The following is a 55,968-nucleotide window of genomic DNA, read 5'->3' on the forward strand; positions in this document are numbered from 1 at the left end:
GCAGCGATGAAATGAGTAAACTTGAGGCTTACTTCAAGTACCCGTCCTCACCCCACCCCCAACCTCCCCAACCACGCCTCATACCTCCCCGGCCACTCCCCACTCGCCGTCCCCCTCCTCCCCAACCCAAACCCATGCCCGCCTGTCGCATACCGATGCATCTCCACAGCCACTCCACGCTGCTCACACGCCGCAGCCATGATCAGCGTATTGTGCGGATCAACCACCGAGTCATCCTCCGCCTGCACCAAGAACTCGGGCGGTGTGCTGCCAGTTACGCGGTTCTGCACAGACCACTTAGCCTCTTCTTGCGCCGACGCATCTGGCCCGACCAATACCTTGTGGGTCGAGGTATATGTATAAGGCCGCTCCAACGTAATCGGTGGATAGATCAACGCCGCCCCCTCAGCGACGGCGGGTATCGAATCGATGCTGTCCTGCGCGGCATACGTCTGAGAATCGCCCAGCGTCGCGGTCATGCCCATCAGGTGCCCACCCGCTGAAAAGCCCAGCAGGGTCACATGCTTTTCCCGGCTGCGGACAATGCGGAGTGCGCGCTGCGCGTCTTGCAGTGCGACAATGTTGCCGGCGTTCCAGCCTTCACTCGGCAAGCGGTAGGCCAGCACATAGGCGGTATACCCGCGCTCGTTCAGCCACTGCGCCAAGGGCCATCCCTCGATGCCGAGTTCGATTCGTTTGTAGCCCCCACCGGCAGCGACGATCACGGCTTTTCCATTGGGTGTGGCGGGTTTGAAGATCTGCAGGTAAGGGCGGGTGACGTTGCTTAGAGAGCCATGGGATGTGAGGGTGTTGTCTCCCGAGGGTCCGCCTCCGCCTGGCGGTACGCCGCTCCACAGCTCGACTGTTTCGCTGTTGGCCGGTGGATCATTGGCCTGAGCGGCGGCCAGTTTCAACATCAGCATGGCAGAGCCGGCGCCCAGGATGAAATTGCGGCGATTCATGAAAGCTCACTCAGTCGGTGGACGAGAATTTCTTACGCACCCTAGTATCTTGTTGGGTGCCTCAGGAAAGCTACCTCACTTTCGACCAACCGCACTGAGCTCCGCATATTTTTCAAGCATTCATGATCGACAACTCACTATCACCTCACGCTAACCTGCGCCCATCCGGCCGGAACAAGCCCGCTCAATACTTCCACGTCACCGAAGCCGTCAAATTCCGCGGCGCGCCGTAGTTGGTCGACCCTGACGACTGATACAGCGACAGCAAGTACTTGCGATCGGTGACGTTGTTGAGGTTGAGCGAGGTGCTCCAGTTGTCGTCGATATCATAGCTGGCCATCAAGTCCACCAGCGCGTAGGCCTCTTGGCTCACGTTGCTGTTGGTGTCGACTTCGGTTGCACTCTGCCATTGGAAACGGGTGCCCACCTTGACGCTGGGCATCTCGGGCAGGCGATAGGTCAGGCTGCCGCGCAGGGTGTGGGTGGGAATGTATTTGCGGGTGTCGTCGCCGTTGTCGTCTTCGATCTGCACGAAGGTGTAACCGCCCGCGATGTCCAGGCCAGGTAGTGCTTCGCCCGACGCGCCCAGTTCGAAGCCATGGCTTTTGACGTTGGTGCCGCGGTACAGGTACTGGCCACCGACGATTTCGCCGGTGAGCTCGGCGACGTTTTGCTGATCGGTTTTGAACGCGGCAGCGGTGAGGGTGAGTCGCTCATCGAGCACGAGGCCTTTCACACCCACTTCCAGGCTTTTGCCTTCGAGCGGAAGGATCAAGCCGCCGCTGGTGCTGCGCAGGTATTGCGGTTTGAAGATTTTCGTCCAGCTGGTGTACAGGCTCCACTGTGGGGTGAGGTCGTAGACCAGGCCGGTGTACGGGGTCACTTTGCCGTGCACCCGTGTGTCGTGGGGCGATCCGTAGCCGGCGCCATCGCCGTCGGCGCTGAGCATGCGCGCGCCGGCAATCCAGTGCAGGTCATCGATGACGCTGAAGCGCGCGCCGGCGAACAGGCTCTTTTGTCGGTCGGTGAACAGCTGGGTATTGAGGTCGTCGGTGTAGTTCAGCGGCGGTTGCACGACATTGCCGGACAGCGCGTCGGCCAGGCTTACCATTTGGTTGCCGGATGCATCTTTGTAATGCCCGACCTCGTCGTGGTGGGTGCGGCCGTAGTTGGCGCCCAGGGTCAGTTCATGTTCCCTGCCGAACAGCGCGAAGGGGCCAGACAGTTTCGCTTCGGCGGTGACTTGCTCTTCCTTGCTGGTGGTACGGTTGATGTAGCCGTACACCTGGTCCGCGGTGGCGGGGATGGCGTAGAACATCTTGGTGTCGGAATCCTGCTTCATTCCGGCCAGGGTCAGGGTGCTGGTCCAGCCATTGTCGAACGCGTGGGTCAGCTCGGCGAAGGCGCGCTGGGTGTGCACGTCCCAGTAAGTCCAAGGCTGGCCGACACTGGAGCTGCGGCTGCTGTAGTGAATGCGGTTGCCCTGGTAGTCGGCGATGGGCAAGGCGCCCCAGGTGCTGCCATTGGAGTAGCTGTTCTGCTGGGTGAAGCCTACGGTGAGGGTGTCGGCATCGGACAGGTCGAAAGCCAGCAGGCCGGCCGCTACGTTGACTTCATGGCCGTACTGATCGAGGTAGGAGTTGCCTTTGTCATGGGAGGTGATGAAGCGTCCGCGAACGTTTCCGCTTTGGCTGAGTGGTCCCGACACGTCAAAGCTCAAGCGGCGGTTGTCCCACGAGCCCACGCTGCTGTCGACCCGCGCCTGGAACGTGTCCGTGGGGCGCTTGCGCACCAGGTTGACCGTGGCAGACGGATCGCCGGTGCCGCTCATCAAGCCGTTGGCGCCGTGCAGCACGTCGACCTGCTCGAACTCGGTCATGTCCTGATCGCCGACCAATACGCCGCCAGAGAACGGCAGGCTCATGCCGTCGAACTCGAAGTTTTCGATCTTGAAACCACGTGAAGTGAAGGCGGTGCGATCGGTTTCGAACTGTTCCACGGTCACCGACGGTGCGTTACGCAGCGCATCCTTCACGCTGTTGAGCTGGAAGTCGTCCATCTGCTCACGCGTAATCACGGTGATCGCTTGCGGGGTTTCCTTGTCGCTCAGGCCCAGGCGAGTGGTGCTGGACACGGGGTTTGCCCGGTAACCGCGGGTTGGGCTGACGTCGCCGGAGGTTTGATACTGGATCTGCGTGGGCGCCAGGAGGATTTCGCTGCTGGCCTGCGTGTTCTGCACCGGGACCAGGTAAACGGTCATGGCATCGGTTCGGGCGAAGGTGTAGCCACTGCCCTGCAGCAGTTTCGCCAGTGCCTCTTCCGACGAGTAGCTGCCTTTTACGGCAGTGCTGCGCAGGGCGCTGTCCAGGTTGCCGTCCAGCAGCACGTTCTGGCCGGACTGCTGGCTGAACTGCAGCAAGGCCTGACGCAGGGGCTGCGCGGAAATATTGAGTGACAGCCGCTCTACGGACGTACCCGCCGAATGGACCTGCGCCCCATGAGCCTGAAGCGCGCCGACGAACAGTGTGCAGGCCAATGCAGTGCCCAGCGCGTTGCGCTGCCAGCGGCTGTCGATTCTGAAGCCATGGTTGAGTTGCGTTGCCATTGCGGTCGTTCCCTAGAAAGTGCTCGAAAATGCGAATACCAATCAGTCAGGCTAAGACGCATGAGCGCACGCGATTCCCTGAGGGTGCGTAAAAGATTTTTCTGTGGGATCAGGCGGGATAGATCAGAGTGATCAGGTCGGTGTAGCGATCCACACGGACCGCCAAGGCTTTGGTGATGGCGTCGAGCATCTGCTCGGGCTTGTTCAGATTGAGGATCAAACTGACTCGGCGGCTGGCGAGTTGTTTGTCCATGATGAAGATTCGGCCTTCGCGCCAGCGTTGCAGCTCATCGATGACCGTAAATAACGGCTTGTCGAAGAACACCAATCGCCCGCTGCGCCAGGCGAGTACCTGAGCCAGTTCGGCGTGCTGGATGGGGCCGGTCCGATCACTGCTGAAACGCAGCGACAAGCCCTCCGCCAGATCGATCTGCTGGTTGGCCGTTACCACACGGACCGTCTTGCGGCTTACCGTCAGCAGTGTCGATGCGTCATCGCATGACAAGCAGAACTCGCCTTCGGCGGCCACCACCTGCCCGGATCGGCTGTTGACCGTGAACTCACCGGCGGCTGCGGGCAGCACATTGAAGTAGGCCTCGCCGTGAAGCAGTTCCACGGCGCGCCGGGTCGGTGAAAAATCCACATTCAGTGCGGTGTGGCCGGCAAGGTCGACGGTGGACCCATCGGGCAAGCTGACCGTCCGCCGCTCGCCCACGGCGCTGCGGACATCGGCGAACGGCAGGCCCATATCGTTGAGCCATAGCACGGAGGCGCATGCGCTGACGGCCACGGCACTGGCGGCGATGCCCATGCCGACGAAACGCCGTCGAGACAGTTGCCCAGCCGCCGGTGCCGCGTTGAGCGAAGGCAACTGCGCGGACGCGGCCCACAGGTGCTCGAGCTGGGCATAGGCCTCGGCATGTCGGGGGTCGGCATCCAGCCACGCGGCCAACTCCGCCTGTTCGGCTGCTGTGGGAGACCCGCCGTGCATCAACGCAAACCAGGTGCTCGCTCGATGGCTTATGTCGTCAACGTGCGCCACAGGGGACGCTGGTGGTGGTTCGGCGCTCATTCGGACATACCGATCTTGAGCAGATCCAGGGCGCGCACCATGCGGCTATACGCGGTTTTGGCAGGAATACCCAGGCGCTGGCCTATTTCCACATAGGTCAGGCCTTCCACGCGCACCATCAGGAACACCTCGCGACAAGGCGCGGGCATGTTCTGAATCACCGTGTTCAAGGTGCTCAGTTGCTGATGAGCGATCGCCGCTTGTTCAAGCGTCGGCGTGGACGGCTCGAAGCTGACAGTCGTCTGTGGATCGAGGGTCTCGCCTTTGCGGTGCTCCTGGCGCCGGGTGTGATCGATGAACAGATTGCGTGCGCTGGAGAACAGATAAGCGCGGAAATTCGCAATCGGCGTTCGACCCATCTGTTCGGAGAGGCGAATGAACGTGTCCTGAGTCAGATCGGCGGCGGTCTCTTTGCAACGCAAACGACGGTCCAGGTAATCCTGAATTTCGCTGCGGTGGGCGAGGTACAGCGCCTTGAGATCTGGGCCGGACATGAAGGAACCTTGAAAGGCGGAGTGGCAAGGGCAGGAAAATATCACAAAGAGAATCATTTGCGCTTGCAAAGGCGTTGTTGCCTGCCTTTCCCTGCCTGCTCAATAACGTCTTGCGCCAATCAACTCACCCAGGACCTGATTGGGGATGCGAAAGGGTATGGAGGCGTGGTCCTCGCCAGGTTCGACCACAAAGCCGGTGCGCAGCCCGGTACCGGACAACTCCTGCAGGCGCGAGTACAACGCCCTGGCATCCTGGATGCCCTGGACCGAATCACGCTCGGCCATCACGATGCTCAGGCTGGTCTGCGTCATGTCGAGTTGCCCGGCGCGGACGCGTTCGGTGAAGGCGCGTTCAGGTGCCAGCAGGAATTGGTCACGCCACCACAGGCTGGGGCTGACCGCTACAACGTGTTGAAACAGAGTGGGCCGAGTGAACATCGCGTACACGCCCAGCATGCCGCCGAACGAGTGCCCGACCAGGCTGCGCTGGTCTTCGTCGACTTTGAAATGCTCGGACACTTTGGGCATCAGGCGCGTCTGGATAAAATCGAGAAACAGATCCTGGCCGCCCTGTGGAGGTGTATTGCGATCGGCGGGCGCGGGCGGTGTCAGGTCGAACGCGCGCCGGGCAAAGTCCAGTGGCGTGTCACTCGGATAACCGATGGCCACCAGGATGGATCCGCGCAATTTGGCCTGGGCACGCTTGGCGGCATGAAACGCCGGGAAATAGGCATTGCCGTCCAACAAATAGATGACTGGATAACCGCCGGTATAGGGCACGTCACCCTCGGGAAGGCTGATCATGATGCGGTATTCCAGCCCGCCTTCGCTTTGCATCGTCCATTGCTCGGTACCGTCCAGCGTGACCGGCTGAGCATGAGCCGCCATCGCTGCACCAAGGAGCCAGGCGGTGAACACTGCTATTACTTTACGAATCATGATTTCAGACGGTCCTCGTTGGGCAGGCCCGCAAGCGGATGTCGTCGACGTCAAAGAAGCCGACCGGCACACCTGCGCGGTGGAGAGTGCTCTCGCATGCCCATAAGACGGATGACGGCGTCGTTTGTCTTGCTCTGGCTGTAGCAAAGCGGATTACCCCGTTTCCGGCTCGGCTAGCTCAGCCGCTCAGCCGCCTTGCGATATACGGCCTCCCGCTCACGCTTATCAACGGCCACGACAAACACTACTACCTCTTGGTCGATAACTTGGTAAACCAGCCGGTACCCACTGCTGCGCAGTTTGATTTTGTAGCAGTCGGGCAAGCCATGTAGACGGTTGGCTTCATTGCGCGGATTAAGCAGAATCGCGACCAGTTTCTTCTTGAGTTGCTGGCGTACGGTATCCCCCAACTTGTGCCATTCCTTTAGCGCCCGAGCGTCGAACTCGAGGCTATAGGTCATCTAGCGAAACCTTGACTCGCTGAGGATTCGCCAGCCGTTCCCGCACCTTTTCGAGCAAAGCTTCATCATCCTCGGTCATCAAGACGGATTTGAAGGGCAGCTGACCTCGCTCCGCCACGTACTGCAGGGTTTGGCGCATTAGCTCAGATGGAGTGACGCCGAGTTTTTCCAGCTCGTGGTAAGCGCGCGCTTTCAGGTCGTCGTCGATACGTATGTTGATGGATGCCATGGGACGTTCTCCTGTAATGACACTGGTCATTACATTGAAGCAAAAACTACGTTTGAGCAACCCACGACCGATGGGTATTGCATCACTTGCAGAACGGATCGTCCCAGAACGGGCGCTCGATCTCTTTATAGATATCCGCACGGCTCAAGCCCAGGTCCTTGAGCCCGGCGTCACTCATCTGCTCCAATTGATGCCGTTGCCGAGCTAGTTCATACCAGCGCGTGATGCGCTTCCAGAGATTGGCTAGAGGCCCTAACGACTTATGCTGGGTGCAGCCGTCGTTCGAAACACAGGCATTCACTGTTTGACCTTTCATCTGCTCATCCTCCGGGTTGATGGCTTGATTCTCGGTTCAGGTTTAACATCAATCCAACGAATGTTTTGAATGCTGTGCATCTCAGAGATTGATCAATGTCCCATTACCAGAGCATCGATTCGGAAGTCCTGCGTACTTTCGTGGCCATCGCCGATGAAGGCGGTTTCACCAAGGCCGGCGAGCGGGTTAACCGCACTCAATCGGCAGTGAGCATGCAGATGAAGCGGCTCGAGGAGGACGTGCTGTGTCGGCAATTGTTCGAACGTGATGGCCGGCAGGTGAAGCTGACGGCTGAAGGGCAGATTCTGTTGGGTTACGCGCGCCGCATTCTCAAATTGCACAGCGAAGTGTTCACCACCCTGCGCGAGCCGCACATGGTCGGCACCGTGCGCATCGGCACTCCGGATGACTACGCCATGCGCTTTCTGCCGGGGATCTTGTCCGGCTTCGCCCAGGCGTTTCCGCTGGTGCAGGTGGAGGTCCATTGCGAGAGCTCCCGGCAATTGATGCAACGCAAGGATTTGGATCTGACGATCGTCACCCGTGAGCCCGGGCGCGAAGTGGGCCAGTTGCTGCGCCAGGAGCGCTTCGTGTGGGCTGAAGCCGAAGGCTTTTTTCTCCATGAACAAACGCCCGTGCCACTGGCGATGTTCAATACCGATTGTTTTTGCCGGATATGGGCGTGCAATGCCCTGGACGCCGCGCAGAAGCCCTACCGGATCGCCTACTCCAGCCCTAGCCTCGCGGCGATAATGGCGGCGGTCGGCGTGGGCCTGGCGGTCACCGCACAGTTGCAGAGCCTGGTCACGCCAGGGATGCGGATCATTGGCGAAGCCGAAGGCATGCCCTTGTTGCCCATCGCGAGCATCATGTTGCTGCGCAACCCTGATACCCGCTCGCCGATGATGGATGCATTGGCTGAGCATATCGTCGAGGGGTTCAGGCTTTGAGTACCGAGCCAGACTCGACGTCATGACCGATCCCCAACCTGCGCAAAGCTCCCCTACCCCCGCGTCAACCCGGTCAACGTATCCGCAATACCCTTGGTGCGCCTCGCCGTGCCTTCTGTGGCCTGGCTCGATGCCTCCAAGGTATCCAGCATCTCCCTCAGCGCGCCCACCCCGGTGGACTGGTCTTCGATCTGCTGAGCCACTCGCTGAATCTCGCTCGACAGCAAGTCGACATCCACGCCGATATCCGCCGCATTTTTGCGTGTGATCTCCGCCAACTTGCGCACCTCGTCGGCCACCACTGCAAACCCTCTACCCAGCTCGCCAGCGCGGGCTGCTTCGATAGCAGCGTTCAGCGCAAGCAAATTGGTCTGCCCGGCAATCTGCTGGATCACCTGCACGATGGACTGAATCTGCAGGCTCGAGCTGGCCAGCGCACGTGCGCCCACTACCGCTTCGTCCGCCTGCCGGGCAAGGTCTTCGACGGTGCTGCCGGCTTGGCTGGAAACGGTGTTCTGGCGGTCGATGGTGGCCGCCAGGTCGTCCATGGAAAGGTGCAGTTCGCCGGAGTAATGCTTGATCTGGGTGGCCATCTGCTCCTGTTGTTCGCCCGCGTCGGCGAGCACCTGGCCCAAGGCCGCGAGGCCTTTGAAGACGGGAAGGATGCCGTTGTCCAGGCCGCGGGTGTCGAGCGCGCTGGTGAAGTCGTTGCGCTTGAAGGCTTCGATCTGTTTGACCACCACGTGATTCAAGCCAACCATCTTCTTCAGTTGGCGGCGCAGAAAGAACGCTTTGAACTCGCCGTAGTGGGCGATGAAGCGGTCCACGTATTCGTCGGTGAACGAAGCACCCTTGGCGACGTGGAAGAAGAAGATCGCGGTCAGGGTCTGGTTGAGGTTCAGGCCGAGGATTTCGCCGAAGGTCGAGAAGCCCACCACCGGCATATCGCCAAAGAGCCCGCGCATGCTGCCCAGGTCATTGGCGTTGTTGAGCCTGCGCAAGATGCAGTCGTTGAGAATGGCGGCGACCGGCTGGCCGCCCTTGCCTTGCAGGAACTGTCGGTAGTCTTTTTCCGTGGCCTGACGTAACGGCGTGCGCTTGACCATGACCAGTTCCTCGCCCGGCGCAACGTCGCAGAACAGTTGGATGATCTGCTGGGCGTGGTCGATGCGGGCAATGGAGCGCACGAACAATTCGCTGCCGACACGGATGGCGAACGAGTACTCGGCCAGGTTCTTTTCCAGGGAGTGGCTGTCGCATTTGAAGGCGTTGCACAGGGCCTGCACCATGCTCATGATGTTGCCGTTGCTGTCGATCACCTGGTCGATGGTGCGGTCTTCGACGGAGGCGGTGAGCACGCTGAACGTCAGCCCGACCGGTTCGAAGTTCTGACTTTTGAACACACCGAACCGGATATCCGGAGCCGTCTTCAGGAAAACGATCTGGGCGTGGTTCTGGTAGCTGCGTTTGCCGTCGTGGATCAGGGTTTTCTGGAAGTCCGATTTGCCGCCGGCGGAACCGCCGACGAACAGGCACGGGAAGCGACCGGATTCGTAGAGCGCCTCCATGAAGAACGATTCGGACGCCGACAGCCCGTCGAACACCACATAGGCCAGGGTGTCGCGGTGGTCGATGGGCGTGCTGACCTGCACGCGCTTGATGTTGTTGACCAGCTTTTCGATTCGCTCGCGCATCTCCATGCGTTTGCCGCCCTTGCGGATGTCTTCGCACTCCAGCGGCACCATGACCACTTCCGCCGAGGCAATCACGCTGCGCTCGAAGCATTGCAGGACGATGCGGTCCCAATGCTCGCCCGCGGCGCAGTACAAGCCATCGGCGCTGTTGCACAGCTCACCCGAGGTGGTGCACAGGCTGATGGTGCCGTTGGGAAAGCGCTGCCTGACGCTGGCCGCAACTTTGTCGATGTCCAGGTGGGGCGAGACGAAGCCTGTCACCAGCACGGGATCCGCGCGCAAACCGGCCAGGGCGCGGTCCAGCTCACCGGCCGTGCAACTCAGGCTCACGGCGCCCTGGCTGTTTGCGCGGGCGTTGTTGAAGCGTTTGAAAAGGTTCATCACTGGGCTCGCTAGAAGGGGGCACAGCGCACGCGGGGCGTGGCTTGCATTGGTTCTCCTATCGGCCTTGGGAAGGGGGACTTGAAGCAGGTGGTCGGGTTTATGGGGGGAGTGCTGACCGAAATTTTCAGAAACTTTGAGGGTTTTAGTCGAGCTGTCGGCTTCGATATTCTGCTCAGTCTTCTCGGGGTTGAAAATACATGCCCCTAGGGTTATAAAATCCTCATGCACAAGGAGTGCTGAGTGCAGAGCAGACAGCTAATACGCGAGCTGGAGCAGGCCGGCTGGGTACTTGATCGTATCGCCGGAAGTCATCACATGTTCAAGCACCCGAGGCGTGCTCAAACAGTTCCGGTTCCACATCCCAAGAAGGATCTGCCGGTTGGCACGGTCAGAGCCATTCGAAAACTTGCCGGGTTGACCTAGGCTACGGCGGACTCATGAGGAGATATCCATGCGCTACCCAATCTGCATCGAATGGGGTGATGAAAATACAGCCGTCGGTATTCAAGTACCTGACATTCCTGGCGCTATCACCGCTGGAGACACGTTCGAAGAAGCCTACAGCGCAGCGATCGAGATCGCTCATATCATGTTGCAAGACATCGCAACTCGGGGAGCAAGCGTTCCTCTTCCCAGCGCAACGTTCAGCCTTCGAAGCGACCCTCAATACGCGGACATGGGCTGGGGAATGCTTGATGTCGATATAACCCCTTACCTAGGCAAGACTGAAAAGGTCAATGTCACGCTGCCGGGTTTCGTGATTTCGCAGATCGACCGGTTCGTTCGTGAGCACAATGTGAAAAGTCGTTCTTCTTTCTTGACCGATGCGGCTTTGGAAAAGCTGGGCCGTTGAGCTGGCGCTCTGCCAAAGCACTCATTACACGGGCACCAGACGTCCCCGCTGCCGTTTATCGACCAGCGATCCGGCTCTACCGCTCGTTGCTCAAGCTCGGCAACCCGCTGCCGATAGCGCAGGCGGCACTCTTCGCAAGACAGGATTCTCGGGCGTGCTGTACGAACCAGCTCCATCAGGGGCGGGCGTCAACCACTCCTTGGATCAGTCAGATGAAAGTCTCCCATCGTTTGTTCGTTATTTCCGCCTGCGCCTGTGCGGGGCTTGTCGCGATCGCAGTGTTTGCACTGAGCACGTTGCACAACACCATGCTAGACGACCGGCGGCGCGAAATTCATACCGTGCTGAATCTGGCCGCCAAGCAGGTCGAGTACTTTCAGAACGAAGAAAAGGCTGGGCGTTTGAGTACCGAACAGGCCCAGGCCCGCGCCATCGAAACGTTGGCCGCATTGCGCGACGGCAAGAACGCGTATATCTGGACGCGTACCGAAGGCGCGCTGAGCCTGGTTCACCCCAACCAAGCCTTGATTGGCAAAATCGATTTTGGCGCGAGACTGCCCAATGGCAAGACCACTTGGCAGAATTACCTGGACCGCTTGAGCAGCGAGCGTTTCGCGTTTTTCGATGACATGGTGGCCCGATCCGGGGACACCGTTCCGGTGGCCAAGATCAACGGCGTCACCAAGGTGCCTGGCTGGAACTGGATCATGGGCTTCGGCGTATACGCCGATGACATCACCGAGGCCTATTGGCAGTTGGCGCTCAAGTTCATGTGGGCCGGCCTGTTTGTTCTGGTAGTCGTGATCGCAGTGGCCTACCGCATGTCTCGCAGTATCTACAACGCCCTGGGCGGTGAGCCGAGGGAAGTGGCCGGTGTGACCAGCAACATTGCCAACGGCGACTTGCGCCACGTGATGCAGGATAAGTATCCGCCTGCCAGCCTGATGGCCGCCGTGGCTCAAATGCAGACTGGGCTGAGGAGCATGATCACTGACATCAAACATGTGGCCGAAGAACTCAAAGGCAGTTCTTCGAGCCTGGGCGAGCAGATGCAGAACATCGATGAAGCTTCGCAACATACATCCGAAGCCACAACGATGACGGCTGCTGCAGTAGAGGAGATGTCCGTCACCATCGACCATATTTCCAGCAATGCGCGCATGACCCAAGTCAACTCGGAACGCTCTGCGGCCCTTGCCGTAGAGGGCGAACGCCTGGTGTCGGAGGTCACTTTTGCCATTGCCGATGTGTCAGAACAGGTGGCGCGTTCTTCCGAACAGATAGCCGGATTGGTTACCCGCGCAGATGAAATCAACGGCATCACCAGCGTGATCAGAAACATCGCCAGCCAGACCAACTTGTTGGCGCTCAATGCGGCCATCGAAGCCGCGCGCGCAGGTGAACAAGGTCGTGGGTTTGCAGTGGTGGCCGATGAAGTCCGGCACCTGGCACAACGGACCGCCCAGGCGACGGAAGAAATCACCACCATGATTGCCGACATCCAGAATGATACTTCCGATGCCGTAAAAGGCATGGCGGCCGTCAAGCCAAAAATGGAAACGGCGGCGTCACTGGCAGACCAGGCGACGGTGGCCTTGCGCGATATCAGCACGGAGTCAGCGGCCACGTTGGCGCAAGTACGGGAAATGGCCGCGGCGACTTCGGAACAGAGCGAGGCGAGCAGCAGTGTTGCACGAAACGTGGAGCTGATCGCCAACATGGTCAATGCGTCTGCAGAATCGGTCAGCATCGCCAACAAGGACGTGAACGCTGTGGTCACTTCAAGCAGGACGTTGACCGACTCTACGGCGCGCTTTCAACTATAGGATTCATGCGGGTGAAACCAACTGCGAGGACGATTAGCCGAGTCGATGCGCAGTGTGACCTGAAAGCAGCGGACTCTACCAAAATGGCCGCGTGTGTCCTTGATATTCCGCGTGAGCCGAATAGACTCAACATTCGGCTCACAATATGAGCCGAATAAGATCCCCAATCGGCTCATCAAGGCGAGAATGCTCATGCCCCAGTGGATCTGGCAGCAACCTCAATGGCCTTTATTCTCCTGGCAACCCGAAGAGCTAGCTGACCTGCTGCGTCAATGCACAAGTGAGCAAGGACGGCTGTTGGGCAGGCTTGGCGCCGTTGGTGCTGAGAGCAGCCGACAGGGCATGCTCGATACGCTGCTGCAGAATATCATCACGTCCTCGGCAATCGAGGGTGAGGCACTCAATGCCGGTTCGGTTCGATCTTCCCTGGCTCGCCGCTTGGGTGTACACGAGCCCAAAGAGGCGCAGAGAACTTCGCGCAGCGAGGGTCTGGCGCAATTGATGGTCGATGCAACGTGCAATCACGCTCAACCTTTGAGCATAGAGCGCTTGCTGCAGTGGCATTCGCTGCTGTTTCCAGCGGACGATTCGAGTCAGCTGCACACGCCGGTGCGTGTGGGTGAGTTGCGTGGCAATGAGCCGATGCAGGTAGTGTCGGGCCGGCTGGATCGGCCAACGGTGCACTTCGAAGCCCCATCTAGGCACGGGCTGGAACAGCAGCTTGAAACGTTCGTTGACTGGTTCAACGTGGCGTCGACCACGCTGGATCCCCTGTTGCGCGCGGGTCTCGCTCACCTCTGGTTCGTCACTCTGCACCCCTTCGACGATGGCAACGGTCGTTTGACCCGCGCGCTCACCGACCTGGCGCTTGCCCAGGGTGACCACCAAGCGGTGCGTTTCTACGCCATGTCAGCAAGCATTCTGGACAACCGGGGGGGTTACTACTCGGTTCTGGAACAAACGCAGAAAGCCGACATGGACGTCACGCCGTGGCTGGTGTGGTTTCTTCAGACATTGCTCGCAGCAATTACCGCAGCGATCTCGAACATTGATCGAGTGCTGAACAAGGCGCGCTTCTGGCAGGCGCACCGTGCGCTGCCGTTGTCGAAGGAGCAGCTGAAAGTGATCAATCGCCTGCTCGATGGCGGCGCCAAGGGATTCGAAGAGGGGATCAGCGCCGCGCAGTATCAAGCGGTAGCGAAGGTCAGCAAGGCAACCGCCACCCGCCACCTCGCCGATCTATTGGAAAAGGGCCTGCTGCAACGGTTGCCAGGTGGGGGTAGGAGTACGCGCTATCGGATCGTCGCAGCACGGTAAGTCTGCGTGCCACGTTTACCCTCGCTCCCTACCCCAAACTCCGCGCCGAATTGCTCAACACCTGCACACACTGCATCAAGGCCGGCACCAGCTGGCTTTCGGCGTCGGCGCGGGTCCAGCGGCTGGTGGGGGCGACCACGTGGACGGCGGCCACGGGGCGGCCGTTGCCGCCGATGACGGGGGCGGCGATGGTCATGTCGCCGAGGAACAGTTCCTGGGTGTTCACCGCGTAGCCGCATTCGCGCACGGTTTGCAGCGAGGCCATGATCTCGTCCACGTCGGTGTGGGTGTGCGGGGTGTGCGCGACGCGTACGCTGCTTTGCACCAGGGCCAGGGCCTCGGCGGGTGGCAGGGCGCTGAGGTAGGCACGGCCGGAGCCGGTGCAGTACATCGGCACGCGGCTGCCGATGGGCATGTGCACGGGCACGAAGCGAGCGCTGACGAAGCGCGCGATGTAGGTCATTTCCACACCGGTGGGCTCGGTCAGGCAGGCGGTCTCGCCGGTCAGCCGAGTGAGTTCGGCGAGAAACGGATTGCCCACCTCGATCAGTGAATGAGCATCAAGGTAGCTGAAGCCCAGTTCCAGCACATGTGGGGTCAACTGGTAATGCCGAGTGCGCGAGTGTTTCCGAAGGTAACCCAGGCTTTCCAGGGTGAACACCATGCGTTGGGCCGAGCTTTTGGTCATGTGGGCGGCTTCGGCGATCTCTGCAAGGCTCATGCTGCGGCGCTTGGCGCTGAATGTACGCAGTACGGCCAAGCCTTTTTCCAGGGACTGGTTGAACAGGCTGTTGCGATCTTCGGACATGAGGGCCTCAAGGAAATGAGCAGCGATTGAACCCGGACGACAGCTACCAGACAGCAAATACCGGGCCTGAAAATCGTATAGCGATACGAAACCTTCGTTAAACGATTTTTTAGCGGCGTAAATTGATAGCAAAGACCTGTAATGGCATAGAGCTTGCGACCTTCCTCAGGACCGCATGGCGGTGACCACCTTCCGATTCCTTCTGGAGTGACCCGATGAACAGCCTTTCCCCTCTGTTTCGCCGTTTCGCGCTCGGTATCTGCATGACGCTCGGTGCCTCCCTGGTGCACGCTGCCGAGGCACCGATGTACAAGGTTGGTGCAACCGCCACGGGTTCGCCCTTTACCTTTCTGGACATCAAGAGCAACAGCATTCAGGGGATGATGGTCGACATCGCCAAAGCGGTCGGCGAGGCCGGTGGCTTCGGCACGCAGATGGAGCAGACCAATTTCGCGGCGCTGATCCCGTCGCTGACGTCGGGCAAGCTGGACTTCATTTCGGCGGGCATGCTCAAGACCGAAGAGCGCGCCAAGGTGGTGGACTTCAGCACGCCGGTCTATTCCTACGGCGAAGGCCTGATCGTCAGTGCCGACGACAACACCGCCTACCCCGACCTCAATGCGTTGAAGGGTGAAGTGATCGGCGCCCAGGCGGGCACCGCCTTCTACGACCTGGTCAACAAGCTGGGCATCTTCAAGGAAGTGCGCACCTACGATTCGATTGCCGAGATGGTCCGTGACCTGTCCCTGGGTCGCATCAAGGCCGCCGTGGCCGACCAGCCGATAGTGGCCTACCAGATTCGTCAGAACACCTTCAAAGGGGTGAAGCTGGCTGCGGATTACACGCCGGCCAAAGTAGGCGATGTGTGCTTCGTGGTGCGCAAGGGAGACAGCGAAACCCTGGAGCGCCTGAACAAGGCCATCGACACCATCAAGGCCAACGGCACGCTGCAGGGCATCGTGCAGAAGTGGGGCGTGTAGGCTGAGGAGCGACCATGAAGCTTGCTGAATTCTTGCAGAACGCGCAGGACTTCCTGCCGATTCTGCTTCAGGGTGCGTGGGTGACCATCCAGATCACGGTGCTGTCGTTTCTGCTCAGCAGCGTGCTCGGGCTGGTGCTCGCGCTGCTCAAGCTGTCGCCGATCCGCGCGCTGTCGTGGGCGGCGAGCACGGTGATCAACGTGATCCGCGGGCTGCCGATCATCGTGCAGCTGTTCTATATCTATTTCGTGCTGCCGGAGATGGGCATTCATCTGACCGCCTTCCAGGCCGGCGTGATCGGCATGGGCATCGCCTACTCGGCCTACCAGGCGGAGAACTTTCGGACCGGCATCATTGCCGTCGACCAGGGCCAGCGCGAAGCGTCGGAAGCGCTGGGCATGCGTTCGTTCATGATGATGCGCCGGGTGATCCTGCCACAGGCGTTTCGTATCGCGCTGCCGCCCTACGGCAATACGTTGGTGATGATGCTCAAGGACTCCTCGCTGGTGTCGACCATCACCGTGGCCGAGATGACCCGCCAGGGCCAGCTGATTGCCTCGTCGACCTTCCAGAACATGACCGTCTACACCTTGGTGGCCTTGCTGTACCTGCTGATGAGCCTGCCGCTGGTGTACGGGTTGCGGCGCATGGAGCAGCGTCTGAGCCGGAGGAAGAAGGCATGATCAAGATCAGCCAGTTGCAGAAGAACTATGGTGACCACCGCGTGTTGCACGGGGTCGATCTCGAGGTGCAGAAAGGCGAAGTGGTGTGCCTGATCGGCCCGTCGGGTTCGGGCAAATCGACGTTGCTGCGCTGCATCAATGCGCTGGAAACCTATGAAGGCGGCTCGATCCAGGCCTTCGGTGAGACCGTGCAGCGCGGCAGCAAGACGGTGCACACCCTGCGCAGCCGCATGGGCATGGTGTTCCAGCGCTTCAATCTGTTCCCCCATCGCACGGTGCTTGAGAACGTGATGGAGGGGCCGCTGTACGTGAAGGGCGAACCGGCCGCGCAGGTGCGCAGCGAGGCGCTGGCGTTGCTCGACAAGGTCGGCCTAGCGGAAAAGGCCGATGCCTACCCGGAGCAGTTGTCCGGTGGCCAGCAGCAGCGCGTGGCCATCGCCCGCGCACTGGCGATGAAGCCTGAGGCCATGCTGTTCGATGAACCGACGTCGGCGCTGGACCCGGAGTTGGTGGGCGATGTGCTGCAGGTGATGCGCACCCTGGCCGACGAGGGCATGACCATGATCGTCGTCACTCACGAAATGGGCTTTGCCCGCGAGGTCGCCGACCGCGTGTGCTTCCTGCACGGCGGTTATCTGGTGGAGACCGGACCGGCCGACGAGGTGCTGGGCAATCCGCAGCACCCGCGCACCCAGGATTTCCTGCGCCGGGTCCTGCACCCGACCACCAGCACCCGGAGCCAGCCATGATCGATGTGCCTTCACTGTGGGCGGCGACCGCGCCGCCTGCGCGGGTCACCCCGCCACTGCGCGAGTCGGGCACCTACGATGTGGTGATCGTCGGCGCCGGGTACACCGGCCTGTCCACAGCGCTGCACCTGGCCGAGCGTGGCGTCAGCGTATGTGTGCTGGAGGCGCGGGAACCGGGCTGGGGCGCGTCGGGGCGCAACGGCGGGCAGGTCAACCCGACCTTGAAGCATGACCCGGACGAATTGGTGCGGCTGTACGGCGCGGCCGTGGCGGAACCGTTGATCGACACCGTGTCGCGCTCGGCCGACCTGGTGTTCAGCCTGATCAATCGCCACGGCATCGAGTGTGCAGCGGTGCGCAAGGGCTGGATGCAGGTGTCCTATTCGCACAAGGGCGTGGCTGGCCTGCACGCTCGCGCCGCGCAGTGGGAGAAACGCGGGGTACCGGTGCAGCGCCTGGATGCTGGCGATGTCGCCGCGCGCATGGGCAGCCAGGCGTTCGCCGGCGGTTGGCTGGATGGCCGCGCTGGCGCCCTCCAGCCCTTGGCCTATGCTCGCGGGCTGGTCACTGCAGCGCAAGCGGCTGGCGCCAGCATTCATGGGCAGAGCCCAGTAACTGGGCTGCAGCCAGTCGCGTCGGGCTGGCAGGTGCAGACCGCCAGCGGCCACATGGTCAGCGCAGCCCAGGTGGTGCTCGCCACCAACGGTTACAGCGATGGCCTGTGGCCGGGCATGGCGCAGAGCGTCCTGGCGGCGAACAGTTTCATCGTTGCGACCCGGCCGCTGCAGGGCGCGGCGGCACAGAGCATTCTGCCCGGACAGGAGACCGTGTCCACGGCGCAACGGTTGCTGTTGTACTTTCGCAAGGACAGCCACGGGCGGTTACTGATGGGCGGCCGCGGCACCTTCAGCGACCCCAGCGCGCCGCAGGATTTCAGCCATCTGGAACGCTCGCTGGCGCTGCTCTTCCCGCAGCTGGGCAAGCTGGATTTCGAGTACCGCTGGGCCGGACGCATCGCCATCACCCGAGACTTCATGCCCCACGTGCACCAACCTGCGCCGGGCCTGACCCTGGCACTGGGTTGCAACGGCCGCGGCATCGCCCTGTGTACCAGCCTGGGGCAACAACTGGCTGCCAGCCTGTGCGACAGCCGTGCCGATTTTGCTTATCCGGTCAGCCCTCTGCAGAAGCTGCCGATGCATGGCCTGCAACGCTTTTACATCGGCGCAGGCGTGGCCTGGTACAGCCTGCTCGACCGTTTGAACGTGAGCTGAGCGCCTGCGGCAGAGCGTCGCGCACGGGATTGGCGGTGAACCAATCGCCGTGCGCCGGTTTCAAAGAGGTTCACCCCGAACAATGGTTGCACCTTCATGCCTAAAAAACTTTCCCTCGCTCTGCTGATGATCTCCGCCCTGGGCCTGGCGGCCTGTGACAAGACGTCCGAAGACCACGTGCAGAAAGCCAACGAGCACACCGAAGCCGCCGCCCAGAAGCAAGCCGAAGGCAAGCCTGCGCAAGCCGCCGAGGAAAAAGCCGAAGCCGCCGAAGAACACGACAAGGCCCGCGAGAAGCGCGTGACCGAAGACCGCCACCAGGCGCTGTCCTCGGACGTGCCGGACGAGATCAAGGCGCCCGAGAAGAAGTAATTCGATCGCGATCGACCCAGGCCCCGCCAGTGATGGACGGGGCTTTTTTATGCCTGGGCATCCGGCTTCGAACCACATTTGGAAACAGCCGGGTGTTCGAAGACCTCTCACAATGTCGTTACTCTGAGATGCCGATACGCAGGAAGCGTGATCGTTTACATCACGGAATAAGCATGATAAAAAGCTTTCGACACAAGGGCATCAAGGCTTTCTTCGAAACCGGATCAACCAAGGGTATTCGCGCTGATCATGCCAAACGCCTTGCTCGCATCTTGCCGATTCTGGAGCGCGCCATTGATGCTGGCGATGTCGACATGCCGGGGTGGAGGCTGCATCCACTCAAGGGCGATCTCGTGACATATTGGTCGGTGACAGTGAGCGGTAATTGGCGGTTGATCTTTCGCTTCAATGACGGCGACGTCGAACTGCTTGATTACCTCGACTATCACTAAGGATTACTGCGCCATGCCTATGCACAACCCTCCTCATCCCGGCGAAGCGTTGCTGGAAGATGTACTTCCGGCCCTGAACATCAAGATCGCGGAGTTCGCCCGGCGCTTGGGCTATGCCCGGGAAACCCTTTCACGGATCTTGCACGGTCATGCCCCCATCAGCCCGGACCTCGCCGTTCGCCTGGAGCGTGCTGGAATCGGCAAAGCACGCACCTGGCTGGCCGTTCAGGCTGACTGGGATCTTTGGCAGGCAGAGCACCGCGAGCAACCGTTGATCGAGCCGTTTGCAGCTCGTATCTACTGACTGTCCAACCCTCAACTGCCCTGCAGCGGCTTGGCATCCTCGAAGAAGTAATCCTGCCAGGAAGCCGGCTTGTTCTTGATCGCGCCGACGCGGTGCATGAATTCCGCCAAGGGGTAGGTGTTCTTCGGTGTGATCGAGAATTCGAACTGGGGGTTGTCGATGATCTTCAGCAACGCGGCCCGGTCGATTTTCGCGCCGGTCACGCGAATGTAGGTATCGGCGGCCGCGCCCTTGTCTTTCTGGGCGAAGTCGGCCGCTTCGGCCAGGGCCTCGACGAACGCGTGGTAGGTCTTGGGATTTTCCTCGCGGAATTTCTCGGTGGCGAACAGCACGGTGGGTGAGTTGGGGCCCAGCAGGTCGTACGTGTTGAGTACCACGTGCACATTGGGGTTGGTCAGGGCTTGATCTTGGAACGGCGGATTGGAAAAGTGCCCGCTGAGTTCGGTACCGCCGGCAATCAACGCCGCCGTTGCATCGGGGTGCGGGACGGCGATGGTGTACTTGTCCAGGCGGTTGAATTCCTTGTCCCCCCATTGCTTGGCCGCCGCGTATTGCAGGAACCGCGATTGCACCGACACGCCCACGGCGGGCACGGCGATACGATCCTGCTCGGTGAAGTCGGCGATGGTCTTGACCTTGGGGTTGTTGCTGAGCAGGTAGTAAGGGAAGTTGCCCAGTGAAGCGACCGCCTTCACGTTCTGTCTTCCATGGGTGCGATCCCAGATGGTCAACAGCGGACCCACGCCTGCCCCGGCAATGTCGATCGCGCCGGACAACAACGCGTCGTTCACCGCAGAGCCGCCGGACAGCTGGGTCCAATCGACCTTGATGTCAATGCCCGCTTCCTTGCCGTGCTTCTCGATCAGATGCTGATCGCGCACCACATTGAGCAGCAGATAAACGATACCGAACTGCTCGGCGATACGGATTTCGCCCTCGGCATGGGCCTGCGCGGGTGCAACCACGGCACCGGCGAGCAGGCTGAAACCCAGGCCGATTGCGGCGGCCAGGCGATTGAACGTGGGTCGAGACATAGAGGCTCCAAGCGACAGAATCAAGGGGGGCTGGAGCCGACTATAGGGGTATAAGAAATTTACTTTAAATACGATTAACGAATAACCATATTCACAGGAATTGATGCCCGGATGTTGGCTGAAAGAAGACGGTCAGCTGCATACACAAGCTGGACCTGTGCCGCGTCAGCCTCCCAGGGAGCCACGCCGGGAGGCTGATCTACCGTGCACTCATCCACACGCCACGCGCGTCACGCTCACTTGGCGAACTTGTACTCGCCGCCCTGTTCCAGCGCTTTCTGATACGCCGGACGCGCCTGCAGGCGCTCGACCCAGGCAGCCAGATGCGGGTAGGCGTCCAGCTTGCCCTGGGCTTTGGCCAACTCGCCGACGAAGCTCATCTGCACGTCGGCGCCGGTCAGTTCTTCACCCACCAGATAAGGCGTCAGGCTGAGGGCGGTGTTCAAGTAGCCCAGGTAGTTCTCCAGTTCGGATTCGATGCGCGGATGCAGCGGCGCGCCGGCTTCACCCAGACGGCCCACGTACAGGTTGAGCATCAGCGGCAGCATGGCCGAGCCTTCGGCGAAGTGCAGCCACTGCACGTATTCGTCGTAGGTGGCGCTGGCAGGGTCGGGTTGCAGGGCGCCTTGGCCGTGACGACGGATCAGGTAATCGACGATGGCGCCGGACTCGATGATCGTGTGTGGGCCGTCCTGAATCATCGGCGACTTGCCCAGCGGATGGACCTGCTTGAGCTCGGCCGGCGCCAGGTTGGTTTTCGCGTCACGCTCATAGCGCTTGATCTCGTAGGGTACGTTCAACTCTTCGAGCAGCCAGATGATGCGTTGCGAGCGTGAGTTGTTCAGGTGGTGAACGGTGATCATGACGAAGACCTTCTGTAGGGGCAGGTTAAGAGCAGACCCGGCCTGATCTGCAGAGTGCAAAAAATCCCTACGCGGAGCGCGTACTCCTCCACCCATCTCGATAGCTTTGCGCAGGCAAAACAGTTCCTGCTGCGCCACCCCGTTTTTTTGCAATAAAACGCTTTGGCGGCGGCGATTTGTGGCCGCTTGCGCGCAGCCCCTGGCGGTAGATTGGACAGCAGCGGTCCAGCAGAACGACCGAGTGACAACAACCAGCTCGCCTCCAACCTGCCAACTTTCGGGAGTCCTGTACATGACATCGATGACGCTGCGCGCATTCAAACTGACCGGCCTCGCCCTGCTGGTCGGCGCCTTCGGGCAGGCCTGGGCCGAGGACATCACGTTCGTTTCGCAGGGCGGTGCCTACCAGGAGGCACAGAGCAAGGCCATCCTGGAGCCGGCGGCCAAGAAGCTGGGCCTGACCCTCAAGCAGGACAGCTCGCCCAAGGCCTACCCGATCATCAAGACCCAGGTGGAAAGCGGCAAGGTCAGTTGGGACGTGGTCGACCTTCCCACCGGCGATTGCCTGCGCGGTGAGGCCGAAGGCCTGTTCGAAAAGCTCGACCCCGCGCTGGTGCCGAACGCAGCGCAGCTGCCGGCAGCGCTGAAAGACGACTACACCGTCGGCTACATCAGCTACTCCACCGTGCTGGCCTACCGCACCGACGCCTTCAAGGGCGAGAACGTACCCAAGACCTGGGCGGATTTCTGGAACACGAAGAAATTCCCCGGGCAGCGCTCACTGCGCAACCTGCCGCGCCCCACCCTCGAGATCGCCCTGATGGCCGACGGCGTGGCGCCCGACAAGTTGTACCCGCTGGACGTGGAGCGGGCCTTCAAGAAGCTCGAGGAAATCAAGCCGCACATTGCTACCTGGTGGACGTCCGGCGGGCAGTCGGCGCAGCTGATCAGTGACGGTGAAGTGGACATGATCCAGGCCTGGAACGGCCGCATCACGGCGGTGCAGGCCGACGGTGCGCCGGTGGCCTTCGATTACAACCAGGGCGTGCTGGAAACCAACTCGCTGTGCGTGCTCAAGGGCACGGCGCACAAAACGGCAGCGATGAAGTTCGTCAACGAGGCCATCGATGCCAAGCTGCAGGCAGCGCTGCCGATGATCATCGACTACGGCCCGCTGAACCCGGAAGCCTTCAAGACCGGCACGATTCCCGCCGAGCGCGGGGCCAAGCTGCCGTCCTCGCCCGAAAACATCTCGCGCCAGGCGCTGCTGTCGGCCAAGTGGTGGGCTTCCCAGGACGGGGTGAAGGCAGAAGAGCGCTGGCTGGCCTTTGTGCAGAAAAAGTAGGGGTGCCGGGGCGGGCCTCTTCGCGGGCAGAGCCCCGCTCCCACAGAGGTATGCCTGAAGCCTGCTCCTGTAATGGAGCACTTGAGCGCTGCCGTGTGAGAACGGGTCTCTGCCCGCGAAGGGGCCGACGCAGTTGCTGCTGTCGCCCACCCTCAATACGAAACAAACCACTTGCGCGCAGGCTGTTTAAGCCCGCTTCGTTCTTTGGCTTGTCGGTACATTTAACCCTGAGGGTCACCCTGACCGACCGACAACAAGCTGCTTGCGCTGGTCCACCGGCGCTCGGCCGTGAGGAATCGTTCCATGTCCAACGCCTATCTCGCCAAATCCATGCCTGACGCCCACAGCGAGCCGCCTGCAGGCAATGCCGATGCCCTGGCGCGCGAGGAGCGTCGGGAGAACACTTCGATGTTGCTGCTGCTCGCCCCGGCGCTGTTTATGGTGGTGGTGCTGCTGATCCTGCCGATGTGCTGGCTGGCGTTCCAGTCGGTGCAGACCGAAGACGGCTTTTCGCTGGCCAACTACGCGCGCATCTTCGAAGAACGCATCTACTGGGACACCTTCTACCTGACGTTCAAGATCAGCCTGATCGTGACCCTGCTGTCCATCGTCATGGGCTTCCCGATTGCCTACGCCGCCTCGCGCCTGCAGGGTTTCTGGGCCAACCTGATTCTGATCTGCGTGATCCTGCCATTCTGGACCAGCGTGCTGGTGCGCTCCTACGCCTGGCTGGTGTTGCTGCAACGGCGCGGGGTGGTCAATCAGACGCTGCTGGACATGGGCATTATCGACCAGCCGCTGAACATGATGCACAACACCACCGGCACGGTGATCGGTACCCTGCACGTGATGCTGCCGTTCATGGTGCTGCCGCTGTATTCAGTAATGAAGAAGATTCCCCAGGACCTGATGCAGGCCTCCGAAAGCCTGGGTGCCAAACCCTTCTACACCTTTCGCCGGGTGTTCCTGCCGATGGCGGCGCCGGGTGTGATGGCCGGTTCCATCCTGGTTTTCGTGATCTGCCTGGGCTTCTTCATCACCCCTGAACTACTGGGCGGCGGCCGTACCATCCTGGTGTCGATGCTGGTGCAGCGCAACGTCGAGCTCTATCACGCCTGGGGCGCCGCCAGTGCGGTGGGCCTGGTGCTGCTGTTCGTGGTGTTCCTGATCTTCTGGGGCATCAACCGCTTCATCCCCATCGAACGCATCCTGGGAGCACGCTGATGAATACGCTTGCCTACCTGCGCCAGCTACGCCTGTCGCATGTGCTGTTCACCGTGCTGGTCGCGGCGATTCTGCTGTACCTGATCATCCCGGTGCTGATCGTGGTGCCGATGTCGTTCTCCGAGGCGCGCTTCCTGCAGTTCCCGCCCAAGGAGTGGTCGCTGCGTTGGTATGAAGCCTTTTTCCACAGCGCCGAATGGATGTCGGCGGCGCGGGTCAGCCTGATCACTGCCGTAGTGACCACTGCGGTCAGCCTGCCCATCGGCATGGCTGCGGCCTACGCCATCAACAACTCGAGCCTGAAAGTCATCCGTACCCTGCAGATCGTGCTGCTGCTGCCCATGATGGTGCCGATCATCCTGATCGCGGCGGGGGTGTTCTTCGTCTACGCGCGGGTGGGGCTGATCAGCTCGCTGACCGGCCTGGTACTTGCGCACATCATGCTGGCCCTGCCCTACGTGATCATTGCCCTGCTCGCCGGGCTGCGCAATTTCGACATGTCGCAGGAGATGGTTGCGCGCAGCCTGGGCATGAACCGCTTTCGCGCGTTCATGGCGGTGACCTTGCCGCAGATCAAGCCCAGCGTGGTCTCGGCAACCCTGTTCGCGTTCATCACTTCGCTGGATGAAACGGTAGTAGCGCTGTTCATTTCCGGGGGTGACAACCAGACCCTGACCAAGCGGATGTTCACCGCACTGCGCGACGAAATCGACCCGACGATTGCGGCGATCAGTTCGATCCTGATTCTGGCGTCGCTGATTCTGGTGGTGGTGGCTGGGCGGAACAAGCAGGGGTAACACCCCCCAGCACAGCCTGCCGCCACCCCACCGCAATTCAGCATCCACGCCGCGCCGCGCGGCCCATCTCGGCATCGCCCGCTGCGTGGACATTTCTACACTAGGCCATCGTTCGGACTGCAAAGGCACCCTGATCATGTTGAAGCACTCACTGCGTGACCCTTCCCTGCTCGTCGAGCGCGCCTACGCCAATGGCCAGTGGATCAGCGCCGATGACGGCGCCACCCTTGCCGTGACCAACCCCGCCGATGGCAGCGTGATCGCCAACGTACCGGCCTTGCAGGCGGCCGAAACCCGGCGCGCCATTGCCGCCGCCGAAGCCTGTTTCGTTACCTGGCGCGAAGTGCCTGCGGCCGAGCGCGCCAAGCTGCTGGAGAAGTGGTACCAACTGATCATGGACAACCAGGAAGACCTGGCTTTGATCATGACCGCCGAACAGGGTAAACCCTTGGGCGAGTCGCGCGGCGAAATCGCCTACGGCGCGAGCTTCGTCAAATGGTTCGCCGAGGAAGCGCGGCGCATCTATGGCGACACCATCCCCTCGCCTGCTGCCGACCGCCGCATCCTGGTACTCAAGCAGCCGATCGGCGTGGTCGCGGCGATCACGCCGTGGAATTTCCCCAACGCCATGATCACCCGCAAGTGCGCACCGGCCCTGGCCGCCGGTTGCCCAGTGCTGGTCAAGCCGTCGGAGATGACCCCGCTGTCGGCCCTGGCCCTGGCGGTGTTGGCCGAACGCGCAGGCATTCCGGCCGGGGTGTTCAACGTGCTCACCGGCCTGCCGGCAGGCGTGGGCGGCGAGATGACCAGCAACCCGGCCGTGCGCAAACTGTCGTTCACCGGTTCCACCCGCGTCGGCCAGCTGTTGATGAGCCAGTGCGCCACGACCATCAAGCGCCTGAGCCTGGAGCTGGGCGGCAACGCGCCGTTCATCGTGTTCGACGACGCCGACCTGGACCTGGCCATTACCGGGGTCATGCAGAGCAAATTCCGCAACGCCGGGCAGACCTGCGTGTGTGCCAACCGCATTCTGGTGCAGGACGGCATCTATCAACGTTTCGCCGAACGCCTGAAGGCGGCGGTGGCCGAGCTGAAAGTCGGCGACGGTCTGGCCGAGGGTGTGACCATCGGCCCGTTGATCAACGCCGCAGCAGTGGACAAGGTGGCCCGCCACATCAGCGATGCCGTGGAGAAAGGCGCTACCGTCGCCATCGGTGGGTTGCCGCAAAACGATGGCCTGTACGTGCAGCCCACGGTGTTGCTGGACGCCAACGCCGACATGCTGCTGGCCAGCGAGGAGACCTTCGGCCCGGTGGCGCCGCTGTTCCGTTTCCATACCGAGGACGAGGCGCTGGCCCTGGCCAATGCCACGCCCTATGGCCTGGGGGCCTATTACTTTACCCAGGACATGCGCCGCGCCTGGCGCGTGGGCGAGCGCCTGGAGTTCGGCATGGTCGGCCTGAACACCGGGATCATTTCCATGGAAGTGGCGCCCTTCGGCGGCATGAAGCAATCGGGCACCGGCCGCGAGGGGTCCAAGTATGGCCTGGATGAATTCCTTGAAGTGAAGGCCTGGCACATCGGTGGGTTGGGTTGATCTGTGTCGGGCATCGGCATCGCATGACGGCCCTGACGCGGCTCGCGCCGCTGCTACAGAAGATCGCATTCCCTTGTCGATCGCATTCTCCTGTAGCAGCGGCGCGAGCCGCGTCGGCGGGCAGCGCGGATTGTCAGGTAACCCATGACCACCTATTCAGCATTTTCTGGAGCACCACAGATGAATTTCACTGAAGGTTTCGAATCGGTCAGCGTCAACCAGGTCAGCAAGCACTACGGCAGCCTCAAGGCGCTGGACAACGTCAACCTCAAGGTCGAAGCCGGCGAGTTCATGTCGCTGCTGGGCCCTTCGGGTTCGGGCAAGACCACCCTGCTGAGCATTCTGGGTGGCTTCATTCGGGTGAGCTCCGGCAACATCCTGTTCGGCGAGCGCAACGTCACCCTGATGCCGCCGCACAAGCGCGAAATCGGCGTGGTGTTCCAGAATTACGCGCTGTTTCCGCACATGACCGTGGGCGAGAACGTGGCCTTCCCATTGCGTGCCCGCGGCGAAAGCGCGGGCAAGAGCCGGGAGCGGGTCAAACAGGCCCTGGCCACGGTGGAACTCAGTGGCTACGAAGAGCGCTCGATTGCCGCGCTTTCCGGCGGCCAGCGCCAGCGCGTGGCACTGGCCCGGGCCATCGTTTTCGAACCCAAGCTGATCTTGATGGACGAGCCGCTGTCGGCGCTGGACAAGCAGCTGCGCGAGACCATGCAGATCGAGCTGCGCGCCCTGCACAAGCGCCTGGGCGCGACCATGATCTACGTCACCCACGACCAGCGTGAAGCGCTGACCATGAGCGACCGCATCGCCATCATGCGCGGCGGGCAACTGGTCCAGGTCGACACGCCGCGCCGCCTGCACGACCACCCTTCGGACGACTTCGTCGCCAGCTTCATCGGCGAAAGCACCCTGGTGCCGCTGCAACGCAGCGCGAACAACGGTTTGACCCTGGGCACCACGGCCCTGCGCACCACGCGCCCGGTGCCCGCTACGGGCGATGTATTCCTGGCACTGCAAGCGGAAAAGCTGTTGCTTGACAGCGCCAGCGCCGGGCCTGAATGGAACCGTCTGAGCGGGCGCGTCGCCGATATCGTCTTTCAGGGCGAAAGCTTGAAGGTCTTCGTCGATCTGGACGGTGGGCCCACGGTGAGCCTGCGCCAGCCCAGCCACCACGAAGGCAACCTGAGCCTGCCGCCGATCGGCTCGCCGATGCTGATGCGCCTGCATCCGGAAGACACCATCGTGGTACCACGCGCCGGGGTTTGAGGCGGTCAGTGCAGGCCCCTTCGCAGGCAGAAGGCCCGCCGCCCGCGAAGAGGCCAGCACTGACACCCCACCACCCAAACAACCGAATCTACCGCCCCACCCGCAAAAAAAACGCAAACACTCCAGCGCGACCCGCAACTTCGGTGCTTGTGATTTGCGCCACTCCTTATCCTGATCACATCACCCGCCACGCTCGGCGCACACGGAGATCGAGATGAATTCTGCACTGACCGAAAATCAACGCCTGCTTGCCCTGCGCGAACAACACGTGCCCCGTGGCATCGCCACCGCCCACCCGGTCGTCGCCGCGCGCGCCCAGGGCGCCGAGTTGTGGGACGTGGACAACAAGCGCTATCTGGATTTCGTCGGTGGCATCGGCGTGCTCAACGTTGGCCATAATCACCCGGCCGTGGTTGAGGCGGTGCGTCAGCAGGTGGGCAAGGTGTCCCATGTCAGCTTCCAGGTGGCGGCCTACGAGACTTACATCGACGTGGCGGCGCGGCTCAATGCCCTGATCGGCGGGGAAGAGCATTACAAAACGGTGCTGTTCACTTCCGGCGCCGAAGCGGTGGAAAACGCGATCAAGATCGCCCGCAGCCATACCAACCGGCCAGCGGTGATTTCGTTTCGCGGGGGCTTCCATGGACGCACCCTGTTGGGTGTGACCTTGACCGGCATGAGCCAGCCCTACAAACAGAATTTCGGCCCGTTCCCGGCGGAGATCTATCACGCCAGCTACCCCAACGCCTATCGCGGCATCAGCAGCGACGACGCCCTGGCGCAGTTGCACGAGCTGTTCGCCAGTGACGTGGCGCCGGATCGGGTGGCGGCGATCCTGATCGAGCCGGTGCAGGGCGACGGCGGTTTCCTGGCCGCACCGGTCGAGTTTCTCCAGGCGCTGCGCGCGCTGTGCACGCAGCATGGCATCGTGTTGATCGCCGATGAAATCCAGGCCGGATTCGGCCGTACCGGGAAAATGTTCGGTTTCCAGCATGCGGGTATCCAGCCGGATCTGGTCACGGTGGCCAAGTCTCTGGCCGGTGGCATGCCACTGTCGGGCGTGGTGGGCCGGGCCGAGATCATGGATGCGCCGACGCCCGGTGGGTTGGGCGGCACCTACGGTGGCAACGCCGTGGCCTGTGCGGCGGCACTGGCGGTGCTGGACCTATTCGAGCACGAAGACCTGCTGGCGCAGGGCGAGCAGCGCGCGCTGCAGTTGCGCGAGGGCTTGCTGGGGCTGCAGCAACGCTATCCGCGCATCGGCGATGTGCGGGGCCTGGGCTTCATGCTGGCCATCGAGATGGTCAAGGACGACGCCGCGCACAGCGCCGATGCCGATCTCGCCCAGCGCGTCATCGACGAAGCGCGCCAGGCGGGGTTGCTGGTGATCAAGTGTGGGTTGTATCGCAACGTGGTGCGCTTCCTCGCGCCGCTGGTGACCAGCGCCGAACAGGTGGCAGAAGCCTTGCAGATGCTCGACAAGGCATTGGCAAAAGCCGGGGCCTGACTGTGGGAGCAGGGCGGGCGGCGCGCTCTTCGCGGCCACGGACCGCTCCTACAGGGATCAGGGCCACACGTAGGAGCGGTCACCGGCCGCGAAGAATGCGCCGCGGTACACCTGGCACACTGCCGCGCGCTGTTCGCGGCCACGGACCGCTCCTAAAGGGATCAGGGCCACACGTAGGAGCGGTCATCGGCCGCGAAGAATGCGCCGCGGTACACCTGGCACACTGCGGCGCGCTCTTCGCGGCCACGGACCGCTCCTACGGTGGAAAAGCTGTAGGAGTCTGCAGGGAAGCCATTCATACCGTCGCTCAGGAGCAATGCATGAGAGTCACACAGTACAAGGCCCTGGGGTTCTCCTATGCCACCTTGGTCGACCGTGAACGGGGCATTCTCGAAGGTCTGCGACCCTTGTCGGTGCAGAGCGAAATGCCCGGCAGCGACGCGCAACTGCTGACGGCCTACCGGGCGATCGCCCAGGAGCTTGGCCAGGCAGGCGGCAACCCCAGTGCCAGCGCGTTCCACGGCCAGCTGTACCAGCGTATGGCGCACCGATTGCATGTGATTCCCGGCTGGGATGAAAGTGTTGCCTTCGGTAGCTCGTCGGCCCATTGGCCGATCTTCGAAGACGCCCCCGGCGCCCTGCAGTACCTGAGCAAGTTCTACCGGTTGATACTGATCGCCCCACCCCACGGCATCGATGTCGGCGCCCTGACCCAACGCTTGCCTGTGGCATTCGATGCGGTCATCGAGCCTTGCAACGATGACTGGCACAGCAGCCTCGCCATCGAGCTGCAGCGCCTGGGCCTGGAGCGCTCGCAGTTGCTGCCGGTGCGCAGTACCGAAACGGATGACCCCTGGAACCTGCGTGTGGATTTTCCGGTGTGTACCCTGCACCGTGACCACCGCCAGCCATGGAATCTTTCGCCCCAGGCTCTGGACGGCAAGCGCTGTGAATACGCCAGCCTTGCGGACCTCGCCCATGCCCATCAAACGGCATTGCACGCCTGAGGCCCACGTTCATGCTTTGACTTGACGAGGTCCACCCCATGGATGCTGCAACGAAACTGGATCGCATCGACATCAATATCCTGGTGCAGTTGCAGAAGGATGGGCGCATGACCAACGTCAGCCTCGCCGAAGCCGTTGGCCTGTCACCCAGCCCCTGCCTGCAACGGGTCAAACGCCTGGAGTCGGCGGGCTACATCAGTGGTTATGAAGCGCACGTCAATCTGGCCAAGTTCGCCAGCTCCGTCACGGTGTTCACCGAGGTAACCCTGTCGGACCACAAACGTGCCGATTTCGTGAAGTTCGAATCGAGCATCCGCAACATCGACGAGGTGCTCGAATGCCATTTGATCAGCGGCGGGTATGACTACCTGGTGCGGTTCCTGTGCAGCAGCATCCAGCACTACCAGGAGCTGATGGAGTCGATCCTCGACAAGAACATCGGTATCGACAAGTATTTCAGCTACATCGTCATCAAGAGCCCGGTGCTCAAGAGCGCTGTGCCGTTGCGCAGCCTGGTGCGCGCGGTTTGATTCACGCACCGCGGTGACCCCGGACGCGGCTTGCGCCGCTGCTACAGGGCCGGTGTACACATCCGCCCACCCCACATCCCACGCCGCGTCCGGCCGTTACGCGGTCTCAACTCAATATGCAAAACACCTTGCGCACCGTCTGCTCGCTCGCCCAGGCGTTGGTCGCCCCCGCCGGCACCACCACGACCTCGCCTGCGCTTACCGTGCAGGCGTCGCCCTGCTCGGGCGTCAAGGTCACTGCGCCTTCCAGAATGAACATCAGCTCGCTGTAGCCTGGCTGCACCTGCTTGCGTGCATAGGGCTCGCACTGCCACAGACCGATGCGCAAGTTGGCCGCGCTGAACAGCGTTTCGCTCCAGGCTTTCGGAGCCGGAGTCAGCAGCACCGTCGCCGACGGCGGCTCGCTGGGCGGCAGTGACTGAGCGAAGTCGATCTTCAGCGGCGTGCGAGGCATGTCATTGCTCGGCGGCAAGCCGGGGAAAGCCATGAACAGGCGACGCAGCTGCCCGCGATGCTGCCAGCGCACCGCCACACCACGAGGCACCACGAAACAATCCCCAGCCTTCAGGCGCAGGTCGAAACCCTCGCCCTGCAGAGTCAGCTCGCCGGCCTCCACGATCCCCAGTTCGACCCAGGGAAAATCGTCGATCGACAAATTGGCGCCAACGCTGGTCGAGGCGCCCACCGCGTAGCCCGTTTGGGGGTCATGGAAATGCACGGTCCGGCCGGCCGCCAGGGGGTCGTCCTGCAAAGCGAAGGCGGCGACGGGTAGACGGCGTTCGAGGGGGGGCTGTGAATAATGCAGGATCGGGGGCATAGGTCTCGTCTTGGCAATGAAGAAGTTCGCGGCTCAGCGGCCGATGGCGTCCAGCAGTTGTTGCCAACCTGCGGCCAAGCGTACACCCGGCGCACGAAAGGCATGCAGGGGAATGGGGTTGAACGTATCGCCCGCCAGCAGGCCCAGTTGCACCGGCTCGCCCGCAGTCATGGCCGCCAGTTGCTTGCCCATGTAGGTGGACATCGCCACACCACCGCCGTTGTAGCCGATGGCATAGAAGCTGCGCGCGTCCAGTTGACCCGCGTGGGGCAGGTAATCGAGGGTCATGGCCACCAGCCCAGACCAGCGAAACGCCACGGGTTGGTCGCGCAGGACCGGAAACACCTCGCCCATGCTGCGTTGCAGGGTGGCGAAGGCGCTGTCCGAATCGTCCTTGCCGAACGCCCCGCGGCCGCCGAAGATCAGCCGGTCGCCGACCACACGGAACCAGCGCAGCATGCGTTTGGTGTCGCCACAGACCTGACCGCCGGGCATGAGTTTGGCCAGTACATCGGCAGGCAGTGGCGCGGTGGCGATGATGGCGCTGCGAAAGGGAATCAGCCGCCGGTGCAGAGTATCGGTCGCGGCGCTCTGGTCGGAATAGCCGTTGGTGGCATACACCACCTGTTTGGCAGTGACCCGACCCTGAGGCGTTTGCACGATGACCCGGTCGCCTTCCCGGCGGACCTGCAACGCCGGGCTGTTGATGAACATCTTCACGCTGCGCTCGTTCAGGCTGTGAGCCATGCCCCGGGCATAGTTGAGCGGATGGATACCGCCTGCCTTCGGCGTCAGCAGGCCGCCATGAAAAAGGGTCGAGCCGGTCATTTCCCGCACCTGGCCCGCGTCGATCATGCGCGACGACTCGCCGCCGGTTTCGCGCTTGATCCAGTCAGCGGTAGTGCGCAGCCCGGTCAGGGCAAGCTCGTTGTGGGCCGCAGCAATGTGCCCACCCATGTGCAACTGCGCGCCCTCGATGCACAGGCTGTCGATCATTTCCACCAGGCTGTCCACGGCGGCATAACCGGTGCGGTACATGTGCAGAGCGGTGTCGCGATCGAAGCGCTGCATCAGGGCAGGAAAGCCGACGCGAAACTTGGGTGACACCACGCCGCCGTTACGGCCACTGGCGCCCCAGGCCAAGGTATTGGCTTCCAGAATCAACGGCTCGCGGCCGCTCAGGGCAATGTGGTGAGCCGCAGACAGCCCGGTGTAGCCAGCACCGACGATCACCACGTCGCACTGCCGCTCGCCCTGCAATGCTTGCAGTGCCGGGGCGGGTCGGGCGGTGGCCGCCCATAAACTCTTCGCAGTCATAGCCGGTTTCCACCAGAAGGCGGCGCTCGGAGCAAGCGCCGCTGTTGTCAGCCCAGTTCCTGTTCGACTGCGTCGGCCAGTTGCGCCAGCGAAGTGAAATGGTAGTGCGGCTTGGTGTGCTCGGATTCCAGGGTGCCGCCGCTGCCTTTCTGCGCATGGCGGCGTTCGATCCAGCAAGTCTGGTAGCCCAGGCGCATGGCTACGCCAATGTCGTGGTACTGGCTCTGCGCAACGTGGAGAATCTCTTCGAAGACGATACCCTGCGTGGCCAGCACCCCACGGGTGTAGGCGAAGAACTGCGGATCGGGCTTCTCGAAGCGCACGTCATCGACCGTCACGCGCACATCGAAGGGCTCGTCGAGGGTCTTGGCCATGTGCTTCAAGGCCCAGATCTGCGAGTTGGTGGTGGCCACCAGCTTGAAGTGCTTGTGCAGACGCTTGAGCGCCTCGACCGAGTCGGGGAAGGCCGGGAAGTTTTCCACCGCCAGGGCCAGGCCGCGGGCGTATTCGTCGCTGTCGGGCAAGCCGAGCTGCCGGGCGATCAAGTGATAGCAGCGCTCCAGGTCATCCGGCCACCAGCCCGAATCGGGCATCGCGCGGGCATCGCGGTAGGCCTTGAGGATGTCGTCGTCGCTGCACGCCTTGCCCGCTTCGCCAGCCACTTCGCGCACATGGTTGAGAATGCCGGCCTCGAAATCGATCAGGGTGCCGACGACATCGAACGTCAGGGCTTTGAACTGCTTGAATGACATAGGGCGCTCCGCATGATGAACCAGGGGAAGGTGCAAGGTGTGGTTCAATTATCAGCCGGGTGAATCGCCATATGTTCTGTTTTGTCCTTACCTCAGGGCATAACCTACCGTTTTTCCCGCGATGGCGGCATACCTGTGTTCATGACGCCTCCGCGATCTTCCGAGCCAGGCCTAACTGTGGGTAAAGCGCGTCGACGCGCACGATGTCGGCCTGCATTTCTTCGATGATCCACTGACGCACGCTTTCCACGATAGGGCGGCTCGGACGGTTGGCCGGCGTCACCAGGCAACAGTGCCGGGCACTGACCGTGACCTCGTCGCCCACCGGCAGCAATTGCCCGTTGGCCAGGCAGTGCGAGACCACGTTGAGCCAGCCCAGGGCCATGCCCTGGCCAAGCAGGGCGGCCTGCACCACCACCGCATAATCGGAGAACACCAGGGCATTGTCTGCGCGTCCACCCTGGTCGAAAGGCGCCGCCCAGGTACGGTCCTGGTTGTCCATGTGGATCAGCGCGGGCATTGCATTCTTGCCCTTGCCGCTCGGCACGCCGGCGCGGTATTGCGGGCTGCACACAGGCAGGGTGATCTCCGGCAGAACCAGGCTGTCTGCGGCTTTGACGCTGCCGGCGTCGAGGTAGCGCATGCCCAGGTCGACATCCATCAACGGCCCGCCGATGCGCCCGGACATCAGTTGATAACGCATGTCCACCGCAGGAAAGCGCTCGCTGAAACGGCTCATGCGCGGCATCAGCCAGTGCGTGGTGAACGCGGTGGACACCGACAGGGTGATGGTTTCCATGCCGGTGGCGCGAGCCGAGATTTCGCCGATGGCCGACTCGATGGTGTCGAAACCTTCCTGGACCCGCCGGTAAAGAAGGGTCCCGCTTTCGGTGAGCCGCGCACCGCCGCGAACGCGTTCGAACAGCTGCACCCCGAGGTGTTCTTCCAGGCGCGAGAGCATGCGACTCACGGCGGGCTGGCTGACGCAGAGTTCGTCGGCCGCACGGGTAAAACTGCCGCAACGGGCAGCTGCCTCGAAAACGAACAAGGAGCCGGAGCTGGGCAGTTTTCTGCGAAGATTGGACATGACCTGAGTTTATGCCTGGGAAAACTATTAGTAAATTGCCCCGACAGGAAAACCGTTCCTATTCTGACGGCGCGTAACCCTTTTTCCCTGCGGCGCTGGCGGCAAAGCCGGACGCGGCTTGCGCCGCTGCTACAAGGGATTGCGGAGTGCCTGTAGCAGCGGCGCGAGCCGCGTCGGCGGCATATGCGGTGTACCTGATCGACCGCAGCGAACCCGGACGCGGCTTGCGCCGCTGCTACAAGGGATTGCGCGGTGCCTGTAGCAGCGGCGCGAGCCGCGTCGGCGGTATACGCGGTACGCCTGACCGACCGCGGCGAACCCGGACGCGGCTTGCGCCGCTGCTACGGGTACTTGGGCGCATCGGCCTTTTTAATCACTGGTGGAGAGCGACTTTTGGACAACGCGTTGAAGTTCTATATAGACGGTCAATGGGTCGAGCCTTCAGGCGTGCGCCGATTGGCCGTGATCAACCCGGCGAGCGAACAGGCCTTTGCCGAAATCGCCTTGGGTGAGCAGGCCGACGTCGATGCGGCCGTCGCGGCGGCGCGGCGTGCCTTTGCCGATTTCGCGTTTACCACTCCGGCCGAACGCAAGGCGCTGCTCGAGCGAATTCTCGAGTCCTTCATGGCCCGCTACGACGACATCGCCGCTGCCATCATGCAGGAAGTCGGCGCGCCCAAAGCCCTGGCCCACGACTGGCAGGCCGGTATCGGCAAGCGTCACCTGGAGCAGATGCTGCGCACCCTGGACAGCTTCGAGTTCCGCACCCGGCGCGGCACCACGCTGATCAATCAGGAGCCGGTCGGCGTGGTGGCGTTGATCACGCCTTGGAACTGGCCGATCAACCAGATCGCCTGCAAGGTGGCACCGGCACTGGCCGCCGGGTGCACGCTGGTGCTCAAGCCGAGCGAAATCGCGCCGATCAACGCCATCATTTTTGCCGAAGTGCTGCACAGCGCCGGAGTACCGGCGGGCGTGTTCAATCTGATCAATGGCGACGGGCCTGGCGTTGGCGCAGCGTTGGCCAGCCACCCCGACGTGGACATGGTGTCGTTCACCGGCTCCACCAGAGCCGGCGTGGAAGTGGCGCGGCTGGCCGCACCGACGGTCAAGCGGGTGCACCAGGAACTGGGCGGCAAGTCGGCCAATATCCTGCTCGACGATGTAGACCTGCACGCAGCGGTGACCGCAGGGGTCAACGGGTGTTTCGGCAACAGTGGCCAGTCCTGCAACGCGCCCACACGGATGCTGGTACCCGCCGCGCTGCACGACCAGGCAGTGGCGATCGCTCGCGCGGCGGCATCGGCCCATCGAGTCGGCGCGCCCGACGACCCGTCCACGACCCTGGGCCCGGTGATCAGTGACCGGCAATACCAGGCGATCCAGCGGATGATCGCCATCGGCATCGAGGAAGGCGCGCAGTTGGTGTGTGGCGGTCTGGGCCGGCCGGCCGGGCTGGACCTCGGGTATTACGTGCAGCCAACGATCTTCGCCGGGGTGGATGCACAGATGACGATTGCCCGCGAAGAGATCTTCGGCCCGGTGCTGGTGATCCAGCCCTATACCGATGAGCAGGACGCGGTACGCATGGCCAACGACAGTGTGTTCGGCCTGGCGGCGTACGTGCAGTCGGCCAGCCTTGCACGGGCACGCCAGGTGGCCCTGCAGATGCGCGCCGGCAGCGTCTACATCAACTATCCCAGCTGGGACGCAGCGGCGCCGTTCGGTGGCTACAAGCAATCGGGCAATGGCCGCGAATATGCCGAATGGGGGTTGGAAGCGTTTCTCGAGGTGAAAGGCATCGTTGGCTGGGATACCTGACACACCGCAGCGCGCCCTTCGCGGCCAAGGACCGCTCCTACCGTTGACCGGCCACCCGTGGGAGCGGTCATCGGCCGCGAACCAGGCGCCGCGGTCTGCCTGAAACACCTCAGCCCACCCTTCGCGGCCAAGGACCGCTCCTACCGTTGACCGGCCACCCGTGGGAGCGGTCATCGGCCGCGAACCAGGCGCCGCGGTCTGCCTGGAGGAACGCGGTCTCACCCCGCCTTGATCAGATCGGCGATGCGCTCGGCCATCATGATGGTCGGCACATTGGTGTTGGCGCATGGAATCGACGGCATCAACGACGCATCGCACACCCGCAATCCCGTTACCCCGATCACCCGCCCGTCACTCGAGGTCACTGCCTGGGGATCCTCCGCGCGGCCCATGCGGCATGTGCCTGACGGATGCCAGGTGCCGCCCACATTGGCGCGCACGAACGCCGTCAGTGCCTTGTCGTCGGCCAGCAATTTCTCCAGGGTCACACCTTGGGTCACCAGGCCTCGCACCAACAGCCCGCGCAAGGGACCGGCGACGTCCAGCAGCACGCTCAACAGCCCACGCTGCAGGGCATTGAAACGGCCAGGCATCGCTACCTTGGCCACCCGCGGCGAGTAGCTGGATGGAAACACCACACTGCGCAGAGCCCCCAGCCCCGGTGCCGACAGCGTCTCGGCACCCATGCGCAGGGCCTGCTTCAACCGCTGCAGGTCGCGGGCTTCGGACAGCATCGAGAAACTGACCTCGGGCTCCTGCAACGGATCCAGCGACGTCACCTGCACCCGCCCTCGCGAGTAGGACTTGTTGACCCAGAAAAACATCGTGCCCAGCCGGTAGCCCACCGAGTGCCAGCCGGAACGCGACAGGATCGCACCGTGCATGTCACCCGGCATCGTGCCCGGCAACCCGGACGAAAAGCGCACAATGGCCTGTTCGTGATGCTCGTCGACGTGGGGCGTCCGTCCCTGCGCCGTCAGCAGCGCCGACACGGCAATCGACGGATGCTCCATGAGATTGCCGCCCACGCCCGGCCGGTCGACCACCAACGGCACGCCCAGATCCAGCAGTTGGTCCAGCGGCCCAACCCCACTGCGGATCAACAGCGCAGGGCTGTGGATCGCCCCGGCGCAGACAATCACCTCCCCGGCAAACACGTCCTCGGCCACGCCGGCCTGGTCCAGCAAACGCGCGCCCACCGCCTGGGTGCCGCGGAACAGCACGCGGTCCACCACACATTCGGTGCGCAGGGTCAGGTTGGGGCGGGCACGCACCTCGTCGGTGAGATAGCACACCGACACCGGGATCCGTTCACCCTGCTCGCTGACACCGATGGCACCCACGTAGACGCCATCCAGCCACTCACCATTCTGGTCCGGGCGGGTGGGCAGGCCACGAGTCGCCAATATCCCCATCACCGCTTTCACGAAGGGCGATAGAAAAGCCGGTGCAGTACGCCGGATCCGTACCGGTCCGTCGCTGCCGTGCAGCGGCCCGCTGAAATCGCAGTCGGTTTCCAGTTTGCGAAAGTACGGCAGGCAGTTTTCCCAACTCCAGCCTTCGGCGCCGAGCCGTCCCCACTCATCGTAGTCATCCGGCGCCCCGCGGTTGGTCATCAGCGCATTGATCGCCGATCCGCCGCCGAGCAGGCGCGCCTGTTCATAGCGACGACTGCCCTGAGCGGCCATGCGAGCGGTCAGGCGCTGCCAGATATTGCGCCCGTCCAGATAGGCGCGGCCGGGGTAGCGACTGGCAATGGCCGCGGGCATCTTGCCTGGCGCAATGTCACGCCCGGCCTCCACCAGGCACACGCGCTTGCTGGGGTCTTCGGACAGCCGCGCGGCCAGCACACACCCCGCGCTGCCGCCGCCGAGAATCAGATAGTCGATCACGCTTGCGGCCGCCTTACTGGACGAATTTCAACCAGCGGTCCTTGGCGGCAATACCGTCGGCCGACGACCACCATTCTTCGGACATCAGCGCCTGCTTGGCGGCGTTCTCCGGCGAGCTTGGGAGTTCCTTGCCCCGTTCGGCACTGAGCTTGCCAGTGGCGAACGCGGCGGGGTTGCCAGGGCCGTAATCGATGTACTTGGGCAGATCGGCCTGCAGATCGGGCGACACTGCGGTGTCGACGAACCTGACCGCCTGGGCCAGGTTCGGCGCGTTCTTGAGGATGCACAGCTGAGTGTTCTGCAGGATGCCGTCGTTGTAGGTGAAGTCGACATCGGCGTTGTCTTTCTTCACTGCACCCACGCGACCATTCCAGATCATCAGCATGTCCACTTCGCCGTCGTTGAGCAGCTGCGCCGATTGCCCGCCCGAACTCCACCACACGGCAATGTCCGGCTTGATCTGGGCCAGGCGCTTGTAAGCGCGGTCGACGTCCAGCGGGTAGAGTTTGTCGCGCGGCACGCCATCGGAAATCAGCGCCGCTTCCAGGGTACCCATGGGGTCGTTGCGCAATGCGCGGGTGCCGGGGAAGTCCTTGACGTTCCAGAAGTCGGCCCAGCTTTGCGGGACCTTCTTCAGGCTCTTGGTGTTGTAGCCCAGGACCGAGGAATAGAACTCGTAGGCCACCGAGTAAGGCGTGCGATAGGCCTCGGGCATGCCCTTGACGTTGGGCATTTTCGCCAGGTCCAGCGGTTCGATCAGGCCTTCGCGGCCGCCACGGATACAGTTCGAAGGCGGGGTGTCGATCACATCCCACACCGGCTTGCCGGTTTCACCCTGGGCTTTGACCATGGGCCAGGCGTCCGGAACGCTGTCCTGCTTGATGGTGATGCCAAGCAACTTGGCGGCGGGGTCGAGGATGGCCTTGGTCTGCGCCTCCTGATACACGCCACCTTGGGAAACGAAGGTAATCTGCTCGGCCTGGGCGCTGGTGGAACACGCCATGGCCACGTACAACAGGGATAGGACAGAACCGAAAGACAAGGTTTTCATGGCAAATCATCCTGGGGGTAGATTAATTCGGCAGCGACAAAAACCTCGACGGGTAGCCCATGTTTGCACCGGTTCTGTATTTTTGTTTGACCGAGCGGGACCGCTGGAAGGTACAAGAGGCGAAGCCTGCGCGACAATGCACCATTAGTCAGTACCACCATGATTTCAGGTTATCTATACCCACCCCGGCACGCCTACCCTGTAGCAGCGGCGCGAGCCGCGTCACCAACGCCGCGGTGCATCTGCCCCACCGCGTCGAGGCCGGACGCGGCTCGCGCCGCTGCTACAGGTCACCGACCGCAAACGGCAATCGTTGGCCCAGCGCATCGCGCAGGTGATTCACGAATGCGGTGATGCGCTGGGGCGTATGGTGCCGTTGCTGGTACATCGCAAACACGTCGGCCTGCGGCGCCTGATGATCGGTCAGCAGTGCCTGCAGCCGGCCACTCTGCAAATGGGCCTGCACGTCCCAGCGCGACCTCAAAATCAAACCGTGGCCGTCCAGTGCCCACCCCAGCGCCACCTCGCCATCATTGCTCGACAGCGTCCCGGTCACCTTGTGCGCGTAGTCCTGGCCATCCTTGCGAAAGCGCCAGATGGCGTAATCACTACCGAACTGACGCAGCACGATGCAGTTGTGGGCGGCCAGATCGGCCACCCGGATGGGCGCAGGCATGTCTTCAAGGTATCTCGGTGATGCGCACAGCACGCGCGGATTTTCCAGCAGGCGCACGGCGATGAGCCGCGAATCGGGCGGCTCGCCCATGAACACGCCGAGGTCGAACTGATCATCGAGCAGGCTCATGGGCTGGCTGCTCAGCTCCAGGGATACTTCCAGTTCGGGATGCAGGCGCGCGAACGCCGAGACCACCTGAGCCAGATGCCGTCGGCCGAAGCCCAGGGTGGCGTTGATCCGCAGTCGCCCGTGCAGGGTCGGTTGACGCGTGCCCAGTGCGCTTTCCAGTTCATCGAGCTGACGCAGGATCGGCCGCCCGCCTTCCAGATACAGCACACCTTCGGGCGTCAGCGACAAGCGTCGCGTGGTGCGTTGCAGCAACTGCACGCCCAGGCGCTGTTCCAGTTGGCTCAGCCGTTTGCTCACCGCTGGCAGCGACAGGCCAAGATGGCGCGCCACCTCGGTCAGGCTGGCGCGGGTGGCCACCTGCTGAAAGAAGCTCAGGTCATCGATCATGCTCATGGATTGTTTACCTGAATCTAAGAATGGCTTAACCAACAGGCCAATTATTAATCCCCACACCTTGATTACACTGAGTCGGCAAGTTCATCAACCCGTGGAGTAGCACCATGAGCAAGTCCAATTACAAGATCGCAGTGATCCCCGGTGACGGCATCGGCAAGGAAGTCATGCCCGAAGGGGTTCGCGTGCTCGACGCCGTGGCGGCCCGCCACGACCTGAACTTGCAGTGGGACTGGTTCGACTTCGCCAGCGCCGATTACTACCTGGCTCACGGCAAGATGATGCCGGACGACTGGTTCGAAACGCTCAAGGGCTACGACGCGATCTACTTCGGCGCCGTGGGCTGGCCCGACGTGGTGCCCGACCATGTGTCGCTGTGGGATTCGCTGTTGCAGTTCCGCCGCGAGTTCGACCAGTACGTCAACCTGCGCCCTTGCCGGCTGATGCCGGGGGTGAAGGCGCCGCTGGCCAACCGCAAGCCTGGCGACATCGACTTCTGGGTCGTGCGCGAGAACACCGAAGGCGAATATTCCAGTGTGGGCGGCAAGATGTTTCCCGGCACCGACCGCGAGATCGTCCTGCAGGAAACGGTGATGACCCGTGTCGGCGTGGATCGCATTCTCAAGTTTGCCTACGAGCTGGCGCAGAGCCGTCCCAAGAAGCACCTGACGTCGGCCACCAAGTCCAACGGCATTGCCATCACCATGCCGTACTGGGACGAGCGCGTGGTCGAGATGGGCAAGAAGTACCCGGAAGTGAACGTCGACAAGTACCACATCGACATTCTCACGGCCAACTTCGTGCTGCATCCGGACTGGTTCGACGTGGTGGTGGCGAGCAACCTGTTCGGCGACATCCTCTCCGACCTTGGCCCGGCCTGTACTGGCACCATCGGCATCGCGCCGTCGGCCAACATCAACCCGGAACGCAACTTCCCCAGCCTGTTCGAACCGGTACACGGCTCGGCGCCGGACATCGCCGGCAAGGGCGTGGCCAATCCCATCGGGCAGATCTGGTGTGGGGCCATGATGCTCGAACACCTTGGCCATCCGGAGGCTGGCGCGGCGGTACTCGCGGCCATCGAAAAAGTCCTGGCCATGGGCCCTGAACAGGCGCCGCTGACTGCCGACATCGGCGGCACCGGCACCACCCGTGCCCTGGGCGAAGCCATCGCCGCCGCCTGTTGAGATAACCCCGTAGGAGCGGTCATCGGCCGCGAACCAGACGCCGCGGTGTACCTGACACACCGCACCGCGCCCTTCGCGGCCACGGACCGCTCCTACAGGGATCGAGCAGCCCGTAGGAGCGGTCATCGGCCGCGAACCAGGCGCCGCGCTACCCCTGACACACCGCACCGCCCCTTTCGCGGGCAGAGCCCCGCTCCCACACAGCACCGCTGCTACGGTCAACTTGTTCTGTTTCACCCGCTCGATTCGGGGGAATGTTGCGTCGCGATCTGGCATCGTCGGTGTAAACCCCCGATGGTCTATGAGAGCCCACCTTATGACGCTGCTGTTCAAAGTCCCCGACGAGCGTGCATCGGCCTGGAAAGCCTTGTTCGCCGCACATGCACCGGATATCCCCGTGCGTTTCTGGCCGGACATCGGCGACCCGGCGCAGGTACGCTACTTCGCCGCCTGGCAGCCGCCAGCGGACCTGTATGACCGATTCCCCCAACTGCAGGTGGTCTTCGCCACATCCGCAGGGGTTGATCAGTTCGACCTTGCGCACGTTCCCGAGTCGGTCAGCGTAGTGCGCATGCTCGACCCTGGCATTGCCCAAGGCATCATCGAGTACACCGGCTTCGCCGTGCTCGCCCTGCATCGACAGATGCCGACCTATTTGCAGCAACAGCGCCAGAGCACGTGGAAAACTCACCCGCTGCTGGCTGCTGGCAAGCGCCGCGTGGGCGTCATGGGCCTGGGCAATCTGGGCCAGGCGGCCTTGAATGCGCTGCGGCCGTTCGGCTTTGCCCTGAGTGGCTGGTCGCGGACGCTCAAAACCCTGCCCGGTGTACAGTGCCATGGCGGCCGCGAGCAGTTGCCGGCCTTTCTCGGCAGCTGTGACATCCTGCTGTGCCTGTTGCCCTTGACCGCCGACACCGCCGGCATCCTCGATGCGCAGACTTTCGCCGCGCTGCCGACCGGCGCCAGTCTGATCAATCTGGGCCGCGGCGGTCATCTGGTGGAAGCCGACCTGCTGGCCGCGCTGGATTCAGGCCATCTGGGCCATGCAATCGTCGATGTGCTGGAAGAGGAACCACCGCGCAGCGACCACCCCTTCCTCAGCCACCCGAAAATCTGGCTGACGCCGCACATCGGCGCCATGACCGATCCGCACACGGCGTTCGAGGTGCTGCTAGAGAACATCCGCCGGCATCAGCGAGGGGAACCCATGGTAGGCCTGGTCGAGCCAGGCGCCGGGTATTAGCGGCGAGCGCAGGAGGACAGGATCAACTGTAGGAGCGGTCTTCGGCCGCGAAATGAGCACCGCAGTGTGCCAGTTGAGTCGCCGGAGGCCTTTCGCGGCCGCAGACCGCTCCCACGGATACAAAGTTATCTGTAGGAGCGGTCTTCGGCCACTTGACCGCTCTGCTTTCGGAATTCTCGAGGCACGCCTCAGTGCTTCTTCGGCGTGCTCGGATTGATCATCCGCGACAGGCCCAGGTTCTTCAGGGCCAGCTGCAGCGAGCTGTGGATAACTTGCGGGTTGTCGATCTTGCTCAACTGCGCCAGCAGCTCCTTGGCCTTGCTCAGGTTCACCTGGCGCAGCATCCACTTCACCTTCGGCAGGTTGGTGGCGTTCATCGACAGGCTGTCGAACCCCATGGCCATCAACAAGATCGCCGCCGCCGGATCGCCAGCCATCTCGCCACAGATACTCACCGGCTTGCCTTCGGCATGCGCCTCGGTGACCACATGCTGCAAGGCCTGCAACACGGCCGGGTGCAGGTAGTCGTAGAGATCGGCCACGCGCGGGTTGTTGCGGTCCACGGCCAGCAGGTACTGGGTCAGGTCGTTCGAGCCGACCGAGAGGAAATCGACCTGCCGCGCCAATTCCTTGGTCAGGTACACCGCTGCGGGAATTTCGATCATCACCCCCACCGGCGGCATCGGCACGTCGGTGCCTTCGTCGCGCACTTCGCCCCAGGCCCGGTGAATCAGGTGCAGGGCTTCTTCCAGCTCGTGGGTGCCGGAAATCATCGGCAGCAGAATGCGCAGGTTGTTCAGGCCCTCGCTGGCCTTGAGCATGGCGCGGGTCTGCACCAGAAAGATTTCCGGATGGTCAAGGGTCACGCGGATCCCGCGCCAGCCCAGGAACGGGTTTTCTTCCTTGATGGGGAAGTACGACAGCGACTTGTCGCCACCGATGTCCAGGCTGCGCATGGTCACCGGCAGCGGGTGAAAGGCCGCCAACTGCTCACGGTAGATCGCCAGTTGTTCCTTCTCGCTGGGGAAGCGCTGGTTGATCATGAACGGCACTTCGGTGCGGTACAGCCCCACACCTTCGGCACCGCGTTGCTGCGCACGGGCCACATCGGCCAGCAGGCCGGTGTTGACCCACAACGGCATGCGGTGGCCATCCAGGGTAATGCAGGGCAGCTCGCGCAAGGCGTCGAGGCCAAGCGCCAGTTGCCGCTCTTCCTCGACCACATCGGCGAACTGCTTGCTGAGAATGTCGCTGGGGTTGGTATAGACCTCGCCGTGGTAGCCATCGACGATCATCTTGATGCCGTCGACCTTGGAATACGGCAGGTCGACCAGGCCCATCACCGTCGGGATGCCCATGGCGCGCGCCAGAATGGCGACGTGGGAGTTGCCCGAGCCCAATACCGACACCAGGCCCACCAGCTTGCCTTCCGGCACCTCGCCGAGCATCGCCGGCGACAGTTCCTCGCTGATCAGGATGGTGTTGTCGGGGTAGACCAGGGTCTGCTGACGCGCCTCCTGCAGATAGGCGAGCAGGCGTCGCCCCAGGTCCTTGACGTCAGAGGCGCGCTCGCGCAGATACGCGTCGTCCATCAATTCGAAGCGGTTGACGTGCTCGGTCACGACGTGGCGCAGCGCACCCTGGGCCCACTGCCCGGTCTTGATCACGTTGGTCACTTCGCTACCCAGCGAGGCGTCGTCGAGCATCATCAGGTAGACGTCGAACAGGGCCCGCTCTTCAGGGCGCAGCTGCGTGGCGAGTTTCGCCGACAGGGTGCGCATGTCGTTGCGCACGCCTTCGAGCGCGTTCTGGAACAACGCCAACTCGGCATCGATGTCGCTGACGCTCTTGTCGGGCACCACGTCCAGATCGGCCGGCGGCAGCATCACCACCGCGGTCCCGACCGCCGCACCGGGCGAGCCGGGCACGCCGACGAAACGCGCTTCCTGGATGCCCTTGCCCTGACGTCCCAGACCACGGATCGAGCCGGTGGCTTCGGCATGGGCGATGACGCCCGCCAGTTGCGCGCTCATGGTGACCAGGAAGGCTTCTTCGCCCTCGTCGAACTGACGCCGCTCCTTTTGCTGGATCACGAGTACCCCCACCACACGCCGGTGGTGGATGATCGGCGTGCCGAGGAACGATGCGTAGCGCTCTTCACCGGTTTCGGCGAAGTAGCGATAGCGCGGGTGGCCGGCGGCATTTTCCAGGTTGAGCGGTTCTTCGCGCGTGCCCACCAGGCCCACCAGGCCTTCGTTGGGGGCCATGCTGACCTTGCCGATGGAACGCTTGTTGAGGCCTTCGGTGGCCATGAGGACGAAGCGGTTGGTTTCCAGATCCAGCAGGTACACCGAGCAGACCTGGCTGCCCATGGCTTCCTTGACGCGTTGCACGATGATCCCCAGCGCCGACTTGAGATCCTTGGCGGAGTTGACTTCCTGGACGATCTTGCGCAGCGTATTGAGCATGGCTCGGGGTCGAACTCCGTCGTCAGTCGCGCGAGAGAAGGCGCGGGGCTAGCTCTTTGAGCGCGCGTCTGTAGACCTCGCGCTTGAATGTCACCACCTGGCCCAGCGGATACCAATAGCTGACCCAGCGCCAGCCGTCGAACTCGGGCTTGCCGGTCAGGTCCATGCGCACGCGCTGCTCATTGGACACCAGGCGCAGCAGGAACCACTTCTGTTTCTGGCCGATGCACAACGGTTGGCTGTGCGTACGCACCAGGCGTTGGGGTAGACGATAACGCAACCAGCCGCGGGTGCAGGCAAGTATTTCAACATCCTGGCGTTCCAGCCCGACTTCTTCATTCAGCTCGCGGTACAAGGCCTCTTCCGGCGTTTCCTGAGGGTTGATACCCCCTTGCGGGAATTGCCAGGCGTCCTGATTGATACGCCGAGCCCATAGCACCTGACCGGCGTCATTGGTGAGAATGATGCCAACGTTAGGGCGAAAACCATCGGGGTCGATCACGGCAACAACCTCGTAAACGCATGTTCTGGCATTGTTCCACAAAGCCTGTGAAGGCAGCAACGACGCCGCGTAGCTTATGTGCACGCATGTGAAAAGTCCGTATTCTGTGGGCCTTTTCCTTACTTCATGCGAGTCATTTCATGCGCCTGGCCCTCTTCGACCTCGACAACACGCTGCTCGGCGGCGACAGCGACCATGCCTGGGGTGATTATCTGTGCACGCGCGGCATTCTCGATGCCGACACGTACAAGGCACGCAACGATGAGTTCTACGAGGATTACCTGGCAGGCCGCCTGGACCTGAACGCGTACCTGGATTTCACCCTGGAAATCCTCGCGGCGACCGATGTGGCGCAGTTGGATGAATGGCATCGGGAGTTCATGCGCGATTGCATCGAGCCCATCATGCTGCCCAAGGCCGCGGCCCTGCTGCAACGGCATCGCGATGCAGGTGACAAGCTGGTGATCATCACTGCTACCAACCGCTTCGTCACTGGCCCGATCGCCGCGCGGCTGGGTGTCGAAACCTTGCTGGCAACCGAAGTCGAAATGGTTGACGGCCGCTACACCGGGCACAGCTTCGACGTGCCCTGCTTCAAGGAAGGCAAGGTCACGCGTTTGAATCGCTGGATGGAAGAGAACGGCTACGACTTGCAGGACAGTTATTTCTACAGTGATTCGATGAACGACCTGCCCCTGCTGGAGCAAGTCGCCCACCCGGTGGTAGTCGACCCGGACCCGCGCCTGCACGAAGAAGCCAAACGCCGCGGCTGGAAAGAAATCTCCCTGCGCTGATACCCGCTGGAACGGCCATCTCCTGTGGGAGCGGTCATCGGCCGCGAAAGCCACACCGCGCTGTACCTGACAAACCGCAGCGCCCCTTCGCGGCCACGGACCGCTCCCACAGGATCGCTCCGCAGCGGGTCTCAGGCAGGCTTGGTCACCATCAAGCCGATGATCGACAGCAACACCACTACGGCCACCGCCGCGATGATCAGCACATTGCGGCGCTTGGCCGCGATCACGCCTTCGTTCAACCCAGTCGCGAAACGCAGGCGGTTAACCCGGTTGATCAGCAGCAACCAGACCCCACCGCCGATCACATACAGCACCGCGGCGGTGAGAATCCAGGTTTGCCCCAAAGGCCAGCCCACTCTGTGTACCAGCCACCATCCCGTGACGGGAAAGCTCACCAGGCTCAGGGCCATGACCAGCCAGGCATACACCCAGGGCCGTTGCAGGGTGCTGGCGAACGGTAGCCGGTCGCCGCCCTTCCAGCTGCGCCAGGCTCGGTAGATGACGGCCGCCACGCTGCCCAGCAGCACAACGGTGGCGGCGACGTGGAATATTTTCAGAACCGCCAGGCTTTCCATGACGCGTGATCCTCGTGGGCCATTACGATGCATCATCGACAAGCGTAGCAGCCATCGAGTTCAGCACAGCGAGACCTGACCCTGAAACAACTGATACACCCACTTACCTTATGGGAGCGGGCTCTGCCCGCGAATGACACCCCGCAGACCCAAGCCGGTGCACCGCATCACTACCCCAGGAACAACTGGTACGCCGGATTATCCGTTTCATCCCAGAACGGGTAGCCGATCTCGGCCAGCGCGCCGGCCACCAGATGGCGTTCATCCTCGGGCACCTGCAACCCAGCCACCACACGCCCATCGGCGGCGCCATGGTTGCGGTAGTGGAACATCGAGATGTTCCAGCGCCCGCCCAGCTTGTCGAGAAAGTTGAACAGCGCGCCCGGACGCTCGGGAAATTCGAAGCGCAGCACCATCTCGTCACTGACCCTGACCGCATGGCCGCCGACCATATGGCGAATGTGCAGCTTGGCCAGTTCGTTGTCGGTCAGGTCCAGCACCGGGAAGCCATGCGCCTCGAGGGTCTGCAGCAGCACCGCGCGCGGGTCCCGCTCGGGATGGGTCTGCACCCCGACGAAAATGTGCGCTTCATGGCCGGTGTGGTAGCGGTAGTTGAATTCGGTGATCTGGCGTTTGCCGACGGCCTCGCAGAACGCCTTGAAGCTGCCCGGACGCTCGGGGATGGTCACCGCAATGATGGCTTCGCGGCCCTCGCCCAGCTCGGCTCGCTCGGCCACGTGGCGCAACCGATCGAAGTTGACGTTGGCGCCCGAATCGATCGCCACCAGGGTCTGCCCCGACACGCCTCGGGCCTCGACGTACTTCTTGATCCCGGCGACCCCGAGAGCACCCGCAGGCTCGGTGATCGAACGGGTGTCGTCGTAGATGTCCTTGATCGCCGCGCAGATCTCGTCGGTGCTGACGGTGATCACCTCGTCCACATGGTCCTTGCAGATCTCGAAGGTGTAGTGACCGATCTGCGCCACCGCCACGCCATCGGCGAACAGCCCGACCTGCGGCAGCACCACGCGCTCCCCAGCGCGCATCGCCTGCTGCAGGCAGTTGGAATCGTCCGGCTCGACGCCGATGACCTTGATGCCCGGCCGCAGGTATTTGACGTACGCGGCAATGCCGGCGATCAGCCCGCCGCCGCCCACCGGTACGAAGATCGCGTCGAGGTCACCCGGATGCTGGCGCAGAATCTCCATGGCCACCGTGCCCTGCCCGGCAATGGTATAGGGGTCGTCGTAGGGATGGATGTAGACCATGCCCTGCTCTTCTACCAGCTTGAGCGAATGCGCCAGGGCCTCGGCGAACGAATCGCCATGCAGCACCACGATGCCGCCGCGCGAGCGCACACCCGCGATCTTGATTTCGGGCGTGGTGTTGGGCATCACGATGGTGGCTTTGATGCCCAACTCGCGCGCCGCCAGCGCCAGGCCCTGGGCATGGTTGCCGGCCGACGCGGTGACCACGCCGCACGCTGCTTCCTGCGCGGTGAGCTGCGACAGCTTGTTGTACGCGCCGCGAATCTTGAACGAGAACACCGGCTGCAGGTCTTCGCGCTTGAGCAGAATCTTGTTGTTCAGGCGCTCGGACAGCTGCCCGGCGGGCTGCAAAGGGGTTTCCACCGCGACGTCGTAGACGCGCGAGGTGAGGATCATCTTTACGTACTGTTCGAGCATGGCAGACATCACTGACGATAACGGGCGGGACCGACGAGTCTAAGCCAACGCCCACCGCAAAACCAAGGTTTTGCCCTTATAATGCGCGCCTTCGGGGCCGCAATCATCAGAGCCCCAACTGCCGCTGCGGAGCTCGCATGACCCAGGACCAACTCAAACAGGCCGTCGCCCAGGCTGCCGTGGATTTCATTCTGCCCAAGCTGGGTGAAAAGAGCGTTGTCGGTGTCGGCACCGGTTCCACCGCCAATTGCTTCATCGATGCGCTGGCCCAGCACAAGAGCGCATTCGACGGCGCCGTGGCCAGCTCCGAGGCAACCGCTGCGCGGCTCAAGGGCCATGGCATCCCGGTGTACGAACTCAACGGCGTCGGTGACCTGGAGTTCTATGTCGACGGCGCCGATGAAAGCGATGAGCACCTGAACCTGATCAAGGGCGGCGGCGCCGCGCTGACCCGCGAGAAAATCGTTGCGGCCGTGGCCACCACCTTCATCTGCATCGCCGACGGCAGCAAGCTGGTGCCGGTATTGGGCGAGTTTCCATTGCCGGTGGAGGTCATTCCCATGGCCCGCAGCCACGTCGCCCGCCAGTTGGTGAAGCTGGGCGGCGACCCGGTCTATCGCGAGGGTGTGGTGACCGACAACGGCAACATCATCATTGATGTGTACAACATGCAGATCACCGACCCGGTGGCGCTGGAAACGCAGATCAATGCCATCGTCGGCGTGGTCACCAACGGCCTGTTCGCCGCCCGCCCGGCCGATGTGCTGCTGCTGGGCACCGCCGAAGGCGTCAAGACCCTCACCCGCCCCGCCTGATCCTCGATTACGGGAGCGGGGCGGGCGGCGAGCCCTCTGCCCGCGAAAAATACACTGCGGTACACCTGATACACCGCAGCGCGCCCTTCGCGGCCACGGACCGCTCCTACGGGAATCACCGCATGCCCCCCCGTAGGAGCGGTCATCGGCCGCGAAAAACACACTGCGGTACACCTGACACACCGCAGCGCGCCCTTCGCGGCCACGGACCGCTCCTACGGGAATCACCGCATGCCCCCCCGTAGGAGCGGTCATCGGCCGCGAAAAATACACTGCGGTGTGCCTGACACACCGCAGCGCCCCCTTCGCGGCCACAGGCCGCTCCTACATGACATGACTGCGGTAAAAAACACATCTATCCATATTCCCAATCGTTAGTTCATTTAAATTTAACAAACGATTAGGGTATATACACCGGACCACCGGACCTGCGTACACCAAAGCAAGGCGACATACGCCGTGCATGACGTGAGGACGGTATGGTCACCCACTCGATTTCCCTCGAACACTCTCAACCCACCCCGGCCGACAACGGCCCGGCACTCGTGCCTGCGCAGATACTGCGCAGTGACCTCGACGCGCTCGACGCCGCGCGAGCCCTCGCTGCCAGTGCCCGTACCCATGCCGCCGGGCGCGACCAGCGACGCGAACTGCCCTGGCAACTGATCGAGCAATTCAGCGCAAGCGGCCTGGGCAGCATCACCGTGCCACGCGCCTTCGGCGGCCCGGACGTCAGTTTCGAGACCCTGGCCGAAGTATTTCGCCTGATCAGCGCCGCCGATCCGGCCCTGGGGCAGATTCCGCAGAACCATTTCGGCATCCTGCAGATGCTTCGCGGCACTGCCACCGCGCACCAGCAGCAGACGCTGTTCAGCGCCGTGCTGCAAGGCGCACGCATCGGCAATGGCGGCCCCGAACGCGGCACTCGCAACACCCTGGAGATCAAGACTCGCATCGTCCGCGACGGAGACGACTGGCAGATCAGCGGACAGAAGTTCTACTCCACCGGCGCGCTGTTCGCCCACTGGGTGGCGGTCAAGGCCGTGGATGAGCACCAGCGCCTGGTCATGGCCTTCGTGCGGCGCGGCACGCCCGGCCTGCGCATCATCGACGACTGGTCCGGCTTCGGCCAGCGCACCACCGCCAGCGGCACTGTGGTGCTGGAACACGTGCAGGTGCCCGACACCCATGTCGTGGAGATCTGGCGCCAGGCGCAACAACCGAACATCCAAGGCGCCGTATCGCAATTGATGCAAGCGGCCATCGACGCCGGCATTGCCGCTGCGGCAATCGACGACACCATCGCTTTCGTCCGCGAGAAATCCCGCCCGTGGATCGATGCCGGGGTCGAGCGCGCCAGCGACGATCCTTTCGTGATCGCCGACATCGGTCGCCTGAAGCTGGAGCTGCACGCGGCCCAGGCACTGCTGCGCAAGGCCGCGCGCGTGCTCGACCAGCTCGGCCAGGCGCCGCTGGACGCCGCCCTTGCCGGGCAAGCCTCGATCGCCGTAGCCGAGGCCAAGGTGATCACCACCGAAATCGCCCTGCACGCCAGCGAAAAGCTCTTCGAACTGGCCGGCAGCCGCGCCAGCCTCGCCGAGTTCAACCTCGACCGTCACTGGCGCAACGCCCGCGTGCACACCCTGCACGATCCCGTGCGCTGGAAATACCACGCCGTCGGCGCCTACCACCTGAACGGCAGCCTGCCTGCGCGCCATTCCTGGATTTGACCAGACCGCTGGAGATCAGCATGAGCTCATTGCCCCACCCCCTCGACGGCGTCGCACGTATCGCCAACGACCAGCAGGCCCTCGACGTTGCCCGGCAGCTGGCCCCGCGGTTGCAGCACGACAGCGCCCTGCGCGACCGCGAACGGCTGCTGCCCCATAGCGAACTGGCGCTGTTCTCGCGCTCCGGCCTGGGCGGCATCAGCGTACCCAAGGCATTCGGCGGTGCCGGCGTGTCCAACGTGACCCTGGCCCAGGTCATCGCCCTGCTGGCCGCCGCCGACGGCTCGCTGGGCCAGATCCCACAGAATCATTTCTATGCCCTGGAAGTGCTGCGCATCAACGGCAGCCCGGCGCAGCAACAGCGCCTGTACGCCGACGTGCTGGCAGGCCAGCGGCTGGGCAACGCCCTGGCGGAACTGGGCACGCGAACCGCCCACGACCGCACCACGCGCCTGACCCGCGACGGCGACGGTTACCGCATTCATGGCCGCAAGTTCTACGCCACCGGCGCGCTGTATGCCCAGTGCATTCCTACGTCGGTGATCGATGAACAGGGCGTACAGCAACTGGCCTTCGTGCCCGCCGACAGTGCCGGGGTCGAGGTCATCGATGACTGGAGCGGCTTCGGCCAGCGCACCACGGGCAGCGGCTCGGTGGTGTTCGACAATGTCTGGGTCAGCGCCGACGCCATCGTGCCGTTTCAAAGCGCGTTCGAACGGCCCACAACGATCGGCCCGTTCGCGCAGATCCTGCATGCCGCGATCGACACCGGCATCGCGCGCGGGGCGTTCGAGGACGCCTTGCAGTTCGTCCGCACCCGCACTCGGCCATGGATCGACGCTACCAGTGACAAGGCTGTAGAGGATCCGCTGTCACTCAAGAGCTTCGGTCATCTGGCAATCCGTCTGCATGCTGCCGAAGCCTTGCTCGAGCGTGCCGGCGAGGTGCTGGACAAGGCGCAGGCCGAGCCCACCGCCGAAACCGTCGGCGCCGCCTCGATCGCCGTGGCCGAAGCCCGCGCGCTCAGTACCGAAATTTCCCTGGCCGCCGGCAGCACCCTGTTCGAGCTGGCCGGCAGCCAGGCCACCCTGGCCGAGCACGGCCTCGACCGGCATTGGCGCAATGCCCGCGTACACACCCTGCACGACCCTGTGCGCTGGAAGTACCACGCCATCGGCAACTACTACCTCAACGACCAGCTGCCACCGCGCCGGGGGACGATCTGATGAGCAAGAAGCAGATCCTGCTCAACGCCTTCAACATGAACTGCGTGGGCCACATCAACCACGGCCTGTGGACTCATCCACGAGACACCTCGAGCCAGTACAAGACGCTGGAATACTGGACCGAATTCGCCCAGCTGCTGGAGCGCGGCCTGTTCGACGGCCTGTTCATCGCCGACATCGTCGGGGTCTACGACATCTATCAGGACTCGGTCGACGTGACGCTCAAGGAGTCGATCCAGCTGCCGGTCAACGACCCGTTGCTGCTGGTCTCGGCCATGGCCGCGGTTACCCGCCACCTGGGTTTCGGCCTGACCGCCAACCTGACCTACGAGGCGCCGTACCTGTTCGCCCGGCGCCTGTCCACGCTCGATCACCTGACCCGTGGCCGGGTGGGCTGGAACATCGTCACTGGCTACCTGGACAGCGCCGCCAAAGCCATGGGCCTGACCCAGCAGGTGGAGCACGACCGCCGCTACGATCAGGCCGACGAATACCTGGAAGTGCTCTACAAACTCTGGGAAGGCAGCTGGGAAGACGATGCCGTGATCGAGGACCGCGAACGGCGTATCTACGCCCAGCCGGAAAAGGTCCACAAGGTAGAGCATGAAGGCGAGTTCTACCGGGTTCAGGGTTACCACCTGTGCGAACCCTCACCGCAGCGCACGCCGCTATTGTTCCAGGCCGGCAGTTCGGCACGCGGCCTGCAGTTCGCCGGTCAGCATGCCGAATGCGTGTTCATCAGCGGACAGAACAAGCAGGCCACCCGCGCCCAGGTGGACAAGGTCCGCGACGCAGCCCGCGCGGCCGGCCGCGATCCTCAGGCCGTGAAGGTCTTCATGGGCATCACGGTCATCGTCGCCGCCACCCAGGCGCAGGCCCGGGCCAAGCATGACGAGTACCGCAGCTACGCCAGCGCCGAGGCCGGTGTCGCCCACTTCGCCGCCTCCACGGCAATCGACTTCGCCCGCTATGAACTCGACGAGCCCATTCAGTACATCAAGGGCAATGCCATCGAGTCGGCCACCAAGACCCTGCAGAACCACGACTGGACCCGGCGCAAGCTGCTCGACCAACACGCCTTGGGCGGGCGCTACATCACCTTGGTCGGTGACCCGGAACAGGTCGCCGACGAACTTGAAGCCTGGATCGCCGAGACCGGCCTGGACGGTTTCAACCTGACCCGCACGGTAACCCCGGAAAGCTACGCCGACTTCATCGACCTGGTGATTCCCGTGCTGCAGGCGCGCGGTTCCTACAAGACCGCCTATGCCCAGGGCACGCTGCGCGAAAAGGTCTTCGGCCAAGGCCCCGGGCTGCCTGAAGGGCATGCCGGATTCAGTTACAAGCGCGGTGCCTGATCGGGCCTCTTCGCGGGAAGCCCGCTTCCACAATCAACGAGCGCACGCTCATGTGGGAGCGGGTTCTACCCGCGAAGAGGCCACCCCAAACAACACAAAAAATCACTGGAAATCCAACATGCTCAAACACACCTTGCTGCTCGCCCTCACCCTCCTCACCGGCGCAGCCCATGCCGCCGATGACAAGCCTCTCATCGTCGGCACCACCGCCGCCTTCGCCATCCCCCTGGAAAGCGCCGTGGAGGAAGCCAAGAAACAGGGCCTGACCGTCAAGCTGGTGGAATTCACCGACTGGATCGCGCCCAACGTCAGCCTGGCCGCCGGCGACATCGACGTGAACTACTTCCAGCACATGCCGTTCCTGGAAAACGCCAACACCCAGGCCGGCACTGACCTTGTGCCCTATGCGCCGGGCATCATCAACAACGTCGGCCTGTATGCCAAACGCTATAAAAGCTTCGACGAACTGCCCAAGGGCGCGACCGTCGCCATTGCCAATGACCCGATCAACAGCGGCCGAGGCCTGCAACTGCTGGCCAAGGCCGGATTGATCACCCTCAAGCCGGGCGTGGGCTACAAGGCCACCGAAGAGGACATTCTTACCAACCCGAAAAACCTGAAGATTCTCCAGGTCGAGGCGGTGCAGCTGGTGCGTGCCTACGACGACGCCGATCTGGTGCAGGGCTACCCGGCCTACATTCGCCTGTCCAAGACCTTCGACGCAGGCTCGGCGCTGCTGTTCGATGGTCTGGATCATCCTGAATACGTCATCCAGTTCGTGATCAAGCCCGAGCGCAAGGACGATCCACGCCTGGCCAAGTTCATCGACATCTACCAGCATTCGCCAGTGGTGCGCGCCTCGCTCGACAAGGTCAACGGCAAGCTCTACCAAGTCGGCTGGAAGGAGTGAACATGCCCACCACCAATGTGCAACGCAGGCTGGCTGCTACTGCCGGCCTTGCCCGGCCTCCTGCCGAGCCCCTGGAGCTGCACCCACAGCTGGCCAATGCGCTGGTGCGCTTCATCGGCGTCGGCAAGACCTACCAGGGCGCCCAGGGCCCCGTGCAGGCGCTGCAAGGCATCGACCTGAACATCGAGCGTGGCGAAGTGTTCGGCATCATCGGCCGCAGCGGCGCCGGCAAGTCGTCGCTGATCCGCACCATCAACCGGCTGGAACAGCCCAGCAGCGGGCGCGTGCTGGTCGATCAGGTGGACATCGGCGAGTTCGACGAGGACCGCCTGGTGGCCCTGCGACGGCGCATCGGCATGATCTTCCAGCACTTCAATCTGATGTCGGCAAAAACCGTGTGGCAGAACGTCGAATTGCCACTCAAGGTCGCCGGTGTGCCCCAGGCCGAGCGCTGGCGCAAGGTCGGTGAGCTGCTCGAACTGGTCGGTCTGCAAGGCAAGCGCGATGCCTATCCGGCGCAGTTGTCCGGCGGGCAGAAGCAGCGTGTCGGCATCGCCCGGGCGCTGGTGCACGACCCGCAGATTCTGCTCTGCGACGAAGCCACCTCGGCGCTGGACCCGGAAACCACCGAGTCGATCCT

General features: G+C 62.8%; 54 protein-coding genes and 2 pseudogenes (1 of these 56 only partly in view). 31 read left to right on the plus strand and 25 right to left on the minus strand.

The window, feature by feature from the left end; translation table 11 throughout:
- Positions 1-47: 47 nt before the first annotated feature.
- The 8 genes from IFT57_RS25825 to IFT57_RS25860 form a co-directional block, all read right to left on the minus strand.
- Complete coding sequence (locus IFT57_RS25825) at positions 48-962, minus strand: alpha/beta hydrolase (RefSeq protein WP_192153121.1); 915 nt, start codon at positions 960-962, stop codon at positions 48-50.
- Positions 963-1,146: 184 nt separating this feature from the next.
- Entirely contained in the window at positions 1,147-3,567 is a 2,421-nt protein-coding gene (locus IFT57_RS25830) for a TonB-dependent siderophore receptor (RefSeq protein WP_192153122.1), read from the minus strand.
- A gap of 109 nt (positions 3,568-3,676) precedes the next feature.
- Positions 3,677-4,639 carry a FecR family protein gene (locus IFT57_RS25835; protein WP_274605221.1) on the minus strand — a complete coding sequence of 321 codons (963 nt, stop codon included), beginning with the start codon at positions 4,637-4,639 and terminating at the stop codon, positions 3,677-3,679.
- Positions 4,636-5,133, minus strand: a complete 498-nt coding sequence (locus IFT57_RS25840; RefSeq protein WP_192153123.1) for an RNA polymerase sigma factor — start codon at positions 5,131-5,133, stop codon at positions 4,636-4,638. Before IFT57_RS25840 ends, IFT57_RS25835 begins: the two co-directional genes overlap by 4 nt.
- Before the next feature lie 99 nt (positions 5,134-5,232).
- Positions 5,233-6,072, minus strand: coding sequence for an alpha/beta hydrolase (locus tag IFT57_RS25845; RefSeq protein WP_192153124.1), 840 nt, complete (start codon positions 6,070-6,072; stop codon positions 5,233-5,235).
- A 173-nt stretch (positions 6,073-6,245) separates the two neighbouring features.
- A complete protein-coding gene (locus tag IFT57_RS25850) occupies positions 6,246-6,533 on the minus strand; it encodes a type II toxin-antitoxin system RelE family toxin (protein ID WP_192102789.1) in 288 nt (95 codons plus the stop codon).
- Positions 6,523-6,762: a type II toxin-antitoxin system RelB/DinJ family antitoxin gene (locus tag IFT57_RS25855; protein WP_192153125.1), complete on the minus strand. Its 240-nt coding sequence runs from the start codon at positions 6,760-6,762 to the stop codon at positions 6,523-6,525. Before IFT57_RS25855 ends, IFT57_RS25850 begins: the two co-directional genes overlap by 11 nt.
- Positions 6,763-6,844: 82 nt before the next feature.
- On the minus strand, positions 6,845-7,078 hold the full coding sequence (locus IFT57_RS25860) for a DUF1127 domain-containing protein (protein ID WP_122795872.1): 234 nt from the start codon (positions 7,076-7,078) through the stop codon (positions 6,845-6,847).
- A gap of 95 nt (positions 7,079-7,173) precedes the next feature.
- On the opposite strand from IFT57_RS25860, the gene IFT57_RS25865 reads away from it, so the two are divergent.
- Positions 7,174-8,028, plus strand: a complete 855-nt coding sequence (locus tag IFT57_RS25865; RefSeq protein WP_192058880.1) for a LysR substrate-binding domain-containing protein — start codon at positions 7,174-7,176, stop codon at positions 8,026-8,028.
- A gap of 53 nt (positions 8,029-8,081) precedes the next feature.
- Here IFT57_RS25865 and IFT57_RS27355 read toward each other — a convergent pair whose 3' ends face one another.
- Positions 8,082-8,972: a methyl-accepting chemotaxis protein gene (locus IFT57_RS27355; protein WP_446731222.1), complete on the minus strand. Its 891-nt coding sequence runs from the start codon at positions 8,970-8,972 to the stop codon at positions 8,082-8,084.
- Positions 8,949-10,103 (minus strand): annotated as a pseudogene (locus tag IFT57_RS27360) (FIST signal transduction protein); the annotation flags it as partial. The gene IFT57_RS27355 and the pseudogene IFT57_RS27360, both read right to left, overlap by 24 nt.
- Positions 10,104-10,346: 243 nt before the next feature.
- Here IFT57_RS27360 and IFT57_RS25875 point away from each other — a divergent pair.
- The 5 genes and pseudogenes from IFT57_RS25875 (at position 10,347) to IFT57_RS25890 (ending at position 14,102) form a co-directional block, all read left to right on the plus strand.
- Positions 10,347-10,529 carry a type II toxin-antitoxin system HicA family toxin gene (locus IFT57_RS25875; protein ID WP_192047971.1) on the plus strand — a complete coding sequence of 61 codons (183 nt, stop codon included), beginning with the start codon at positions 10,347-10,349 and terminating at the stop codon, positions 10,527-10,529.
- Between the two features lie 28 nt (positions 10,530-10,557).
- Positions 10,558-10,959 (plus strand): type II toxin-antitoxin system HicB family antitoxin, encoded by a 402-nt coding sequence (locus IFT57_RS25880; protein ID WP_192153127.1) that lies wholly within the window; start codon positions 10,558-10,560, stop codon positions 10,957-10,959.
- Between the two features lie 308 nt (positions 10,960-11,267).
- A pseudogene (locus tag IFT57_RS27365) lies at positions 11,268-11,705 on the plus strand (cache domain-containing protein); the annotation flags it as partial.
- Positions 11,706-12,119: 414 nt separating this feature from the next.
- Positions 12,120-12,785: a methyl-accepting chemotaxis protein gene (locus IFT57_RS27370; protein WP_446731223.1), complete on the plus strand. Its 666-nt coding sequence runs from the start codon at positions 12,120-12,122 to the stop codon at positions 12,783-12,785.
- A 186-nt stretch (positions 12,786-12,971) separates the two neighbouring features.
- Positions 12,972-14,102: a Fic family protein gene (locus IFT57_RS25890; protein WP_192153129.1), complete on the plus strand. Its 1,131-nt coding sequence runs from the start codon at positions 12,972-12,974 to the stop codon at positions 14,100-14,102.
- 28 nt (positions 14,103-14,130) lie between these two features.
- Here IFT57_RS25890 and IFT57_RS25895 read toward each other — a convergent pair whose 3' ends face one another.
- Complete coding sequence (locus IFT57_RS25895) at positions 14,131-14,910, minus strand: IclR family transcriptional regulator (RefSeq protein WP_192153130.1); 780 nt, start codon at positions 14,908-14,910, stop codon at positions 14,131-14,133.
- Positions 14,911-15,125: 215 nt separating this feature from the next.
- On the opposite strand from IFT57_RS25895, the gene IFT57_RS25900 reads away from it, so the two are divergent.
- The 7 genes from IFT57_RS25900 (at position 15,126) to IFT57_RS25930 (ending at position 19,724) form a co-directional block, all read left to right on the plus strand.
- Entirely contained in the window at positions 15,126-15,890 is a 765-nt protein-coding gene (locus tag IFT57_RS25900; protein WP_192153131.1) for an ABC transporter substrate-binding protein, read from the plus strand.
- 14 nt (positions 15,891-15,904) lie between these two features.
- A complete protein-coding gene (gene ehuD, locus IFT57_RS25905) occupies positions 15,905-16,573 on the plus strand; it encodes an ectoine/hydroxyectoine ABC transporter permease subunit EhuD (protein WP_122480590.1) in 669 nt (222 codons plus the stop codon).
- Positions 16,570-17,322: an amino acid ABC transporter ATP-binding protein gene (locus IFT57_RS25910; protein WP_122480591.1), complete on the plus strand. Its 753-nt coding sequence runs from the start codon at positions 16,570-16,572 to the stop codon at positions 17,320-17,322. Before ehuD ends, IFT57_RS25910 begins: the two co-directional genes overlap by 4 nt.
- Positions 17,323-17,327: 5 nt before the next feature.
- Complete coding sequence (locus IFT57_RS25915; protein WP_342030381.1) at positions 17,328-18,596, plus strand: NAD(P)/FAD-dependent oxidoreductase; 1,269 nt, start codon at positions 17,328-17,330, stop codon at positions 18,594-18,596.
- Positions 18,597-18,692: 96 nt separating this feature from the next.
- A complete protein-coding gene (locus tag IFT57_RS25920) occupies positions 18,693-18,968 on the plus strand; it encodes a hypothetical protein (RefSeq protein WP_122480593.1) in 276 nt (91 codons plus the stop codon).
- Between the two features lie 173 nt (positions 18,969-19,141).
- Positions 19,142-19,420, plus strand: coding sequence for a type II toxin-antitoxin system RelE/ParE family toxin (locus tag IFT57_RS25925; protein WP_192153157.1), 279 nt, complete (start codon positions 19,142-19,144; stop codon positions 19,418-19,420).
- 13 nt (positions 19,421-19,433) lie between these two features.
- The gene (locus IFT57_RS25930) at positions 19,434-19,724 is read left to right on the plus strand and encodes a HigA family addiction module antitoxin (protein WP_122714437.1); all 291 of its coding nucleotides are present in this window, start codon (positions 19,434-19,436) and stop codon (positions 19,722-19,724) included.
- 11 nt (positions 19,725-19,735) lie between these two features.
- Here IFT57_RS25930 and IFT57_RS25935 read toward each other — a convergent pair whose 3' ends face one another.
- Together IFT57_RS25935 and IFT57_RS25940 are read right to left on the minus strand one after the other, a co-directional pair.
- A complete protein-coding gene (locus IFT57_RS25935) occupies positions 19,736-20,758 on the minus strand; it encodes an ABC transporter substrate-binding protein (protein WP_122714436.1) in 1,023 nt (340 codons plus the stop codon).
- Between the two features lie 236 nt (positions 20,759-20,994).
- On the minus strand, positions 20,995-21,621 hold the full coding sequence (locus IFT57_RS25940; protein ID WP_192153133.1) for a glutathione S-transferase family protein: 627 nt from the start codon (positions 21,619-21,621) through the stop codon (positions 20,995-20,997).
- A gap of 292 nt (positions 21,622-21,913) precedes the next feature.
- Here IFT57_RS25940 and IFT57_RS25945 point away from each other — a divergent pair, with 292 nt between their 5' ends.
- The 6 genes from IFT57_RS25945 (at position 21,914) to gabT (ending at position 29,360) form a co-directional block, all read left to right on the plus strand.
- On the plus strand, positions 21,914-22,966 hold the full coding sequence (locus IFT57_RS25945) for an ABC transporter substrate-binding protein (RefSeq protein WP_192153134.1): 1,053 nt from the start codon (positions 21,914-21,916) through the stop codon (positions 22,964-22,966).
- 303 nt (positions 22,967-23,269) lie between these two features.
- Positions 23,270-24,190, plus strand: coding sequence for an ABC transporter permease (locus tag IFT57_RS25950; RefSeq protein ID WP_122795856.1), 921 nt, complete (start codon positions 23,270-23,272; stop codon positions 24,188-24,190).
- Positions 24,190-24,987: an ABC transporter permease gene (locus tag IFT57_RS25955; RefSeq protein WP_122480602.1), complete on the plus strand. Its 798-nt coding sequence runs from the start codon at positions 24,190-24,192 to the stop codon at positions 24,985-24,987. The genes IFT57_RS25950 and IFT57_RS25955 overlap by 1 nt, the downstream gene beginning before the upstream one ends.
- A 136-nt stretch (positions 24,988-25,123) precedes the next feature.
- Entirely contained in the window at positions 25,124-26,584 is a 1,461-nt protein-coding gene (locus IFT57_RS25960) for an NAD-dependent succinate-semialdehyde dehydrogenase (RefSeq protein WP_192153135.1), read from the plus strand.
- Positions 26,585-26,764: 180 nt separating this feature from the next.
- On the plus strand, positions 26,765-27,853 hold the full coding sequence (locus IFT57_RS25965) for an ABC transporter ATP-binding protein (RefSeq protein ID WP_122480604.1): 1,089 nt from the start codon (positions 26,765-26,767) through the stop codon (positions 27,851-27,853).
- 214 nt (positions 27,854-28,067) lie between these two features.
- Entirely contained in the window at positions 28,068-29,360 is a 1,293-nt protein-coding gene (gene gabT, locus IFT57_RS25970) for a 4-aminobutyrate--2-oxoglutarate transaminase (RefSeq protein ID WP_122714429.1), read from the plus strand.
- 161 nt (positions 29,361-29,521) lie between these two features.
- On the opposite strand, the gene IFT57_RS25975 is transcribed toward gabT, so the two are convergent.
- Positions 29,522-29,659, minus strand: coding sequence for a hypothetical protein (locus IFT57_RS25975; RefSeq protein ID WP_192153136.1), 138 nt, complete (start codon positions 29,657-29,659; stop codon positions 29,522-29,524).
- A gap of 21 nt (positions 29,660-29,680) precedes the next feature.
- Here IFT57_RS25975 and IFT57_RS25980 point away from each other — a divergent pair, with 21 nt between their 5' ends.
- A complete protein-coding gene (locus IFT57_RS25980) occupies positions 29,681-30,367 on the plus strand; it encodes a haloacid dehalogenase (protein ID WP_122795854.1) in 687 nt (228 codons plus the stop codon).
- 38 nt (positions 30,368-30,405) lie between these two features.
- Positions 30,406-30,897 (plus strand): Lrp/AsnC family transcriptional regulator, encoded by a 492-nt coding sequence (locus tag IFT57_RS25985; RefSeq protein ID WP_043191751.1) that lies wholly within the window; start codon positions 30,406-30,408, stop codon positions 30,895-30,897.
- 106 nt (positions 30,898-31,003) lie between these two features.
- On the opposite strand, the gene IFT57_RS25990 is transcribed toward IFT57_RS25985, so the two are convergent.
- The 4 genes from IFT57_RS25990 to IFT57_RS26005 all read right to left on the minus strand — a co-directional run bounded on the left by IFT57_RS25990 (position 31,004) and on the right by IFT57_RS26005 (position 34,870).
- Positions 31,004-31,714: a cupin domain-containing protein gene (locus IFT57_RS25990; protein ID WP_192153137.1), complete on the minus strand. Its 711-nt coding sequence runs from the start codon at positions 31,712-31,714 to the stop codon at positions 31,004-31,006.
- 33 nt (positions 31,715-31,747) lie between these two features.
- On the minus strand, positions 31,748-33,031 hold the full coding sequence (locus tag IFT57_RS25995) for an NAD(P)/FAD-dependent oxidoreductase (protein ID WP_192153138.1): 1,284 nt from the start codon (positions 33,029-33,031) through the stop codon (positions 31,748-31,750).
- 47 nt (positions 33,032-33,078) lie between these two features.
- Positions 33,079-33,783: an HAD-IA family hydrolase gene (locus tag IFT57_RS26000; RefSeq protein WP_122714425.1), complete on the minus strand. Its 705-nt coding sequence runs from the start codon at positions 33,781-33,783 to the stop codon at positions 33,079-33,081.
- Between the two features lie 139 nt (positions 33,784-33,922).
- Positions 33,923-34,870, minus strand: coding sequence for a LysR family transcriptional regulator (locus IFT57_RS26005; RefSeq protein WP_192153139.1), 948 nt, complete (start codon positions 34,868-34,870; stop codon positions 33,923-33,925).
- Between the two features lie 393 nt (positions 34,871-35,263).
- Between IFT57_RS26005 and IFT57_RS26010 the strand changes: the two genes are divergently transcribed.
- A complete protein-coding gene (locus IFT57_RS26010; protein ID WP_192153140.1) occupies positions 35,264-36,691 on the plus strand; it encodes an aldehyde dehydrogenase family protein in 1,428 nt (475 codons plus the stop codon).
- Positions 36,692-36,909: 218 nt separating this feature from the next.
- On the opposite strand, the gene IFT57_RS26015 is transcribed toward IFT57_RS26010, so the two are convergent.
- From IFT57_RS26015 to IFT57_RS26025, 3 genes are all read right to left on the minus strand, one after another.
- A complete protein-coding gene (locus IFT57_RS26015; RefSeq protein ID WP_192153141.1) occupies positions 36,910-38,583 on the minus strand; it encodes a GMC family oxidoreductase N-terminal domain-containing protein in 1,674 nt (557 codons plus the stop codon).
- Between the two features lie 13 nt (positions 38,584-38,596).
- Positions 38,597-39,634, minus strand: coding sequence for an ABC transporter substrate-binding protein (locus tag IFT57_RS26020; RefSeq protein ID WP_192153142.1), 1,038 nt, complete (start codon positions 39,632-39,634; stop codon positions 38,597-38,599).
- 283 nt (positions 39,635-39,917) lie between these two features.
- A complete protein-coding gene (locus tag IFT57_RS26025; RefSeq protein ID WP_192153143.1) occupies positions 39,918-40,832 on the minus strand; it encodes a LysR substrate-binding domain-containing protein in 915 nt (304 codons plus the stop codon).
- A gap of 107 nt (positions 40,833-40,939) precedes the next feature.
- On the opposite strand from IFT57_RS26025, the gene IFT57_RS26030 reads away from it, so the two are divergent.
- Positions 40,940-42,019, plus strand: coding sequence for a tartrate dehydrogenase (locus IFT57_RS26030; protein WP_192153144.1), 1,080 nt, complete (start codon positions 40,940-40,942; stop codon positions 42,017-42,019).
- Positions 42,020-42,335: 316 nt separating this feature from the next.
- Entirely contained in the window at positions 42,336-43,262 is a 927-nt protein-coding gene (locus IFT57_RS26035) for a 2-hydroxyacid dehydrogenase (protein ID WP_192153158.1), read from the plus strand.
- Between the two features lie 188 nt (positions 43,263-43,450).
- On the opposite strand, the gene ptsP is transcribed toward IFT57_RS26035, so the two are convergent.
- Together ptsP and IFT57_RS26045 are read right to left on the minus strand one after the other, a co-directional pair.
- Complete coding sequence (gene ptsP, locus IFT57_RS26040; RefSeq protein ID WP_122714414.1) at positions 43,451-45,730, minus strand: phosphoenolpyruvate--protein phosphotransferase; 2,280 nt, start codon at positions 45,728-45,730, stop codon at positions 43,451-43,453.
- Positions 45,731-45,752: 22 nt separating this feature from the next.
- Positions 45,753-46,232: an RNA pyrophosphohydrolase gene (locus IFT57_RS26045; protein ID WP_043191776.1), complete on the minus strand. Its 480-nt coding sequence runs from the start codon at positions 46,230-46,232 to the stop codon at positions 45,753-45,755.
- A gap of 140 nt (positions 46,233-46,372) precedes the next feature.
- Here IFT57_RS26045 and IFT57_RS26050 point away from each other — a divergent pair, with 140 nt between their 5' ends.
- On the plus strand, positions 46,373-47,026 hold the full coding sequence (locus IFT57_RS26050) for a histidinol-phosphatase (protein WP_192153145.1): 654 nt from the start codon (positions 46,373-46,375) through the stop codon (positions 47,024-47,026).
- 131 nt (positions 47,027-47,157) lie between these two features.
- Here IFT57_RS26050 and IFT57_RS26055 read toward each other — a convergent pair whose 3' ends face one another.
- Positions 47,158-47,604 carry a DUF2269 family protein gene (locus IFT57_RS26055; protein ID WP_122714411.1) on the minus strand — a complete coding sequence of 149 codons (447 nt, stop codon included), beginning with the start codon at positions 47,602-47,604 and terminating at the stop codon, positions 47,158-47,160.
- 170 nt (positions 47,605-47,774) lie between these two features.
- Positions 47,775-49,289, minus strand: a complete 1,515-nt coding sequence (gene ilvA, locus IFT57_RS26060; RefSeq protein WP_122714268.1) for a threonine ammonia-lyase, biosynthetic — start codon at positions 49,287-49,289, stop codon at positions 47,775-47,777.
- A gap of 137 nt (positions 49,290-49,426) precedes the next feature.
- On the opposite strand from ilvA, the gene rpiA reads away from it, so the two are divergent.
- From rpiA to IFT57_RS26090, 6 genes are all read left to right on the plus strand, one after another.
- Positions 49,427-50,104: a ribose-5-phosphate isomerase RpiA gene (gene rpiA / locus IFT57_RS26065; protein ID WP_122714267.1), complete on the plus strand. Its 678-nt coding sequence runs from the start codon at positions 49,427-49,429 to the stop codon at positions 50,102-50,104.
- 479 nt (positions 50,105-50,583) lie between these two features.
- Positions 50,584-51,834, plus strand: a complete 1,251-nt coding sequence (locus IFT57_RS26070) for an SfnB family sulfur acquisition oxidoreductase (protein ID WP_192153146.1) — start codon at positions 50,584-50,586, stop codon at positions 51,832-51,834.
- Positions 51,835-51,854: 20 nt separating this feature from the next.
- Complete coding sequence (locus IFT57_RS26075) at positions 51,855-53,060, plus strand: SfnB family sulfur acquisition oxidoreductase (RefSeq protein ID WP_192153147.1); 1,206 nt, start codon at positions 51,855-51,857, stop codon at positions 53,058-53,060.
- Positions 53,060-54,418, plus strand: coding sequence for an LLM class flavin-dependent oxidoreductase (locus IFT57_RS26080; RefSeq protein WP_192153148.1), 1,359 nt, complete (start codon positions 53,060-53,062; stop codon positions 54,416-54,418). The genes IFT57_RS26075 and IFT57_RS26080 overlap by 1 nt, the downstream gene beginning before the upstream one ends.
- 118 nt (positions 54,419-54,536) lie before the next feature.
- Positions 54,537-55,328: a MetQ/NlpA family ABC transporter substrate-binding protein gene (locus IFT57_RS26085; protein ID WP_122795841.1), complete on the plus strand. Its 792-nt coding sequence runs from the start codon at positions 54,537-54,539 to the stop codon at positions 55,326-55,328.
- A gap of 2 nt (positions 55,329-55,330) precedes the next feature.
- Positions 55,331-55,968, plus strand: the 5' portion of a protein-coding gene (locus IFT57_RS26090; protein WP_122801295.1) for a methionine ABC transporter ATP-binding protein. The gene runs 496 nt beyond the window's last position; 638 of the gene's 1,134 nt are visible here — the first part of the coding sequence; its start codon is at positions 55,331-55,333; its stop codon lies beyond the right edge, outside the window.

Origin of the sequence: Pseudomonas sp. CFBP 13719 (genome assembly GCF_014842095.1) — a bacterium.
GTDB lineage: Bacteria > Pseudomonadota > Gammaproteobacteria > Pseudomonadales > Pseudomonadaceae > Aquipseudomonas.

What these genes read in the sequence shown, in the direction of transcription:
- IFT57_RS25995 (WP_192153138.1), bottom strand. Translation starts at nt 33,031, where the DNA reads ATGACTGCGAAGAGTTTATGGGCGGCCACCGCCCGACCCGCCCCGGCA.
- IFT57_RS26075 (WP_192153147.1), top strand. Translation starts at nt 51,855, where the DNA reads ATGAGCTCATTGCCCCACCCCCTCGACGGCGTCGCACGTATCGCCAAC.
- IFT57_RS25965 (WP_122480604.1), top strand. Translation starts at nt 26,765, where the DNA reads ATGAATTTCACTGAAGGTTTCGAATCGGTCAGCGTCAACCAGGTCAGC.
- IFT57_RS25880 (WP_192153127.1), top strand. Translation starts at nt 10,558, where the DNA reads ATGCGCTACCCAATCTGCATCGAATGGGGTGATGAAAATACAGCCGTC.
- IFT57_RS25990 (WP_192153137.1), bottom strand. Translation starts at nt 31,714, where the DNA reads ATGCCCCCGATCCTGCATTATTCACAGCCCCCCCTCGAACGCCGTCTA.
- IFT57_RS25845 (WP_192153124.1), bottom strand. Translation starts at nt 6,072, where the DNA reads ATGATTCGTAAAGTAATAGCAGTGTTCACCGCCTGGCTCCTTGGTGCA.
- ehuD (WP_122480590.1), top strand. Translation starts at nt 15,905, where the DNA reads ATGAAGCTTGCTGAATTCTTGCAGAACGCGCAGGACTTCCTGCCGATT.
- IFT57_RS26025 (WP_192153143.1), bottom strand. Translation starts at nt 40,832, where the DNA reads ATGAGCATGATCGATGACCTGAGCTTCTTTCAGCAGGTGGCCACCCGC.
- IFT57_RS25940 (WP_192153133.1), bottom strand. Translation starts at nt 21,621, where the DNA reads ATGATCACCGTTCACCACCTGAACAACTCACGCTCGCAACGCATCATC.
- IFT57_RS25985 (WP_043191751.1), top strand. Translation starts at nt 30,406, where the DNA reads ATGGATGCTGCAACGAAACTGGATCGCATCGACATCAATATCCTGGTG.
- IFT57_RS25950 (WP_122795856.1), top strand. Translation starts at nt 23,270, where the DNA reads ATGTCCAACGCCTATCTCGCCAAATCCATGCCTGACGCCCACAGCGAG.
- IFT57_RS26030 (WP_192153144.1), top strand. Translation starts at nt 40,940, where the DNA reads ATGAGCAAGTCCAATTACAAGATCGCAGTGATCCCCGGTGACGGCATC.
- IFT57_RS25960 (WP_192153135.1), top strand. Translation starts at nt 25,124, where the DNA reads ATGTTGAAGCACTCACTGCGTGACCCTTCCCTGCTCGTCGAGCGCGCC.
- IFT57_RS25850 (WP_192102789.1), bottom strand. Translation starts at nt 6,533, where the DNA reads ATGACCTATAGCCTCGAGTTCGACGCTCGGGCGCTAAAGGAATGGCAC.
- IFT57_RS25935 (WP_122714436.1), bottom strand. Translation starts at nt 20,758, where the DNA reads ATGTCTCGACCCACGTTCAATCGCCTGGCCGCCGCAATCGGCCTGGGT.
- IFT57_RS25860 (WP_122795872.1), bottom strand. Translation starts at nt 7,078, where the DNA reads ATGAAAGGTCAAACAGTGAATGCCTGTGTTTCGAACGACGGCTGCACC.
- IFT57_RS25840 (WP_192153123.1), bottom strand. Translation starts at nt 5,133, where the DNA reads ATGTCCGGCCCAGATCTCAAGGCGCTGTACCTCGCCCACCGCAGCGAA.
- ptsP (WP_122714414.1), bottom strand. Translation starts at nt 45,730, where the DNA reads ATGCTCAATACGCTGCGCAAGATCGTCCAGGAAGTCAACTCCGCCAAG.
- IFT57_RS26050 (WP_192153145.1), top strand. Translation starts at nt 46,373, where the DNA reads ATGCGCCTGGCCCTCTTCGACCTCGACAACACGCTGCTCGGCGGCGAC.
- IFT57_RS25975 (WP_192153136.1), bottom strand. Translation starts at nt 29,659, where the DNA reads ATGAATGGCTTCCCTGCAGACTCCTACAGCTTTTCCACCGTAGGAGCG.
- IFT57_RS25945 (WP_192153134.1), top strand. Translation starts at nt 21,914, where the DNA reads ATGACATCGATGACGCTGCGCGCATTCAAACTGACCGGCCTCGCCCTG.
- IFT57_RS26035 (WP_192153158.1), top strand. Translation starts at nt 42,336, where the DNA reads ATGACGCTGCTGTTCAAAGTCCCCGACGAGCGTGCATCGGCCTGGAAA.
- ilvA (WP_122714268.1), bottom strand. Translation starts at nt 49,289, where the DNA reads ATGCTCGAACAGTACGTAAAGATGATCCTCACCTCGCGCGTCTACGAC.
- IFT57_RS27355 (WP_446731222.1), bottom strand. Translation starts at nt 8,972, where the DNA reads ATGCCGGTGGTGGGCTTCTCGACCTTCGGCGAAATCCTCGGCCTGAAC.
- IFT57_RS26055 (WP_122714411.1), bottom strand. Translation starts at nt 47,604, where the DNA reads ATGGAAAGCCTGGCGGTTCTGAAAATATTCCACGTCGCCGCCACCGTT.
- IFT57_RS25930 (WP_122714437.1), top strand. Translation starts at nt 19,434, where the DNA reads ATGCCTATGCACAACCCTCCTCATCCCGGCGAAGCGTTGCTGGAAGAT.
- IFT57_RS25955 (WP_122480602.1), top strand. Translation starts at nt 24,190, where the DNA reads ATGAATACGCTTGCCTACCTGCGCCAGCTACGCCTGTCGCATGTGCTG.
- IFT57_RS25865 (WP_192058880.1), top strand. Translation starts at nt 7,174, where the DNA reads ATGTCCCATTACCAGAGCATCGATTCGGAAGTCCTGCGTACTTTCGTG.
- IFT57_RS25895 (WP_192153130.1), bottom strand. Translation starts at nt 14,910, where the DNA reads ATGTCCGAAGATCGCAACAGCCTGTTCAACCAGTCCCTGGAAAAAGGC.
- IFT57_RS26005 (WP_192153139.1), bottom strand. Translation starts at nt 34,870, where the DNA reads ATGTCCAATCTTCGCAGAAAACTGCCCAGCTCCGGCTCCTTGTTCGTT.
- IFT57_RS25900 (WP_192153131.1), top strand. Translation starts at nt 15,126, where the DNA reads ATGAACAGCCTTTCCCCTCTGTTTCGCCGTTTCGCGCTCGGTATCTGC.
- rpiA (WP_122714267.1), top strand. Translation starts at nt 49,427, where the DNA reads ATGACCCAGGACCAACTCAAACAGGCCGTCGCCCAGGCTGCCGTGGAT.
- IFT57_RS26070 (WP_192153146.1), top strand. Translation starts at nt 50,584, where the DNA reads ATGGTCACCCACTCGATTTCCCTCGAACACTCTCAACCCACCCCGGCC.
- IFT57_RS25925 (WP_192153157.1), top strand. Translation starts at nt 19,142, where the DNA reads ATGATAAAAAGCTTTCGACACAAGGGCATCAAGGCTTTCTTCGAAACC.
- IFT57_RS25835 (WP_274605221.1), bottom strand. Translation starts at nt 4,639, where the DNA reads ATGAGCGCCGAACCACCACCAGCGTCCCCTGTGGCGCACGTTGACGAC.
- IFT57_RS26020 (WP_192153142.1), bottom strand. Translation starts at nt 39,634, where the DNA reads ATGAAAACCTTGTCTTTCGGTTCTGTCCTATCCCTGTTGTACGTGGCC.
- IFT57_RS25830 (WP_192153122.1), bottom strand. Translation starts at nt 3,567, where the DNA reads ATGGCAACGCAACTCAACCATGGCTTCAGAATCGACAGCCGCTGGCAG.
- IFT57_RS26085 (WP_122795841.1), top strand. Translation starts at nt 54,537, where the DNA reads ATGCTCAAACACACCTTGCTGCTCGCCCTCACCCTCCTCACCGGCGCA.
- IFT57_RS26000 (WP_122714425.1), bottom strand. Translation starts at nt 33,783, where the DNA reads ATGTCATTCAAGCAGTTCAAAGCCCTGACGTTCGATGTCGTCGGCACC.
- IFT57_RS25910 (WP_122480591.1), top strand. Translation starts at nt 16,570, where the DNA reads ATGATCAAGATCAGCCAGTTGCAGAAGAACTATGGTGACCACCGCGTG.
- IFT57_RS25825 (WP_192153121.1), bottom strand. Translation starts at nt 962, where the DNA reads ATGAATCGCCGCAATTTCATCCTGGGCGCCGGCTCTGCCATGCTGATG.
- IFT57_RS25855 (WP_192153125.1), bottom strand. Translation starts at nt 6,762, where the DNA reads ATGGCATCCATCAACATACGTATCGACGACGACCTGAAAGCGCGCGCT.
- IFT57_RS25890 (WP_192153129.1), top strand. Translation starts at nt 12,972, where the DNA reads ATGCTCATGCCCCAGTGGATCTGGCAGCAACCTCAATGGCCTTTATTC.
- IFT57_RS25980 (WP_122795854.1), top strand. Translation starts at nt 29,681, where the DNA reads ATGAGAGTCACACAGTACAAGGCCCTGGGGTTCTCCTATGCCACCTTG.
- gabT (WP_122714429.1), top strand. Translation starts at nt 28,068, where the DNA reads ATGAATTCTGCACTGACCGAAAATCAACGCCTGCTTGCCCTGCGCGAA.
- IFT57_RS27370 (WP_446731223.1), top strand. Translation starts at nt 12,120, where the DNA reads ATGACCCAAGTCAACTCGGAACGCTCTGCGGCCCTTGCCGTAGAGGGC.
- IFT57_RS26080 (WP_192153148.1), top strand. Translation starts at nt 53,060, where the DNA reads ATGAGCAAGAAGCAGATCCTGCTCAACGCCTTCAACATGAACTGCGTG.
- IFT57_RS25920 (WP_122480593.1), top strand. Translation starts at nt 18,693, where the DNA reads ATGCCTAAAAAACTTTCCCTCGCTCTGCTGATGATCTCCGCCCTGGGC.